Below are 55180 nucleotides of genomic sequence, written 5' to 3'. Positions count from 1 at the left end.
TGGCCTGGTCCGTGCTGCGTTATTGCCCTGAAATTGCGCACCTTAAGAGAAGACTTCTCCAGCGAGATTTCATTTTTAACTAGATGAATTTAAATGATTTTATATGCGAATTTCAGGGTGAAATCGCCAGATGATTTTCGGGTTCTTGCGTGGCATATCTTTTCGCATTATGAGCTGAAAGCATTTGCTCGTAGTATTGAGAACACAAAGAACAGAAACTTCTCCAGTGGGATTTCATCTCTAACTTTATGAATATGCTGCGTTTCAGTCAGGAATTTCACGGTGAAATCGCCAGGGCAAATGGACAAAAATAAATTGCCCCTGAAGCGGGGCAATGACAGGGCTTTATTTTTTGTCCGCTGACCAGGTTGCGGAACGCACGTCAATTTTAACGGGTAACAGCTTCACTCTGGAAAAGGTATCAGCCAGCTTCTGCTGCTCAGAGAAAACGCTGTCAGACATACGCTCTGCGCCATAGGGCAACCTTGCTAAGGTGGTTCGCCAGATGGTTTTATTCAGCCCGGTAGATTGCGACAAAATGGCCGCCGCTTCATCCGGATGCTGATTAGCCCAGTCGCTAAGCGTACTCAGTTCATCCAGCACTTTTTTAGCTGTTTCAGGATGGCTGTCGGCAAATTTACGGCTTGCAAGATAGAACGTGTAATGCGGCACCAGTCCTTCAGCATTACGCACCTGTCGAGCGCCAGTGCTGGCTTCTACTTCCGCCAGATAGGGGTCCCAGATAACCCAGGCATCAACCGCGCCCTTTTGAAAGGCTGCGCGCGCATCGGCTGGGGGCAGATAAACAGGGGTAATATCTTTATAACTTAGCCCTGCCTGTTCCAGAGCGGCAATAAGCAAATAGTTAACGTCAGAACCTTTGTTTAACGCGACGCGTTTGCCTTTTAAATCGCTGACGCTTTTTATGGCTGATGCCGAAGGAACGACAATAGCTTCAGTCTTAGGGTTGGCTGGCGAATGGCCCAAATAAACCAGATCGGCTTGTGCCGCCTGGGCAAACGCGGGTGGCGCATCGCCTGTGGCAGCAAGATCAATACTTCCTACATTAAGTCCTTCCAGCATCTGCGGTCCGGCAGGAAACTCTACCCAGCGTACATTGATGCCCTCTTTTTTAAAGGCCGCTTCAAGCGTGCCGCGATATTTGAGCAAGGCAAAGATGTTCGCTTTCTGATACCCGATATTGACATTTTCCGGTGCTGCCTGGGCAGTGGTTGCCAGTGAACTAACAAGGAGCGCGAGTGCGCTAAACGCAATTCCGTTGAATTTCATTTTTTTCTCTCCTGGGGGTTTAGCACACCTTAGCAAACGCGATATATATCCAGTAAATAACGATTCAGGTGGACTTATTCTTCCTGAGAATAGAAAGAAGAGAATCAGAACATTTAAAAAAAACAGGAGGTAAAAGCGGACTAACAAAGAATGCGGACATCCCCTGTCCAGTTGCTTAGCACGTTAATAATTTGTAGTAATAATCGAAGAGCAATCTTGAGAACCTTCTGTCAGGATACGGCCAAAAATGCCTGTCTGAGGTCCATTCACTGTATGAAGTGGTTTTCAAAAAGCGCGCTGCTGTTTTCTGGCAAAACTTGCCTGGCTGCGTTTTTAGCTCTCTTTATTGCATTAGAACTTAATCTGGATAAGCCTGCCTGGTCACTGACCACCGTCTATGTCGCCTCGCAGCTCTATTCCGCTTCAACCATCTCAAAGTCGGTCTTTCGTTTTCTCGGTACGTTGCTGGGCGGACTGTTTGTCTTGCTGATTTATCCCGCCACCGTACAGGACCCGATGCTGTTTAGTCTCTCTATCTCATCATGGGTGGCGCTCTGCCTCTATCTGTCATTGCATGACCGAACGCCAAAGAGCTATGTCTTTATGCTGGCCGGATACAGCGCCGCCATAATGGGCTTTCCCGATGTCACCGCGCCCGCTGACATAACCTACACCGTTATATCGCGTATCGAAGAAATCAGCGTCGCGATCCTGTGCAGTAGTCTGGTGCACAGGCTGATTATGCCTGTCTCAATGAGCAGCCTGCTGGAGCAGAGCGTCAGTCTCTGGTACCAGAATGCCAGAAAGCTGTGCGCAGAACTGATGACTGCTGTACCCAAAGAGAAGTCGCTGGAGCGCGAGGATATTCTTATCCAGATGGCGAACTATCCGCTTAATGTTGAAACGCTGATAACCCATTGCGTTTATGAAGGCGAAGCGGCGCGTCGTCTGATACGGCTGGTCAGCGTTCAGTACCAGCATCTCTCCTATCTGATCCCCACTCTGACGGCGATTGAAACCCGGCTCAGTTTACTGGCAGAGCAGCATATCCGCTTTCCTGAACAGGTCGCGCAAACCTTCCAGCAATTTTTATACTGGCTAAACAGCGCGGAGCACGGCGCGGAAACCCAGATAATCAAAGCTCAGCTAACCTCAGCGCAGCAGCAGTTAAAAGCGAGCTGGGAAAGCGGGGAAATGAATACTGAAGAGAGTTTGCTACTGACCGGATTGCTTGAGAGGCTGCTGAATTTTGTCCGTATTGCGGAGGCCTACCAGACGGTAGGCGATCGCGTTAGCGATTTGTCGCCTCGCGCGGCGACCCGTAAAGTGCCGCGTAGCCACAAGCACGTCGATAAGGGCATGCTGCTGCTCTCTTGCTTCACCGCCTTCCTGGCGACCTTTTTGTGCTGCCTTTTCTGGATAGGAAGCGGGTGGGTGGATGGCGCGACAGCGCCCATGATGGCCGCCGTGCTCTGCTCTTTCTTTGCGGCTATGGACAGCCCGCTCGCCCCAATGAAAATTTTCCTTAAAGGGGTTGTGGTGGCGATAGGCGTTAGCGTGCTTTACACCGCCCTGTTGATTCCGGAAGCGACGTCGTTTGAAGCCATGATGCTTTGTCTGGCTCCAGGATTACTGGCGCTGGGGCTGGTCATCGCCAATCCCTCAACCAATTTAATCGGCCTGATTGTCGCGACACAGATTCCGGGTTTGATTGGAATGAGTCACCATTTCAAACCCAACCTTCTGCTTATAGTGAATACTTCATTATCGACGCTCACAGGGATTGCGGCCGCTGTTATTTTAACGGCGGTGATTCGTAACAAGCGTCCGGCATGGACGGCGAAGCGCGCGCTGCGCAAGGGGTTACGCGAGCTTCTGCAATTTATAGCGGCCGTTGAGCTGAATAGCGCGTCGCAACTTATGCGACAGCAATTTGTGGCCCGTACGCTGGATAAAGTTAACGTGATCCTGCCGCGTAAACGAATCGACACTGAAGCTGAGCTGGCCGCAGGCGGTAATCTGATTACCGAAGCCTGGCTGGGCGCAAACTGCTACGATTTTTATGTTCGCCATCAGGCACTGCTGGCAGAAGAAAAAATCAGTAGCGATCGCTTTTTCGGCGAGCTGCGTATTTTTCTCAAGAATCGCATCAGAAGGCTACAGGCCCAACCGCAGGCAGCGCTGCTGGAGGAGTTAAACCGGCTAATCCTGTCGCTGGAAGTGCTGGCGCAGCATGATGTGAACTACTATGCCCCGCTGTTTCATCTGTTCAACGTCAGACTCTCGTTGTTTCCCCTGGCGCGCTGGCCAGAAAGGGCAGAGTAACTGCGGCAATCTTCTCAAAACCAGCCAGCTTCAGCGGCTGGTTTTTTTTTGTCTGCCTCTTCAGGCATGCTACAGCAACAGACACTGACAGACTGGGAGCAGCGATGAAAACGATTGGCGTAATTGGCGGCATGTCCTGGGAATCCACCGCACTCTATTACCGCCTCATCAATGAAGGGATTAAGAAGGCGCTGGGCGGCCTGCATTCCGCTCGCGTAGTGGTGTATAGCGTAGATTTTGATGACATTGAAAAGCTGCAAAGCGCCGGTCACTGGGCTAAAGCCGGTAAGCTGCTGGCCGAAGCGGCGCAGGCTCTGGCGCAGGCCGGAGCCGAATTCCTGGTACTGGCGACCAATACTATGCACAAGGTGGCGCCGCAGATCCAACAGGCCGTCGCCATTCCGTTATTGCATATTGCCGATGCGACCGCTGAACGGATCTGCAAAACCGGGACCGAGAAGGTCGGACTGATAGCGACGCGCTTTACAATGGAAGAGACATTTTATCAGGGCAGATTAAGCGAAAATACGGACTGGAGGTTATCACGCCCGAACATAAGGATCGTGAGCTTATCCATCGGGTGATTTATGACGAACTCTGCCAGGGGATTATTCGTCCCGATTCCCGGATGCGCTTTTGTGAGGTGATGAGTAAGCTGACCGCACAAGGCGCGCAGGGGATCATTTTGGGCTGTACTGAGATTACCCTGCTGGTAGAGGCGCAGGATGCCAGCGTCCCCTTATTTGATACCACTCAGCTCCATGCAGAGAGCGCAGTACGCTTTGCGCTGGCAAAGAACTAAATGTGATCGAAATCGCACTTTTTGTTAGTTGGGTAATAGTAACGTGGGTTATTATATATCCCATCGAAGGCATGTTGCCTCGCACTAACAAAAGAAGGATTTTGACCATGAAAAACGTAAAAACACTGACTCTTGCCGCCGTTGCCGCTCTGTCACTGATGTCATTCGGTAGCTTTGCCGCAGAAAGCATCTCTGCGCACGGCAGCACACTGGACAGCGCAGAAGCGCATATTGCGGCTAAAGCGCAGGCTGAAGGCGCAAACAGCTATAAAATTACCAGCGCACGCGCCGACAATGGCGTTTACATGACCGCTGAAATCTACAAATAACGGATGGTCGTACAGGGACGTGCCAGAAGAGGCTGCCGCAAGGCAGCCTTTTTTGTAGCGTTAATAAGGCGAACGGGTAGGGCGCACCACAATTTCACTGACGTCGACATCCTCCGGCTGCTCGATAGCAAAGCGCACGGCGCGACCGATTGCGTCGGGCTTGAGCGCGATAGCGCGATAATCGCTCATCAGCGTGGCCGCTGAGGCATCGGTAATGGTTTCCGCCAGTTCACTCTCAACCACGCCTGGATGAATACAGGTGACGCGCAGCTGTCTGTTCTCCTGACGCAGCCCGTCTGAGATGGCGCGAACCGCAAATTTCGTGGCGCAGTAGACGGCTGCGGTAGGCGACACGCTTAGCGCGCCGATAGAGGCGATATTGATGATATGGCCCGCCTCGCGCGCCAGCATTGGCGGCAGCGCGGCAGCGATACCGTAAAGCACGCCTTTAATATTCACATCAATCATGCGGTCCCACTCTTCTACCTTGAGTGAAGCCAGTGGCGACAGCGGCATCACTCCGGCGTTATTGATCATGACGTCAATGCGCCCCCATTTTTCCAGCGCCACGCCGGCAAAGTCCTGCACCGAGCTGCGAGACGTCACGTCCAGCGCGGCGATCTCTACCACTGCGCCCTGCTGTTTGAGTTCATCCGCCAGCGTCCTTAAACGGTCAACACGGCGTGCGCCCAGCAGCAGGATTGCGCCGGTTGACGCCAGCTCGCGTGCAATACCTGCGCCAATGCCGCTGGATGCACCGGTAATCAAGATCACTTTATTGCTCATGGTGTCGCTCCTGTCGTTGAGTGTCTGGTGATCTTATGCCCGCTGGACTATAAAGATAATCCACCTTTTCCTTACATGACCGGTAACCAGAGCTAACCAATGATGCTGGATAAGAATGCGCTGGAAGTTTTTGTAACCCTGGCACAGACACGTAACTTCCGCGTGGCGGCGGAAAAGCTAGGCGTGACCCGACCGGCGATCAGTCAGTCTTTGCGGCGGCTGGAAGATCGGCTTCAAATCTTGCTGGTTCAGCGCACCACGCGCAGTCTGAGTCTTACCGAAGCGGGTGAAAGGCTGTATGCGGACGTTGCGCCGGCAATGTCACAGCTTAATCAGGCGGTAGCGGACATTACGGCGCTGGCGGGCGAACCGCGCGGACTGCTGCGACTGGCCGTTTCTTCGATCGCGGAGCGTTTCATTAACGGCGAGCTTCTGGCCAGTTTTTTGTCCCGCTACCCGCGCATTGAGCTGGATATTACCGTGACCGACGATGAGTTCGACATTGTGGCGCAGGGCTATGACGCTGGCGTCAGACTGGGAGAGATCATTGCTCAGGATATGATTGCGGTGCCGGTTTCGCGGCGACAGCGCCAGATTGTCGTCGCTGCCCCAGCCTATCTGACGCTTCGTGGCATACCGCAGCATCCGGACGATCTTCTGCAACACTGCTGTATCGGCTGGCGGCGCGAGCCTGGCGTTGCGCCCTATCGCTGGGAGTTTGCGGAAAAGGGCAGGGAATTTGACGTGGCGGTCAATGCGCAGCTGAACACCAACGATATGGGGGTAATGATTCGAACCGCCTGCGCAGGCGGCGGCATTGCCATTGGCCTGGAAGAGACCTACCGACCTTACATTGCGCGTGGCGAGCTGGTGCCGTTGCTGGAGGCGTATTTGCCTGAATTTGCCGGGTTTTATCTCTATTTCCCCAGCCGGAAAAATTTGCCGCCTAAATTACGGGCGTTGATTGACCATATGAAAATCTGAGAACGCGTCAGGACTGGGCAATGCGCGTCACCGTGACGTTCTGCTCCTTGAGCTGCGCCAGCGTCTCCTCGCTCAGTCCGCTGTCGGTGATCACCTCGCTGACCTGATACGCGGGCGAAAGAGGGTAGGGGTGGATTTGACCAAACTTAGACGAATCCGTTAGCGCCCAGGTGGGCATTCCCTTGGCCAGCACCGCGTCAACCACATCGCATCGCAGCATGTTGCGGCCGGTAAAGCCGGTCTCGGCATGCCAGCCGTCAACGCCGATAAAGGCCTTATGGAAATGAATTTGCTGCACGCAATAGCGCGTCAGCGGACCCACCATTGACTGACTGCTTTTTTGCAACAGTCCGCCAGGTACGATGACGTCGCACGCTGCGTCCTTAAGCAGATGGGCGATAAAGTGGCTGACGGTGATCACCGTTATATCGCTGCGCTCGCCCAGCAACCGCGCCAGCAGCGCGTTACTGCTCCCGCCCTCGATAAATACCGCATCGCCCGTTTCGATCAGGCCAGCAGCGTGATTCGCCAGCGCCTGCTTGAGTTCATAGCGCGTATGCATACGCATGCCGACGTTATCGCTGTCCAGCGCCAGTGCGGAACCGTGGACGCGCCGCAGGAAATGGTCGCGCTCCAGCAGGTTCAAATCCTGGCGAACGGTGACCTCCGAGACGCCTGTCAACTGGGACAGCTCGCTGACCGTGACGCTGCCGCGTGTATTAACCAGTTCAATAATCTGTTGATGTCGAGCGTTCATGCGATCCGTTAGCTGGAAAAAGGTTTGTCGCAGTGTAGCAGAGAAGGACCGCGCAGTAGACGCTGCGCGGTTGATGCTCAGGCCAGACCGAGCGCGCGGCGACCATGGTCGTTAAGATCGTCAAGGGTAAAGCGATCGCGCCACGCCGTTTCGTAATGTTCAGGCGGGAAATCGGCAGGGGATTTGCCATGCGCCAGCGCTTCGGCCACCGCCTGCGCGCAGAGACGGTTTTTATCGCACATTGGCGCGGCAGGAATATACATCACGTTGCCCCAGCCCTGTTGATTCTCCACCGGCGCGACGGCGTGGATGACATCACAGTGCCACCACACGGAATCGCCCGCTTCCAGCGCCGGGATAGAGCAGAGACCTTTGATCAGATGGGGATGCCATTTCTCGCTGATCGGCAGGACCTTGCCCGGCGCCACGCCGCACAGCTCGTCGTCCGGCACGTCATCGAGCAGCGGACGCAACAGAATATAAGCCATCGCTTCGGGAGCAGGAACCACATGCAGCAGCCCCTGGTCGGCAATCATATCCGACAGCGCGGTCCAGCCCTGAAACGTCCGGAAAGCGGAACATTTTGTGGTGTCAGGCACATCGTACTCATTAACCTCGGTGCGCCATGCGGCGTCCCAGGGATCGTAAGCATCAATATCCCCATGAAAAACGCTGGCAAAAACCTGCTGATAAGCGGGCAGCAGCCACCGTTCCAGCGCGCCGGAGTCAGTATGCGCGCCCAGTCCGCTGGAGGTGGTGCCGGGCGGACGGCGACGAATGCGGTCAGGATAGATGATGCTGACGTCAGGATCGAACCATTGCCTGCCCTGTGAAGAGAAGCGCCACAGACGATTCAGAAATGACTGTACCTGGGCGGTTGCTTCGCTCTGCCGCGCCTGCATCTGCGCCTGCGACCAGTAAATCGGGAATATTTCAGGCCGTGAGGCTTCCAGACTGCCAAAAAAATTATCCCCTGGTCCGCGATATTGCGCGTCAAAGTTATTGAGATCGAGATAGTCCAGCAGAGATGTGTCCCAGGCCAGCGCCTGCTCGCGCGGGAACTGCTGTTTTACCACCACACAGCCGCGACGTTTGATTCGCGCCAGGGTTTCATTCGAAACCTCGCCTCTGGCGATCGTTTCATAGTTTACGCAGGGCCATGCGCTGCCCAGCCTCTGCTCATCGGCTCTGGCTTCAGCTATCGCACTGTCGATACGCTGACAGACCTGAGCAAACAGCGACTCGACATCGCCGATCTGCTGGCGGACCTGCTGCTTGAAGGCGCGGATAGCGCCGCTGATACTGGCAGGTAAAGGCGTAACCTGAGTCTGTTCTGTCATGATTGCCTCCGGAAGGGGTAAGGTGTTCTTCATTTGTAAATTATTTGTGTTTCATTCGTAAGTTTAGGCGCTAATATGACCTTTAATCAACTCTGAATTTCGTGAGCCTGTACACAGTCTGTCAGGAAAGATCCGAAAGCCCTGAACATTCTTATTATTAGAATTCTCATTAATCCACACTGCGGGTAAGCTTTACTTATTGAATAGGTAAGCGTGACACCACAGCCTCAACAAGGAGATGACAATGGCGGTAAAGATGATTGCGGTAGATATGGATGGCACCTTTCTGGATGATAACAAGAGCTATAACGCGCAGCGTTTTTTACGCCAGTACGCGCTTTTAAAAGAGAAAGGCATTCGTTTCGTCGTTGCCAGCGGCAATCAGTATTACCAGTTGCAGCGTTACTTTCCGGAGATCAAGGATGAGATTGCCTTCGTGGCAGAGAACGGCGCCTGGGTTTCAGACAGCAATGAAGAGATTTTTTGCGGTGAGCTGGCCCCTGAGCGCGTTCATCAGGTACTCGATATACTGGCGAAAGAACCCGAGATTAGCACGGTGGTCTGTGGCCGCAACGGCGCCTATATCCACTCATCAGCTTCCGATGACGTGGTTAATTTGCTGTCAAATCACTACGCCCGGCTGGAAAAACGCGATGACCTGTACAGTATCGATGACACAATTTTCAAGTTCTCCCTGAACCTGGCGCATGAAGGCGTTGATGCACTGCTGGCGCGGCTGCATAACCAGCTGGGCGAAATTGAAAACATCATGCATCCCGTCTCCAGCGGCTACGGCTTTATCGATCTGATTATTCCCGGCTGCCATAAAGCGCATGGTATCGCGCTGCTTCAGGAAAAATGGGGCATTAGCGATTGCGAAGTGGTGGCGATTGGCGACAGCGCCAACGATCTGGAAATGCTGCGTCAGGCCTGCTTTAGCTTCGCCATGGCGAATGCCGTAGAGCCAGTGCGCGCCGTCGCGCGCTATAAAACGGAAAGCAACAATGACGAGGGCGCGCTAAACGTTATCGCGCGCGTGCTATCGCGGGAATTTCCGTTTGGATAAACGCCTGCTGGCCCCGAATGCCGCGCATTCGGGACAGAAACCGTTCTATTTCTCTACCTGCTGCGCGGTGTGAAGGTGATGCTCCATTTCATCCAGCGCCGCCTGATTATCCAGGCCCCACTGATACATCTGCTCGACAGGTTCGGCAAAGGTCTTCCCCAGCGGCGTTAACCTGTATTCAACTTTTGGCGGCACGACTTCAAACACCTGGCGCGCCACCAGGCCCCGCTGTTCCAGTTCACGCAGCGTCTGCACCAGCATTTTTTTAGAGATGCCCTGTAAACTCCGCTGTAACTCCCCGGTGCGCGCGCGATGCTCGGGCCAGTGATAAAGCGCATGCAGAACCATCGTACTCCACTTAACCGCAAACAGATCCAGCAGCCGACGCGGCGGCGAATCAGCATAAAACATCAGTTTTCCATCAACCCAGGCAGGCATAGCGCCGTTTTCCTTATGGTAACCAAAAGGTAACTACTACCAATAAGGTATCCAGATGTCTATAGTGGGCCGCTTTCTTTGCCGATCAGGCAGCTATCCGGAGGACACTATGAAAATCAACGCACTCATCGCGCAGCAGGCAACGCAACCCCTGGCCGCAGGTCAGGTGGAACTGCGCGACCTGCAACCGGACGATGTTAAAATCGCGATTCTCTACTGCGGCGTATGCCATTCCGATTTGCACATGGCGCGCAACGAGTGGGGCGTCAGCCGCTATCCGCTGGTGCCCGGCCATGAAATTGTTGGCCGCGTCGAAGCCACTGGAGCGAATGTGACCAACGTCAAAGTGGGCGATGTTGTTGGCGTTGGGGTGATGGTGGATTCGTGCGGCCATTGCCATTTCTGTCAGCAGCAGGAAGAGCAGTACTGCGAAGCTGGCTTCACGCCAACCTACAACGGCACGGATAAATACACGGGCGGCACCACCTTTGGCGGCTACGCGCAGCATGTCATTGTCGATCGGAACTTTGTGGTGTCGGTTCCGCAAAACCTGGCGCTGGGCGCCGTTGCGCCCTTGCTGTGCGCAGGTGTCACCGTCTGGTCGCCGCTGCGCCACTATAATGTGAAGCCGGGCGATAAGGTTGGCATCGTGGGTCTGGGCGGGCTGGGTCATATGGCGGTTAAGCTTGCCAGCGCGCTGGGCGCAGAGGTGACTCTGTTTACCACATCGCCGGAAAAGGGTGAGGATGCGCGTCGTCTCGGCGCTCGTCAGGTTGTAGTATCGCGCGATGCGCAGCAGATGGCTGCTTGTCAGGCTTCGCTGGACATTATCCTCGACTGCGTTGCCGCACCGCACGATCTCGATCCCTATCTGGCTACGCTGAAAACCAATGGTCAGCTGGTCTTAGTCGGCATTCCTGACCAGCCGCACCCGTCGCCGAACGTTACGCCAATGGTATTCCGTCGTCTGAGTATCAGCGGCACCTCCATCGGCAGCATTCGCGAAACCCAGGAAATGCTGGATTTCTGCGGCCAGCATAACATCACCGCTGACGTTGAAATGATCACTGGCGATGAGATTGAAACGGCATTTGCCCGCATGTTGAAAAGCGATGTGAAGTACCGCTTCGTTATCGACATGCAGAAAACGCGCTGGTAGCGCGTTAAAAAAGGGGTTTCTCGGTAAGCCCCTTGATCTACAAGCGTTTCAGCCTGAAATCGCCAGTTTTGTCTGGTACGGCGACGCTGCTATTTGTCCTGCCTTTAGCGTGAATTACTGATTACAGTGAATGTTTCTTTCAGGGGAGAAACGATCAAACATCATGCTGAAATTGCTCATCCTGTAAACAAAAGCCGCTTTCTGCCGGTTCATTTCGCTGACAGGCAAAGATTGACAGTAATCAGTAGCCGTCTCTGAAACCCTCAGGCGTTATCAGGAAGCCATCCTGCAAACATTCACTGTAATCAGTAAAAGGCGACCTGCTGAGATGTCGCTTTGCCATTTTTCTTCCAGACATTCACTGTAATCAGTAAAAAGCGAGTCGCTGAGGATAATTCCTTATTCGGGATGACAGCGCGCAGCGGCATCGGTAAAGTCGTTTTTTTATTTTGTCGGGGAAGACCTTATGGAGAAGCTGTTTGTCTATGGCACCTTATGCCCAGGCCGTTCTAACGCGCATATTCTGGAAAACATCGGCGGCGAATGGCTCGCGGGCTGGGTAAAGGGGATTTTGCACGAGTCGGGCTGGGGAGCGGCGCTGGGGTTTCCGGCTATTCAGCTGGACGCGCAGGGCGCGCCTGTGCAGGGCTATGTTTTTCAGTCTTCCGCGCTGTCGCAACACTGGTCAATGCTGGATGAATTTGAAGCCGGTTACGATCGTGTACCTGTTACAGTGAACACTGAGCAGGGCGAACAGATGACCGCATGGATTTATCAAATTCAGCCTGCCTGAGAAAAAGTGCCAGCCAGACACTGGCACTTACTTCACCTCCGCCTCATCGATAATCCCGCCCAATTACTGGCAATCCCGCGGCTCTCTGACTAATTTTTAATCATCCTTGTTAACAAATAATTTACAAGCGTACCGCTGATGCGGCTTTTTGCCGTCTGTCCGGCGACATTCGCCGTCAGACCCGCTTGCCAGACGGCAGGTTTCTCGCCATTTCTGGAGTCGATAATGAAAACGCTATATAACGTGCGTCATTTCGCTGCTTTGACCTGCCTGAGCGCTCTGCTGCTGCCGCCGTCGGCTCTGGCGTGGGACAGCCTTACCGTGTTCGGCGATAGCCTGAGTGACGGCGGCAACATTGGCCGTTATACCTGGGACAGCAGTCAACATCCGATCTACGATGAGATTCTTGCCGCGCAGCTTGGGCAGACGTTACTCCCTTCGTCGCAGGGCGGCAGTAACTATGCGCAGGGTTTCGCGGTATCCAGACCTCAACTTAATCCTGAACTCAACACTGAAAACCAGCTGGCCGCTTATCTCAACGCGACCGGCGGCCGCGCCAGCAGTAACGGACTCTATATTCACTGGGTAGGCGGTAATGACGTGGCGGCTGCCGTGGCCCGGCCATTGACCGCCAGTGAAACCCTTAACGTCAGCGCGGCTGCGGCGACCGCGCAGGTGAAAACGCTGCTGGATGCCGGCGCCGGCGCGGTTATCGTGCCCTCCACGCCACAGGTAGGAGAAACGCCCTACCTAATCGAAACGGTGCTGAGCGTACTGGGTCCGGCGTCTGATGCGGCGACGGCTGCCGCTTTCCAGTCCCTTAATAGCGCCGCCACCACCGACGCCGCCTCACGTCAGCAGGCTGTGCAAAATGCGTTTATTCAGGCGGCGGCCCAGCTATCACCCGTACCTGCCGTGCGTGACATTCTGGCGGAGCAGCTTTACCGTGCATGGCAGCTCGTGAGCGGCGAGGTGTCTGCGCTGACGGCGGGGTATAATCAGCAGGAAGAGAACGGACTGGCGGCGCTCAACGGCAATATCGTACGCGTGGATGTTGCCGGATTATTTAATGAGGTTATCGCCGATCCGACGCGCTATGGCATCACCAATACCATTGGCATGGCATGTCCGGTCGGCACCTCATCGACGATATGTACCTCCTCGACGCCAGGGTTTTCCAGCGAGCAGGCTTACCTGTTTGCTGATCACCTCCATCCCAGCCCGGCGGTGCACGCCCTGATAGCGGATTATATTCAGTCGATTCTCGATGCTCCTTTACAGGTCGCTGCGCTGTCCCAGGCGCCGCAAAGCATGGCGCGTGATATGCAAAACTCGTTAGACGGTCATCTGCAACAGCAGCGCCATCAGACATCCAGCGCCGGACAGTTCGCGGTTTTCGGCGGCTATGCGGGACAGCATGTGGACTACAAGGGCGATGCTTACTACAGCGGCGATGCCACCGCCGCCAGCTTTACGCTGGGTGTGGGCTATCAGCTAACGGAAAACTGGCAAACCGGGGTGCTTTTTTCTAACGCCAACCAGCGGCAGGAGCCCTCTTCGCGCTATGACTATCGTCTGCGCGGCAATCTGGTGGCGGTGTATAGCCAGCTTGAGGCAGGCAGCGCCTGGGTTAACGCCGATATGCATTACGCCGACCTGGATTTCGACGACATTCAGCGCGACATAAAGCTAGGCCCGGCAACCCGAACCGAGCAGGGGAATACCGGAGGCAAACTGCTGGGGATGCGCGTGCAGACCGGCTGGGATTTGCCGCTTGGTACTCATTTAACAACGGGACCGGTCGCCAGCTATGCGCTGGATTATGCACGGGTAGGGGGCTATAGCGAGCAGGGCAATAGCAGTACATCAATGCGCTACAGCGATCAAACCCATCATACGCAAACAGGCGCGATTGGCTGGCGTATCGATAGCCAGCAATGGCTGGTCAACCCCTGGGCGCAGGTGAGCTATAACCATCAGTTCGGGGATACTGACGCAACCGTCACTTCAGGGCTGAAATCAACCCGGACCGCATTTAGCCGCACTTCTGGCGACTGGGACAGTAACTGGGTAGACGTTGCGGTCGGCGCTAACGTTCCCCTGGGCGAGACGGTCAATGCGTTTGCTGGCGTATCCGCCGTGGGCGGTAATCGCGATGCGCAACAGCTGAGCTGGAATATTGGCGTTAACGCTATCTTCTGAGATATGCAAAGCCGGTCAGTGGGGCCGGCTTTGCATTAAGAGAAAAATAACGAGACAATAAAGTTGTCGGATTATTATTGAGTGATGCCCCGGCATTGCGCAATAAATAATAGTTGTCTTTGGCGGCGGGATAAATATCAGTCTGATGTAAATAGACTTTCTAAATCAGCACTAAAAATAAACGCCGGGCTTTATAACCCGGCGTAGTCAATGGCGGCGTTATTATCACCATCCGTTGATTCTATACATGCTGGAAGGCAAGTATGCAGATAACGGGTTATGAACCCCGGCGGCTGTTCTGTCCGCCTTTTTTGCCAGCTTCAGATGCTTTTTCGCGGTCGTTTTTAAAGTTCCCGCCGCTGTGCTGTCCGCCTTTACGGCCTGCTTCTGACGCTCTTTCACGATCTTCAGCAAAGTTACCTGATCCGCCTCGATGTTGAGCCATAATGGGTCCTCTTCATGAGTTGAAAATAACACAGCAGGTCTGCATCGCTGTGTGCATCTTACCCTGTTAAGGGTAGATCCAGATATAAAATGCGCAAGCGGCACGGCGAATGAATAAGCACGGAGTAAACAGAGGAATATAAGCCATAAAGGGATTTTAAAGCGGGTGATAATTAACGGGAATATTTTAAAAGTTGTATTAAAATATCTGTCTTGTACAACTTTTCTGCGCTGTGATAAAAAAGATTTTATCTTTATTCGGTTCGATTAGGAATATTCCTGGTGATGGGCAACCGCACTCCCTTGCGGTTGCTACTCAGCTACTCAGCAGGCAGCCAGCGCGTCTGCACCGCCTCACTGTCATAGTCCAGCGGCGAGGGCAGGGTAATCAACTCAATCAGTACGCCAAAGGGAGCCAGACAGAACCAGGTCTGGTTGCCCGCCCCTGCTTCCTGAGCAAAACAGTCATTAGGACCGTCATAAAAACGCGCGCCGTGGGCCTTTAGCTTTTCCGCCGTTGCGTGAATATCATCGACATAGAGTGAAAAATGGTTAACTCCGGGCTGACCGATATTCGCCAGATCGTCGGCAATGCCCGGTTCAAGCTGAAACAGCTCGACGTTGCACCCGTTGCCCAGCCGCAACATCGACAGTCCCACCACGTTCAGCTGCGGCGGCAAACCGTTTACCGGGCGCATTTTGTCGCCGCCGATGCGCTGCTGGCTCTCTTGCCAGGGAACGATGCGATAGAGCACGGACGCATCAAGCGCCTTGATAAAAAAGGTTTCCGCCTGCTCGATATTGCTGACGGTGATGCCGATATGCTCAATGCCTCTGATCGCCATCATGTTTCTCCTTTGGTTTTTTGATGGTGTTGGTGACAGGTCATTGCCTGGGCCGCGCAAATCAGGGCAAGGTGACTCAGTCCCTGCGGCAGATTACCGCGCCACTCATTGCTGCGAACGTCGAACATCTCATTGAAGATCTCTACGTTGCCGCGATTGCACAGGGTATCCAGGATCTCTTCCATACAGGCTTTTGCCTGACGGCTGTCGCCCATAGAAGCCCAGGCTTCCACCAGCCAGAATGAGCAGGCAATAAACGTACTCTCTTCTTTTTCCACGCCGCTGTAGCGATAGAGCATGGCGTTACCCTGACCCAGTTCGCGCTGAATCGCCCTGTAGGTGGAGCGCATACGTTCAGGGTTAACGGCATTGCCGTAGTGATGGACCAGCGCCAGCGACGCGTCAAGCTTGTCTTCGCTTCCGACATAGAACAGATAGGCCTGTTTGCTCTCAGACCAGCAGTGCTGCTCTACCCAGTCGCTGATCCGGTCGCGTTCGCGCTTCCAGCGCTCCATCCAGGTCGGTTCGATATGGCGCGCTTTTGCCATCTCGACCGCCCGATCCAGCGCCAGCCAGCAGGCCATTTTCGAATGGGTGTAATGCTGTTGGTCAGGCAGCTCCCAGATGCCGGAATCTTTCAGCCGCCAGCGGTCGGCGCAGTGGTTCGCCAGCTGTCCCAGCAGGCGCGACGTGTCCAGATCCAGTATATGGCCCGCTTCGATAAACAGCTGCGCGGTGGCGAGCATATCGCCATACATGCTCAGCTGACGCTGATCGCGCGCGTTGTTGCCGACGCGTACCGGCAGAGAATCTTTATAACCGCGCAGGGGAGGGTAGCGCTCCGGCGGCACAATATCTCCCTCCAGCGTGTAGCAGGTTCGCAGTTCAACGCCGTGGCGCATAATGGTTTGCGACAGCCAGGAGAAGGCCGCTTTACAATCCTCCAGCGCGCCAAGATAGACGAACGACTTGATGATTAAACAGGCGTCGCGCACCCAGGCGTAGCGGTAGTCATAATTCTTTTCGCCGCCGATACCTTCAGGCAGCGAGGTTGTAGCCGCGGCAGCCAGCGCGCCGGTTGGGGAGTACCAGAGAAACTTCAGCGACAGGGCTGAGCGTTTAACGTGAATCTTATATTCACCCTCATAGCTCAGGCTGTTGCACCAGTCTTTCCAGGCAACATGGCTGGTTTCTATGCGGGTATCGATAGCTTCAAGATCCGGCACGGCCAGAGGCTCGCGCTGGGTGACCAGCAGCGCCACCAGCGAACGGGATCCTTTCTGAGTGGTGACTTCCGCAATGATCTGCTCATCGTCCATATGCGTGATGGCGACGTCATCGCTGGTGCGCAGCATCATCATCAGATCGCCAATATGAAACACGTTGCCCTGCGTGGTATTGCCCATCCAGGGCGATCGCGTCTCTGCCACCGTGCCGAAGCGCAGATGCAGTTTCAGCGTGACGCTGCCGCGCACGCCTTCTATCCGACGCGCCAGCTCGCTCCAGGGCAAACGGCCCGCGAGGGTACTGTTAATGGATTCTGTCAGGCGAACTTCGCCTTCGTCGGTCGTAAAACAGGTTTCCAGCACATTACTGTCGTCACGGTAACGACGCTCCATGCGCCAGGGTTGCACTGGCGTCAGGGAAAAATAGCCGCCGATGCCGGGATCGAGCAGGCGATCAAACAGCGGCGGTGAATCCAGATTGGGCGCACACCACCAGTCAATAGCCCCGTCGGGGGCAATCAGCGCGACAGAACGCCCTTCTCCGATTGCCGCATAGTCACCGAGGCCGACAAATCCTTCCTCACGCACGGGCGAGGTATAATCACCGTTTCTCACTGAAGCATCCTTGTCTGAAACGCAGCGTATAAAACGAAAAACTGGCCGCACGAGGCGGCCAGTGGACAGAACATCAGGGTATTACAGCGTGCCGGTACCGCCGTCAGTGCACCACACCTGACCAGAAGTGTAGCTGCTTTCCGCCGCGGCAAGCGTCACATACAGCGGCGCGATCTCTACCGGCTGGCCCGGACGACCCAGCGGCGCGCTGGCACCAAACTCTTTGACCTTCTCTTGCGGCTGACCGCCGCAGACCTGCAACGGCGTCCAGAAAGGACCCGGCGCAACGGCGTTTACGCGGATACCTTCTTCGCCCAGCTGCTGCGCCAGCGCCTTGGTAAAGGCGACGATAGCGGCTTTAGTCTGCGCGTAGTCGAGCAGAATATCGCTCGGCTTATAAGCCTGTACCGAAGAGGTGTTGATAATGGACGCGCCGCGCGGCAGGTGATCGACCGCCGCTTTAGTGATCCAGAACATCGCGTAGACGTTGGTCTTAAAGGTGGCGTCAAAATCTTCGGTCGAAAGGGTACGAATCGACTCGTTAAACTGCTGACGGCCGGCGTTGTTAACCAGAATATCCAGACCGCCCAGCTGATCGACAGCCTGTTGCACCAGCGACTGGCAAAAGGCTTCGTCCCGAATATCACCGGGGATGGCAACGGCTTTACGGCCTTCCGCTTCAATAAGCTGGATCACTTCGGCCGCGTCCGACTCTTCTTCCGGCAGATAGTTGATAGCCACATCCGCGCCTTCACGGGCATAAGCGATTGCCACGGCGCGGCCGATGCCGGAATCCCCGCCAGTAATCAGCGCCTTGCGACCTGTCAGACGACCGGTGCCGCGATAGGAGGTTTCCCCGTGATCCGGAACCGGATCCATTTTGCTGGCGAGACCAGGAACAGGTTGTTTCTGCTCCGGGAAGGAAGGTTTCGGAAATTCAACCGGGACGAGTGTTTTGTCATTTTGCGTAGTCATGCTTAGCTCCTTGCATATCGTTTTCGGGTGATATTAAGCCTGGCACAAATGTGAACTTTGTCACATTCAAATTAGCCTGGCGGTAATTTAACCCTCTGGTATAAGGATCAGAATTAATAATAAGCTGCTTTTTAAAGATGAAAGAGCGCAGGAAAACTTTTTTTATGACGAATATTTAACTGCTCGTTTAATCAACACGTTAATGTACCCTGGATTAACAGAGGAAGAGTCAGTTAAAAAAACGAATTTTTGGACTATAATTTATTAAAATTCAATATGTTAATTAGTTTTCTGTCGAGATGGTTACCTTTAGAAAAGGCGTGGCGGCTGGCACAGTTTTAGCGACGCAGCCGCAGCAAATAAAAGCGGAATAACCCGCTTTCCGGCACAGAGAATTATTTGGCTGGCGGTAAGCCAGGCGGAAAATTAAAATTGCCGCTATTTACACTTTGTAATGGTAAAAGCCGGGCGCGCTTTTTATGCTGCGCGCGCAATTCACAAAGGCAGAAAACGCTGAATTGAGGCGGGTTTCTCACCGCTTGTGCAGAGCGGTCACGTTAATCTGAAGACCTGTAAAAATGGAAAAAGAAGGAGCGCGGCGTGAGCGCGTCGACAGGTATTTCACTTAAAATCATGGCAACCCTTAGCTCGACGCTGATGCTCGCCTGCGTAAAAGGGCTGGAGGGCGCTTTGCCGGTGGGCGAGGTGATCTTCTTTCGCTCTCTGGTTGGCATAGCGCCGCTGCTGATATGGCTAAAATGCCAGGGCGGCATACTGCAAGGCATTAAAACCCGCAACGTAAAGGGTCATATTGGCCGCGGTCTGGCAGGCACCTGTAGCATGTATCTCAGTTACCTGTCGCTGATGTACATTTCACTCACCGATGCGACCGCGATTAACTACGCCGCGCCCCTGTTCACGGTGCTGCTTGCGGCCGTGGTGCTGCGCGAAAAGGTGCGTATGAACCGCTGGCTGTCGGTGGCGGCCGGTTTTGCTGGCATTGTGATTATGCTGTCGGGCCATCTGTCGCTCAGCGGCCCGCCCAGGCTTACGGTCGCCAGCCTGGCGTCATCGGTAGGGGTGTTGCTGGCGCTCCTTTCCGCGCTCTGCACCGCTGGCGCGCTGATCCAGATCCGCTATCTGAGCGGCAAAGAGAAGCCTGGCGCGATCGCCTTCTGGTTTACGGCGATGACGGGCGCGACGTCGCTGCTGACGCTGCCGTTTGGCTGGCCGCTCCCGCAGGGCGATCAGCTGCTATTGCTGCTGGGCTGCGGCTTATGCGGCGGGCTGACGCAGATTCTGCTGACGCTGAGTATGCGATTCGCCGACGCCTCGCTGCTCGCGCCGTTTGACTACAGCTCTCTGCTCTGGTCAGTGATTATCGGCATGATTTTTCTCGGCACGCTACCGGAGAACATGACGCTTATCGGGGCCAGTCTGGTGGCGCTTGCCGGCATTTATTCGGTGCTGAGCGAGCGACGTCAGCGGCGGCGAGCCGTATCCGCAGCCTTAACCGCCCGCAGCGAAACCGCCGATTTAACCCCTGATTAACACATCGCGCTTGACGGCGCCTGTCGAGTTACCCTAAAACTAAAGGCCGTCGGGGGAGTCTCGCCAAAGAGACTGAGAGGCTAATAGCGCAGCGCGCGGTTTAGCGACCCTTTGAACCTGACCCAGTTGATACTGGCGTAGGAAGACTCGTATCTCATCGCCGCTACGATGCTTTGAGATGCCTGCCGCGCGAGCCGATGCCTTTTGCTCCCGCTTTTTCCCTTCACGTATCACGGGTCGTCAACGTCGAGGCCAACGTGAAACGCTATCTTTCTCTGTCTTTTTTGTCTGTCGGGTACCCGCGATGAGCCGCTGGTCCGTTATCGGCAGCGGTGTTACCGGATTATGCGTCGCCACGCTGCTGGCAGAACAGGGTGAAAGCCTGGAAGTCATCGTCAGCGACGAAACGCCGGCGTCGCACTGGGCGGGCGGCATGCTCGCGCCCTTTTGTGAAGGGGAGAGCGCGCCTGAGCAGGTCATTGAACTGGGGCAGCGCGCTGCCGGCTGGTGGGCGCAGCGCATCGAGGGGGTCGAACAGCAGGGCACCCTGGTGGTCGCTTCGCCGCGCGACGGCGCGGAGCTGACGCGCTTTGCTCAAATGACGCGCGAGCATCAGTGGCGCGATCCGGCGCAGCTGGAGCCAGAGCTGGCAGGCCGCTTTGCGCGCGGTCTGTTTTTTCCCGGCGAGGCGCATCTGAATCCGCGCGACGCGCTGCGCCAGCTGCGCGCCAGCCTTGAGGCGCGCGGCGTCGTCTTTCACGCCGGCAAACCCAGCGGCACCCTGGTCGACTGTCGCGGAATCCACGCCGCCGACCGCCAGCCCGAACTGCGCGCGGTGCGCGGCGAAATGCTGATCCTGCACTGTGAAGACCTCTCTTTTTCCCGACCGATTCGCCTGCTTCATCCGCGTTTTCCCTGCTATCTGGTGCCGCGCCCAGGCGGTTGCTTTATGCTCGGCGCCACCATGGTCGAAAGCGATGACGCCAGCCCGATTAGCGCCCGCGCCATGATGGAGCTGCTCAGCGCCGCCTGGACGATTCATCCGGCGCTGGCTGAGGCGCGCATTGTGGAAAGCGGCACGGGGCGACGTCCGGCCTATCGCCACAACGTGCCGGAAGTCCGCTACCAGGACGGCGTTTTTTCCGTTAACGGCATGTATCGTCACGGCTTTTTACTTGCGCCTGCGCTGGCGCAACAGCTTATGCAACTGCTCAGTCAGGAGGCACACCATGCAAATTGAACTCAACGGTCAGACAGTGGAAACCGAAGCGCAGACCGTCGCGGCGCTGCTGCGCGAGCGGCAGATTGACGCGGCCTGCGTCGCCAGCGCCTATAACGGCCAGTTTTTACCGCGCGCAGAGTATGACACTCAGCGGCTGGAGGCGGGATGCCGTCTGGAAGTGTTGTCGCCGATGCAGGGGGGCTGACCATGTTCTACGGCTTTGTTCCCCGTTCGCGCTTTCTGCTTGGCACCGCCGGTTATCCGTCGCCCGATATTTTACAACAGGCTATCTGCGCGGCCGACGCGGAGATCATTACCGTCAGCCTGCGGCGAGAAGGCAGCCAGGGCGGGGCCTTTCGTGAGCTGCTCAGCCAGCTTAACCGTCGCGTGCTGCCTAATACCGCGGGATGCCATAGCGTGAAAGAGGCGGTGACAACGGCCTGTATGGCGCGCGAGCTTTTTGATACGCCCTGGATCAAGCTGGAAGTCATCGGCAATGCCGACACGCTGCAACCCGATCCTTTTGCGCTGGTCGAGGCGGCGCGCATTCTCTGCGCGGACGGCTTCGAGGTTTTCCCCTATACCACGGAAGATCTGATCGTGGGTGAAAAGCTGCTGGAAGCGGGTTGTAAAGTGCTGATGCCCTGGGGAGCGCCTATCGGCTCCGGTCAGGGATTACGCAATGTGGAAGGGCTGCGCAGCCTGCGCGCCTGGTTTAAGGATGTGCCGCTGATCATCGATGCCGGTATTGGCGCGCCAAGCCAGGCGGCGCAGGCGATGGAGCTGGGGTTTGATGCCGTTCTGCTGAATACCGCCGTGGCAAAGGCACAGGATCCGGTATTAATGGCAGGCGCCTTTGCCAGCGCCATCCGTGCGGGACGAGAGGCGCATCAGGCGGGCCTGATGATGCGGCGCGATATGGCCGCCGCCTCCACGCCGGTGTTCGGCCTGGCGCAGTTTAACTAGCAGGAGCAGACAATGAATCGCTATCAGCGGCAGCAGATGCTGCCTGACATTGGCGAGGCCGGTCAACAACGACTGCGCGCCGCGCGCGTGCTGGTGACAGGGGCCGGTGGGCTGGGATCGACCCTGCTGCCGTTGCTGGCGGGGGCGGGCGTGGGCTATCTGCGCATCCTGGATGATGACATTGTGGAGTTGCACAATCTGCATCGTCAGACGCTCTATGCCACGGAGGATGTCGGTCAGCCGAAAGCGCTGTGCGCGGCGCGCGCGCTGCGTGAACGTAACCGCGACTGCCAGGTCGACGCGCGTCAGCAGGCGCTTCGCCCCAGCACGGCGGACGCGGCGCTGGAGGACATCGATCTGGTCATCGACGCGGCGGACAGTTTTGCGGTGACCTATACCCTGTCCGACGCCTGTCAGCGGCGCAACCTGCCGCTGATCAGCGCGTCAGTGCTGGGGCGTGAGGGCTATGTGGGCGGTTTCTGCGGCGCTGCGCCCAGCTACCGCGCGGTGTTTCCCCGTTTGCCCGCGTCGGCGGCCAACTGCAATACCGCTGGGGTGATGGGTCCTGCGGTGGCGACGCTGGGCGCGATGCAGGCGCAGATGGCGCTCAGCGTGCTGCTGGGATTTACGCCTTCGCCGCTCGGCAGCCTGATCAACTGCGATTTCAGACAGTGGCACTTCCGCGCCTTTCGCTTTGACGAGGCAGAGGAGCCAGCGCAGCCTGTTATTCCCTTTATCGACCGCGACCTGCTGCGCCCCGATGACTGCATCGTCGAGCTGCGTAGTCGCGAAGAAGCGCCGCACAGCGTCGCAAGCGCCGTCGAGCGCATCCTGCCGGAGGCGATCGAACAGTGGCAGCCGCCAGTCGATCGGCGCGTGGTGCTGGTGTGCGCCAGCGGCATTCGCGCTGCCAAAGCGGCGACGCTGCTGGCGCAGCGCGGGATTGCCCGGCTGGCGATTATTGCGGCGACGCGATCGTGAGCCTGATGCCGCACGGACCCGCCATTATTTTTGACAGCGTGACCTTTGGCTGGGATGGCTCGCCGATCTGCCAGCATCTCAGCCTGAAGCTGCGCGGCGGCAAAACCAGCGCGCTGCTGGGGCGCAGCGGTATCGGCAAAAGTACGCTGCTGCGGCTGACGGCGGGCCTGTCAATGCCGCAAAAGGGGCAGGTCAGCAGTTCGCTGGCGGGCGACCTGGCGCAGCAGATCGCCTGGATGGGCCAGCGTGACGATCTCTATCCCTGGCTCTCGGTGCGCGATAACGTCATGCTCTCGGCCCGGCTTAACGGTCTGCGCTCCGATCGGCAGCGCGCGGAGGCGCTGCTGGAGCAGGTTGAACTTGCGGGGCTGGGCGATGCCCGGCCTGACTCGCTTTCCGGCGGAATGCGTCAGCGTGTCGCGCTGGCGCGTACCCTTTATCAGGATCGTCCGGTGGTACTGATGGATGAACCCTTCGCTACGCTCGACGTCATGACCAAACTGCGTCTGCAAAATCTGACGGCGCAACTGCTGCGTGACAAAACGCTGCTGCTGGTCACGCACGATCCGCTGGAAGCGTGCCGCCTGGCGCATGATATTTATCTGCTGGAGGACAGGCCGCTGCGCTGCCGTGCGTTTCCTGCGCCCGACGGTGACGTGCCGCGCGCTGCGCAGGACGTCAGGGTGTTGCAGGCACAAAGCAAGCTTTTCCAGGAACTTCATCATGATTAAACATCGCTTTCTCAGTCTGGCTTACCTGCTGGCGGTGCTTGGCGGCGCGTGGCAGCTGGCGCGCCACAGCGGAGCGCCCGCCTTTCTGCTGCCTTCGCCCGCAGCGGTCGGCCAGGCCCTAATACAGCAGCATGCTTTGCTGGCCCATCACGCGCTCTACACGCTGGGGGAGATGGCGCTGGCGCTGCTGCTGGGCGGCGGCGCGGGGGTGACGCTGGCGCTGGCGATGGCCGCCAGTCCGCTGCTGCGTCGCCTGCTGTTTCCGCTGGTGGCCGCCAGCCAGACGATTCCGGTATTCGCCTTAGCCCCGCTGCTGGTGCTGTGGCTGGGCTTCGGCGTCGCCTCTAAGGTGGTGGTGGCGGCGCTGATTATCTTTTTCCCGCTCTGTTTGTCGCTGTTCGACGGCCTGTGCCGCACCCCGCCCGGCTGGCTGGAGCTGGCGCATACCATGAACCGGTCGCGTCTGCGCCAGTTTTTGCATGTGCGCTGGCCCGCCGCGCTGCCGTACTTTTTTTCCGGCCTGCAAATGGCGGCCATCCTGGCGCCAGTCGGCGTGGTGATTGGCGAGTGGGTAGGGGCGAGCGAAGGGCTGGGCTATCTGATGATGCATGCCAGCGCGCGGCTGGAAACCCCGCTGAGCTTTGCTGCGCTGGCGCTGTTAATGCTGCTGGCGCTGCTGTTATCCGGCGTTGTCGCGCTGTTGCGCCGCCGCTTTCTTTACTCCTCATAAGGAATGACTGTGAAAAAAATAGTGCTGATGCTGGCCCTGCTGTTAGCGACTGCCCCCGCGCTGGCGGCCGAAAGGGTCAGGCTGCTGCTCGACTGGTTCGTTAATCCCAACCATGCGGCCATCTTCGCGGCCAAAGAGAGCGGGGCCTTCGCGCGGCAAGGGCTGGATGTGGAGATGATCGCGCCTGCGGACTCGGCTTCCGTGCCGCTGCTGCTGGCCGCAGGCAAGGCTGACATCGCCGTGAGCTATCAGCCCCAGCTTTATACGCTGGTGGATAAAGCCGTGCCGGTGATCCGCATCGGCACGCTGATCGACCAGCCGCTGAATACGCTCACCACCCTGAAGAGCAGCAATATCCATCAGCTCGCCGATTTCGAGGGTAAAACCCTGGGCTATGCTATTCCGGGGTTCGAGGATGTGGCTATTCAGACCATGCTGAAATCCGCCGGTGTGGATACGTCTAAGGTCAGGCTGATAAATCTGAATATGGATGCCGCCTCGGCGCTGCTCAGCCATAAAATTGACGGCGCGATGACGATCTATCGTAACTATGAACTGCTGGAGCTGAAACAGCAGGGCGCAGAGACGCTGACCTTTAAACCGGAAGAACACGGGGTGCCCGCTTATGATGAGCTGATCCTGCTGGCCAACGCCGCAACGGCCGCGAAGGATGCGCGCATCGCTAAATTTTTGCATGGGCTGAACGAGGGCGTGTCTTATTTGCGCGCTCAGCCAGAAAAAGTCTGGAAGGCGTTTATCCAGACCTATCCGGAGCTGAATACGCCGCTCAACCATCAGGCCTGGCAGGCAACGCTGCCGCTGTTTGCCCGCGACGCCGGAAAGTTTGACGCGGCGCGCTATCAGGATTTTGCGCGTTATATGCTGGACAACAGGCTTATCAGTGAAATTGCGCCGGCGTCACGCTATTCGCTGCCGTCACAGTAAATCTTCTGCCTGCGCCGCAGTCGCATTTATCCTGCGCGGCTAGACTTAAGGAAAAGCACAAGGAGACCCGGATGCAACACAAGATAAAGCTGGTAGCAGGCGATATTACTAAGATCGACGTTGACGCTATCGTCAATGCGGCGAACAGCTCGCTGCTGGGCGGCGGCGGCGTAGACGGCGCGATTCACCGGGCAGGCGGTCCGGAGATTCTGGAAGAGTGCAAAAAGATCCGCAATCGTCAGGGCGGCTGTGATACCGGCGATGCGGTGATCACCACCGGCGGTAAGCTGCCCGCGCGCTATGTGATCCACACGGTGGGACCGGTCTGGAACGGCGGCAGCCAGAACGAAGCCGAACTTCTGAAACGCGCCTATCAGAGCTGCTTTCGTCTGGCGCAGCAGCACGGCATCAAAACCCTGGCCTTTCCCAACATCAGCACCGGCATCTATCGCTTTCCGAAAAAGCGGGCGGCTGAGATCGCGCTGGAGTCGATTCGCGACGCGCTGGCGGACAACCCGATGCTGGCGTGCGTCACTGTGGTCTGTTTTGACGACGAGAGCTTCGATATTTATACCCGCCTGCTCAACTAATTTAGCGCCAGGCCCAGAATCAACAGCACCACAGCCACTACCGCGTAAACGCCCGCGCGCGTCAGCAGGTTTTTCTGCTGACGCTTCACGCCAGCGATTAAAAATCCCAGCGCGATGCACAGCGCCATCAGTGAAACCAGTAAATATGCTGACATGTCAGCCTCCGCGTAAAAACGCTTTATTTAGCATGTCAGCCCCAGTCGCGATAGCCGATTTACACTTCTTTCAAAAACTTACCGCAGCGCATTCTCCGGGCGCGCCAGACCCAGGGTGTCGCGCAGCGTGCCTGCCGGATAGTCTTTGCGAAAAACGCCGGCGCGTTGCAGGCGCGGCACCACCTCTTCCAGGAACAGATTGCCGCTGGCTTCGAGATAGGTCGGCAGCACCACAAAGCCGTCACAGGCTCCGCTGCGATACCACTCTGTCATCATGGCGGCTATGTCGTCAGGCGTGCCGACCGGTGACGGAAACGACAGGCTCTCGGCATAGCGAATCGCCATCTCCCCCAGCGTAAGTTTCTCTTCAATGGCCTGCTCAATGACATACTGAAAGCGTCCTACACTGCCGGTGATGGCGTGACGCAGATCCGGCGTGGGACCGTCCAGCGGATACTGCGCCAGGTCGTGGTTCATGCTGGCAGACATAAAGCTCAGCGCCGACTCCGCAGTTATCAGCGACTTAAGGTAGCGATCCTTCTCCTGCGCCGCGGCGCGCGTGTCGGCCAGAACCGGTACGATACCGGGCAGAATGCGCAGTTGATCCGGCGCGCGGCCTGACTGCTGCGCTTTGCTTTTCAGCGTCTGATAAAAACGCTGCGCGCGCTGCTGGTCCGGCTGAACCACGAACAGCACTTCAGCATGCCGGGCGGCCAGATCGATAAACGCGTCCGATACGCCAGCCTGAATTACCACCGGATAGCCCTGCGGCGGACGGGGAATGTTGAGCGGCCCGCGCACGTCGAAAAAGGTTTCATGGTGGTTGAGATAGCGGAAGCCATCGGGTCGGGCAAATTCCGCGCTGGCCTTGTCGATCACGATGGCGTCATCGTCGAAACTGTCCCACAGCTTTTTCATCAGGTCGATAAATTCGACGGCGCGTTGATAGCGCTCGGCATGAGAAAAGTGGCTGTCACGGCCAAAGTTGCGCGCCTCGGCGTCGCTGACGGAGGTGACGAGATTCCACGCCGCGCGCCCGCCGCTGAGATGGTCGATATTCGCCAGCTGGCGCGCAGTGGTGTAGGGCAGCGAGTAGGAGGAGGAGACCGTGCCGCCCAGCCCGATGCGATCGGTAACGACGGCCAGCGCGGCCAGTAGCGTCAGCGGCTCCGACCAGCCCTGCGGACGGCTGCGCACGGTGGCGCTGAGATCGCCGCCGTAAATATCGTCGATCGCCAGCTTATCGGCGACGAAAATCATATCCAGCTTTGCGGCTTCGGCCTGCTGAGCGATACGGCGAAACAGCGGCCAGTTCGTGCCGCCGCTGGACACCGCGTCAGGATGTCGCCAGCCGCCCTGGTGGATACCGGCGTCAAGATAGAGTGCAAGGTTCATCATTATCGCACCCCCTTAAGGCTGAGCAAAAAAGCTGGCGTCGATAACGGCGTCGGCCTTTAGTCCCGGCTTGATCAGCCCGCTTTGCGTAAAGGTATCGATAGCGGCCTGCTGGCGCTGCCGCACAAGGGCCACATCGCCTACCGGGGCATTGTTTTCACGCTTTACTTTACTCAGCGCCACCGCATCCGGCAGACGCAATAGCTTCGCGATACCCTCAGCGTAGGCCTGCGGGTGCGCCACGCCCCATTCGCGCGCGCGGATCAGTCGCTGGCGAAAATCCTGTAGCGCCGGCCGCTTGTCCGCGATGGCGCGGTCGGTGGCGACCAGGTAGTTAGAGACCGGGAAGGCGTCGCCGTCGACCGCGATTTCCGCGCCCGACTGGGCCAGCGCAAAGGAGACATAGGGTTCCCAGGTCGCCACCGCATCCACCGCGCCGTTATCCAGCGCCAGCGTCGCTTCCGCCGGCGTGGTAAAAACAAAGTGTACGCTGTCGGCAGGCAGACCTGCCTTGCTCAGCGCGTTAAACACCAGGTTTTGACCCGACGAGCCTTTTACCGTGGCGATCTTTTTTCCTTTCAGATCGGCGGCATTTTTGATGCTGCTGCCTTTTTTCACGATGATAGCATTGCCGAGATACTGCGAGGCCTGAATGGCTTTGATGGTCGCGCCGGACGCCACGGCGAAGGAGAGCGGACCGTCTCCCACCAGACCGGCATCCAGATGGCTGGCGTTAAGAGATTCCAGCAGCGGCGCGGCATTGGGAAACTCGTACCACTTCACCTCATAAGGCAGATTGCTGAGCTGGCCTGCGGCTTCCATTACCGCCCGCGCGTTGCCCTTTTGATCGCCCACCACCAGCTCTGTGGCGGCTGCCTGCGAGGCAAAGGCGGCGAAGCAGAGCGTTAAAACTAGCTTTTTCATATCTCTTTTCCCGGTGAAAAAGAAAACAGACTAAATTTCAATTGATAAAAGCGGTAATAACGAATCCGGCAAAGGTTATCTGCTGACAGGCTTAGGTTTTTTTGCCAGTGGAAAAGGTATGGCGGGCGCTGAATAACTTTCTTAAAGAAACCTGTTGCGCAAGGTGAAAATTCCTAAAAAAATCCCCCGATTTAAATCAAATCCCGATACACTGCGCTAACACTACCGTCTCTCTCAACTGGTTTAATGAATTATTATTCCCCTGATGACAGTCACTTAAAGTTACGCTCGACGCGGTTCGTCAGGCGTATGTTCGTTATGCGGCAGCTCGGCACCATTCTCTGTTTCTATCCGATTTTGTCGGTGTTAATGGAGTCGGGCTGCGGCCCGATCCCCTGTGCGCTGCTGTTTATTAATGCCTTTGCCTGGCCCTATGCCGCCTGGCGAATCGCGCTGGCTTCTGACGATCCTACCGGACGCGAGCGCACCAGCCTGACGCTGGATGCGGCATTTGGCGGGGCGTGGGTGGCGATGATGGCGCTCAGTCCGGTGCCCTCTTTTATTATTATGGCGATCCTGATAGCCGACCGTTATGCCGCGGGCGGCTGGGCGCAGCTGGTCGCCGCGCTCCAGGCTTTTTTTGTCGCCTTTGTGCTGGTATGGGGGCTGAAAGGCATGCCGCTGACGATGAGCTTCAGCACGCGTACCGTCTGGCTGACATTGCCGCTCGCCACCTTCTACATGCTGGCGCTTAGCGTGGTGTCTTATAATCTGACGCTGAGCCTGCGCCTGAAAAACCGGGAGCTGGAACGTATTGCGCTGATGGACCCAGGCCTGAAGATCCCTAACCGGCGTCTGTTCGAGCGTCGGCTGGAGAGCGAGTTTCTGCGTACCCGGCGCGGCGAAAGCGCGGCCTGGCTGATGCTGATCGACGTCGATCATTTTAAAGCGGTTAACGACAGCTTTGGTCATGAGGCCGGGGATTTTCTGCTGGCGGAGATATCGGCGCTGCTGCGTGACAGCGTCGGGCTGGAAGATATTCCGGCGCGCTTTGGCGGCGATGAGCTGTGCGTCATCGTGCGCGATGCGCAGGACGCCTCCATCCTGGCGCTGGCGCAAACCCTGAAGGCGAGAATTGCTCAGCTGCGCCTGCCCGCCTCGGCCGACTTCTCCTGTACCGTCAGTATCGGCATCGCGCCTGCCAGCCAGGCGGACTCTATTCACCACTGGCTGCGTCACGCTGACGATGCGCTTTACCAGGTCAAGCGCAGCGGTCGGAACGGCGTCCATCTCTGGCGGCCGGCCTGACGCGCAGATGCCGGATAGCGGTTCAGGCCGCCCGGACGGACGCGCGTCACCGCCTCTCTACTATGCGGACGATTTGTCCGGCGGTCAGGGCCGCTTGCCCGCTTCGCTGCTCAGCACCGTTCACCTCCTTGCCTGCTCGCTCAGGCTGAATCCCAGCCCAGGCCGGTCAAAAATCCACATGCTGCCATCACGCAGCCTGAGCTGCTCGTTAAACAGCGGGTGGAGCCACTCAATATGCTCCAGCTACGGCTCGATGGGGTAGGCGGCGGCAAGATGCAGGTGAATGTCCATCGCCAGGTGCGGCGCCAGCTTGCGCCCGTGGCGCGCCGCCGGGGATTAATCACTACGCTAAGCCAGCAGCATCTTGACGTTCAGGCGCAGATTGCCGTGCCGCTACCTGCCTCCATGCAGGACGGGCGCGACGCTTTTGCCACGTTGAATCCCTCAGCGGTCGATGTGGTGGTGTGCAGTAGGGCGCACTGACTAAGGCGGCGGCGCGCGGACTGCGCGTGCCGCAGGATGTCGCGGTGATCGGCTTTGCCGCCGCGCGCTGTTCGGCTATTACCACAGTGCGCGCGTTACTGGCGCGGCTGTCGGGCAAGGCGGTGCCTGAGCCGCTAAAAGACATCGGCTTTGACGTTATCGTGCGCGACTCCGCCTGATTTAAATCGTCGGATAATCCCCGGTTCCGTCCGGCCAGGGCGTCAGCAGATCAAAGCCGTTTTCGGTTACGGCTACCGTATGCTCCCACTGTGCGGAGAGCGAACGATCCTTTGTCACCACCGTCCAGCCGTCAGACAGGACGCTGGTGCCTGCTTTACCGGCGTTGATCATTGGCTCAATGGTAAAAATCATTCCAGGCTGGAGCACCAGCCCTTCCCCTGGCGTGCCGTAATGCAAAACCTGCGGCTCGTCGTGATAGATCTGGCCAACGCCGTGACCGCAATATTCGCGCACTACGGAAAAACCCGCCCCTTCCGCGACGCGCTGGATGGCTGCGCCAATATCGCCCAGCGTGGCGCCCGGCTTCACGCGGTGAATACCTGCCGCCATTGCCTGGTAGGTGATATCCACCAGCCGTCGGGCGCGTACTGAGGGTTCGCCGACAAAGTACATGCGGCTGGTGTCGCCATACCAGCCCTCTTTGATGATGCCGATGTCGATATTGATGATGTCGCCTTTTTTCAGCGTCTTTGTTGAGGGGATGCCGTGACACACCACATGATTCACCGAGGTGCAGGTGGTGCGCGTGTACCCCTGATAGCCGATATTGGCGGGGATAACCTTTAGCTCGTTGACGATAAAATCGTGGCACAGGTTATCCAGCTGTTCCGTTGTCATGCCGGGCTGCACATGCGGGGCGATCATCGCCAGCACCTGAGCGGCGGCATGACCTGCCGCGCGCGCCTGTTCGATCTGTTGCGGAGTATGGATCTTGACGCTGCGCTTCATTGCACTTCTCCTTGTGTCGTCTGAGCAGGCGAGAGAACTAACTGTCGCAGATCGCTGCCGTTTTCCAGCTCGACGCGTATCAGCATCTGCGCCAGCTCCTGCTGGGTAAACTGCGGATACAGCTCCGCCAGCATGCCCAGTTTGAGCCAGTGTTCGGCCTGTGAGTTGATCGAACGACTCATTGCCTGACTGGCAAGGCGCAGATTTTCATGCATTAAATCGGATATTTTAACAATGCCCATGTTGGCTCTATATAAAACGTATATGGTTTGTATATAGCATATCCATAACGGCATGATTTGCAAGGTCAAATTTTCGCCTGTCCGAAATTTGTCCGAAAACCTCTATATGGCTTAAACCAGCACGTATTCGTCCCCTCGGGGATCGAGGTACTTTTGGTCATCGACAGGTTCTTGTGACCGAGCAGACGCTGCGCGAATGCTTCGCCATTTCTGGTCTCATACAGGCGCCCGGAGAGACTTCGAATTTCATGAAAGGTCGGTGGATTGGCGCCTGTGTCCAGGCCACAGCGCATGCGCGCGCGGGCAAATGCCTGGGTAATATTTTCTGGGGTGACAGAGCCGGGTTTGCGTCTATTTCGACGTGAGGCTGAATAAATGAAATACTCAGAGGTGTCTGTTAAACCCGTGGCGATTCATTACTGGAAATCAAGTCAGCATCTGTTGGCTACTGCTCAGAGAGCTTTGCTGAAAACTCGTCAGACAGAAGTAGCCCGCCGGCTAAGGGTTTCAGATTCAACGGTACTTCGACGAACTGCGAAGTACCCAGAAATCATGGAAACCCTGGCTGCAAGCGGGGTGGAAAACTTTGCTCTAAGAGGCGAAATGAAAGTGCCCCTCGACCAGTATCGCTGGCTGCTTACTGTTGCTATCAAATTTGCAGAAAGCGAGCTTGAGCGTACCAATGAAAAAGCCCCTGACTGCACCAACAGTCAGGAGCTCAGCGCAGACCAGCTTAATTAAGGCGTAAAAATTAAGTCATCAGCCGCCGTACGTGCAAACGGTGGCACGTTGTGTGAAGGATTAGCATGGCCGGTAACTGGATCAAAATGAGCGCTTCTCTGAAGACGCATCCCAAGGTGAATGAAATCGCTGCGCTGCTGGAAAGTCCAGCGAATGGAGGTGCAGGTGTTGATGTGTCTGTTGGCGGACAACGCGGCGAACTGCTAACACGTAAAGTTACGCGCTGCGTTACTGGCACGGCATTACTGCTTATATGGAGCGCCGCCAGTGAGCACACCAGTGACGGTGTGTTCCGTAACGTCGATCTCAGTTACCTGGATGTACTGGCTGAGTTTTCTGGATTCGGGGAGGCGATGGCCTCAGTCGGGTGGGCCGTCTACGATGCTGATGAGCACTGTGTCATCCTGAAGACGGATTACGATGACAGGGTGGTAGTTGCTTCAAAAAGTCTTCAGCAGCTGAACGGCAGCGGCGTTACAGAGCGAGAAAACGTTCGCACAAAAGCATTACGCAAGGCGTAACGCCTAACGCTCCAGCCGTAACGCAGACCGTAACGCGTAACGTCACGCCGGGCGTAACGCGTTACGCGTGTTTTAGTTATTTAAGATCCAAAACAACACATAAAAACTAAAACAACACATATCGCGCGCGAGAATTTTCCAGTCACTCTGTGGATAACTTTAAGGCTACTGAGCCGCTAAGCCTTGTGGCACAAGGGTTAATGCAGTGCAGGGTGCTGATGCGGAGGCATTAATCAAGTCCATTCAGCTGCAGGCTAACCAGGATGATGGCGTAACGCGTTATGTTACACAAAGCGTAACGCCCAGGCATAACGCTACCGTAACGCGGTGTAACGCATCAGCACTGATGCAACGTAACGCCACAGGTGTTACACAGCGTTATGCGCCGCAGCAAATTCCCCCGGCCCAGGTTAGCCACTCTGCCACTACTTCAGAACCTCCAGAGCATAAGTTCGTCATGTTTGACGAGTGGCAGCCTTCACCAGCGTTTATTGAAACTGCCAGCCGTATAGGCATAAAAATTTCCTGTCATCCTGACAGGCTGCAGCTGGCTGATTTCGTGCATTACTGGATGGCAGAAAACGTGGCGCACTATCAGAGCCAGTGGGAGATGAAACTGGCTCGTTATGTTGAAAAAGGACGTAGACAGCTTGCCTCAAAGCGCTTCAGAGAACGACGAGACTTCACTCTGGTGGCTGAGATGGATTACTCAATACCCAAGGGGTTCCGGGGCGGGTAGGGGGGGCTCGAACTCCGTGTATTGAAGAAAGCGACTGCTTGAAGATGAAGGTCCGCTATGAGCGAAAAGCAGACACAGCATAATGAGATTGGCTGATTTGGGCAAAAGATTATCTGAAGATCGTTTTGCGCTGACTCCGCACGAAAGTATTCCTTTGTAATGTTACAGCCAGAGTTCTGCTTGCTTATTTCCTGCTGAGTTTTTAAGTGCTTTCATGCTTCAGACTGCGATGTTCTGTGGGTGAGCATCCGTAAATCCTTTTGAAAGCGGTGCTGAAGGCACTTTCTGAGCCGTAACCCAGTGACAGTCCGATAGCTTTCACCGATTCAGATGACGTTCTGAGTGCTTTACTGGCCACATGCATACGCCATTCCGTAAGATACTTAAGCGGGGTAGTACCGGTCAGCTGAGCGAATCGTCGCAGGAATCCCGCCCGTGACATACCGGCTATTCCGGCGAGTTCAGGTAAGCGCCAGTTATTGCCCGGACGCTGATGTATTGCGGTCAGTACGCGCGCTATTCGTTGATCGCTGAAAGATTTCATCCAGCCCTGCCCGGTATCAACAGCCTGTGCCACACCGCGCCGAATTCCTTCGATCATCATCAGGTGCATGAGGTAGTCGGTAACCACCACTGAACCGGGAAGCTGTGATGCTTTTTCTGTTTTTATATAATTCATTATCCAGGTAAAAACAGAGGTACTGTCATCATCTGAAAATATCCGGATGACTACCGGCAGTTCACTCAGTAATAAACTGGCCGACGTTTTATCAATTTCCATTTTTCCGGCAATCATGATGAGTGCATCACCGCCGTAGTCTGCAAGCCCTTCCCTGAGTTCAAAGGGAGTCTGGTTCGACTCAGCTTGTACCGCTCCGTCAGATGTCGTTACGGAAAAACTGCATGCGCGGGTGAGGATAATTCCGTCACCCTTCCTGAGGGTTATCCATTCATCACTGTCATCAGCCCGAAAACGCGCTGAGCCTTCCTGAACGGCAAAAAACTTAAGTCCGTCAAAGCCCGGATAATGCAGCCCCCATCCGGCCGGTGCCCTGAGTCCGGAGGTCGTATAGCTTTTTGCTGAAAGCAGAGTTAATACATCTGATAAAGGATCCATGCGACTTTTAATAAAGTGAATGCAATTTTTGATTATTAATTATCTAACATTAAAAGTTTACTATAGCAACCCTGATCAACAGGGAAAACGGCTCCAGTGTCCGCTTGTTCTCACGGGATCAGCCATCCAGAGAGTTTAAGTTCTGTTTACTTCACTCATCAGTCGCCAGCCTGCGGCTTTAAGGAAAACCTACCATGAACTACCTGAAACTGAATTCCGGTAAGCGTATGCCACAGCTGGGTTTTGGCGTTTACCAGATTAACGATGCCGGTGAGTGTGAAGACGCCGTTCTGGCCGCAATCGATGCAGGATACCGTCTTATTGACACCGCTGCGGCATATCAGAATGAGGAAGCCGTAGGCCGGGCTATCAGGCGTAGCGGCGTGCCACGTGAAGAGCTTTTCATTACAACAAAAGTGTGGGTACAGGATATGGGGTATAGCCACACCCTGAGGGCTATTGACCGTTCTCTTGAGCGTCTCGAACTTGATTATCTTGATCTGTATCTCATTCATCAGCCTTATTCGGATGTCTTTGGCAGCTGGCGTGCGATGGAAGAAAAGTACGACAGCCAGATCCTGCGCAGTATTGGTGTCAGTAACTTTTCTCCCGACAGACTGACCGATCTGACTGTCTTCAGCCGCGTGGCACCGGCCGTAAATCAGGTCGAAATCAACCCCTTTTACCAGCAGCATGAGAATGTTGCCTTCATGCAGGAAAACGGCATACAACCGCAGTCCTGGGCATCATTTGCGGAAGGGCGAAACAACCTGTTCCAGTTGCCATCCTTGCTGAACCTGGGTGAGAAATACGGGAAAAGCGTTGCTCAGATAGTGCTGCGCTGGCTTATACAACGTAATGTTGTGGTCATACCAAAATCGGTGAATCCCGCGCGAATGGCACAGAATATTGATGTGTTCGACTTCGAGCTGACTGCGTCTGAGGTCGGTCTTATTAAAGGGATGGATACTGGCGTCAGCTGCTTCCATTCACACACGGATCCTGAACGCATCAGAAATATCGCTGGCGTACGCTTCGATATCTGATGTCATCCCTCGTTGTCACTTTATCTCTGAGAATACGATGAAAATAAAACGATTTTTTCTCTGTGCGCTTGCGATTAGCCTGCCGCTCTCATTCGGCTGGTCCGCAGGACCCGCCCGGCCCGTAACGACAAATAAAGCGCCAATCGTGCTGAATGATATGGGCAGCTTTATGTTTGGCGGAATAACAAAAACAGACGAAGATGGTGATACCTTCCATGGCGATCATGGCTATGCGCAGTATTACATACCGACCGAGAGTCGGAGATACCCGGTAATTATGTGGCATGGTGGCGGTGAATCAGGCAAAAGTTGGGAAACAACTGCCGACGGCCGGGACGGTTTCTGGCAGATTTTCACGCGTGCCCACTGGCCTGTGGTGATTATTGACCAGCCCCGTCGCGGACGTGCAGGCAGAACCGATGCGGTCGTCACTGCCTCTGCAGTGCCAACAGATCATAAAGAATCAATGGCCTGGAATACATTCCGCATTGGTCCCTGGATACCGCCCGGCAAGGCCGGTGTATTCAAAAACTCGCAGTTCCCGCAGGATCCAGCTTCGGTTGAGCAGTTCATGCGCTGGCAGACACCAAACACGGGTGAGGAGCCTTTTCCGGATAAGGCCACCCGCGATTTCATGGGTAAAACCGGGGCGCAGCTGTTACACGATACCGGCCCTGCCGTCCTGATGACCCACTCATTCAGCGGGCAATACGGATGGGCAACGGCCATGGCGGCTCCGGGCCAGGTTAAAGCGATCGTGGCCTTTGAACCGGGTGAATTTGCGTTTCCGGATAGTGATGCGCCCGCTGACATCGTCACAAAAATGAATTTCGTGGCCAAGGCAAATGCACCTCAGCTGGTACCGGCCGGGCAGTTTACTGAGCTTACCCGCATGCCCGTCCTGGTCATTCTGGGCGATAACATTACCGATAAAGAGAGCACCATCTTTGGTGTTGAACTCTGGCGGGTGAACAAGCTGCGGGCGCAGCAGTTTGTTGACACAATTAACCGTCACGGCGGCCATGCAACGCTGATTAATCTGCCGGACATCGGTATTCACGGAAACACACACTTTGCATTTGCCGATAAAAATAATCAGCAGATCGCCAGGCTTGTAACTGATTATCTCCACCAGAGGGGCTGGATATGACGGGACCTCAGTTTACCCTCAGGGATATGCGCTAGCTCAGGCCGTATGCCGGAGAAGGTTCTGCTTCTCCGGCTTAACAACTCCTTTTTTCATACTCTTACTATTGGTACTCCCTTAAAATGCACAACCATGAACGCAGGAATGGCGTCCTTTTTAACCTTGCCATATGCCTGGGCTTTGTCATCGTCCAGCTGGACGTCAGCGTCGTGAACGTCGGGCTTAACGCGCTAAGCACGGCTTATAATGCCCATATTGCCGATCTAGAGTGGGTCATTAACAGTTATTCACTGATGTTTGCCGCTTTGCTTCTTTCCTCGGGTTCAGTCTCTGATCGTTTCGGCGCTAAAAATATCTTTTTACTCGGCGTGCTGATTTTTATCATTGCGTCCCTCTGCTGTGCGCTTGCACCGACGCTGATTGTTCTTGAGGCAGCCAGAACCGTACAGGGAATTGGGGCTGCGTTTCTCGTGCCAACCTCCCTCACGCTGCTGAGCCATTACTATACTGAACCCCATGCCCGTACTCGTGCCATCAGTTTCTGGGCCGCTTCAGGAAGCATGGCGCTGGCCGCTGGTCCTATTGCCGGGGGCTTACTTATTCAATACTTAGGCTGGCGAAGCATTTTCCTGCTGAATATTCCTGTGGGGCTGGTCAGCCTGCTTATCGCCTCACGATTCGCGCCTGCAACTAAAAAGCAGGACCAACCCCTTAATCTACCCGGTCAGTTACTGATAATACTGGCGCTTGGCCTGACGACTTTCGCCCTGACAGAATCTGGCCGGAAGGGCTGGGATAATGCCATGAACCTGTGCGTATTGCTGGCAGGCTGTCTCGCGTTCACGGCATTTTGTGTCCGTGAACGCATCAGCAACACCCCGGTCATACCCGGCGGGATCAGAACTAATAGGTTCATCATCATTTCAGCGGTTATCGGTTTTCTCTGCACACTGGTCTTTTACGGTGCAGTGTTCATTCTGAGCCTGTACTTCCAGCAGGCCATGAAAATGTCGCCATCACAGACGGGTTTTGCCTTTTTACCCATGATGTTAAGCGTGGCGCTTGCCACTTATAACGCAGGTCGTCTCGGAAAACATTTCGGTGTCCGGAACGTGGTGATTGCCGGAGGGATCAGCTGCTTTGCGGGGTTTGGCTGGCTGTCTGTCGTGGAGGCTGACTGGACAATCTGGCAGTTACTGATGCCCATGATTCTACTGGGGGTCGGAACATCGCTGGCGGTGCCCGGACTGGCGGGACTGATTTTCTCAGAAGCATCGTTTCAGAATGCCGGCGCCGCATCCGCGTTTTTCTCCTGCTCGCGCCAGATGGGCGGGGTTGTGGGGATTGCTGTCTTCGGGACGATTTTTTCAGGTGCGACATCTCTGGCATTTATGGGGGCGCTGAGGGTGGTCTGTTACGTCGCACTGGCGCTTATCGTCACTTGGTTGGTGCTGGGTCGAAAATGTCTGCCAGCAAAATAACAGCAGACTCCTCTTTTTCATGTCGGATAACTCCCTGATAAAGGTGATTTCATGAAGTTTAAAAAATTTCTTACAGCAGGTGCCTTTTTCATAGCCAGCACATCTGCCTTGTCTGCACCGCTGGCGTATTTACAGGACATTCCGCTGTATCAAATCCCGGAAGCTGACCGCAACCTTCAGACGGTGGATGCCGAAAAATGGCTGCAGGTAACTGACGCAACAACAGTGCTTGAAGGACCTTCATTCGATCGTCAGGGAAACCTGCTTCTGACGGATGTTTTCAAGGGCCAGATCATAAAAATTGATCCTCAACGCCGCCAGAGCGTGTTGTTTGAAGATGTTCATCTGGCTCCCAGCGCAACAGCCATTGGACAGGATGGCCATATTTATGTCGCCGCGGGACACAAGGACGACAGCAGCGGTGAGATTTTCAGCCTGGACGGACAAGGGCAGAACCGTCGGGTCATTCTTTCTGCTGACCGAAAATACCAGCCCAATGACCTGGTTCTTGATAAGCAGGGTGGCATTTATTTTACCGATGCGCGGGGAAACAGCGGGGATCGCAGTGGGGGGGTTTATTATATTTCACCTGGTGAAAAAACCATTTCACCGGTCCTGACGCACTTGTCAGGCGCAAACGGAATCGCCCTGTCCCCGGATGGCGGAACACTCTGGGTTGTTGAATTCTCTGCCGGTGTTCTCCACCGGCTGGTCATGAAAAATGCCAGCGAAGTTGAGCCTTTTGGGGAGACAGTCGCCTACCGGTTTAACAGCCCGGCCCCCGACTCCATGAAGGCGGACAATAAAGGCAACCTTTATATTGCGCTTCATGGCCAGGGAAGGGTGATTGCGCTGAACAGCAATGCCATACCGGTAGGACAGATTACAATTCCCGGGCGGGATAAAGGCGAATTTCTGCGTACGGCTAACCTTGCAATAAGACCCGGCACGCATGAACTGTATATTCTGTCTTCAGGTGATGCAGAACATCATTCGGGGGCTGCAGTGTTCAGGTCCAATTCACTGGGAAAGGGACAGAAAGAGTAAATCCAGGCGGCAACTGAGTACAGTCGCTGCCATTTTCGAGCTACTTTTGATTCAACCAATGTCCGCTTCTGGCACAAAGCAGACCTTGCGAAAATATCCTGATAGCCTCCTCCCGCTCGCCGGTGGGGGCGGATGATTTATGCTTAGTCAACTTCATATACACTTTGCCTCTATTAAAGGCAGGGTAGAACAGAAGCGTGTACAAAACTCTGAGTGAGATACAGGAGAAACTGAGAGGGCTGCAGCCCGCGGCATAGCTCATGCAGATATACCGCTCTTTTTTCCTCCAGAACAGGTATGTCGAATGCTTGTCACGTAGACCCACATCTGGCCGGGCAGCGGATGCCGGAACGGTTGCCATTGTCTGTGAAGTGCCTGCATCGTACCGGGAGGGGAATGTTAAGGCGTCAAAATGAGCGCGGCGCTGGCTGAAAATCTCAGCGCCACCTTTTCTGGAGCGATGCGGTTTTCTCGTTGTGGCTAATTCGCCTAACTCTCTCTATGATGGAATTTTCCCGGGTGTTTATCCGGAGCGATCAACGGCTTAGGGATGTATCCTCGCGATGACTTTGTTACATGACCTCGATCTGCGTCAGCTGGAAGCCTTCTCAGCGGTAATTTCTGCCGGCAGCGTCACTGCGGCAGCCAAAGCGCTGAACCGCTCGCAGCCCGCCGTTTCCCGTCTGATCCAGGAGTTGGAGCAGTCGCTGGGTTACCCCCTGTTTATTCGCAATGGCCCGCGCATTCATCCCTCAGAAGAGGCGTTACAGCTGCATCAGTATGTGCAAAAAGCACTGTTGTCACTGGAGCAAATCCGCTTACGTGCACAGGAAATCGCACATCAGCAGCATCGCCCACTCAGTATTGCTGCTACGCCCGCGCTGGCTGCCGGGTTGCTACCGCAGGCGCTGGCCGCGCTTAACCTGCAAAACAAAGTGCAGATCATCAGCGAGTCCGCCGTGCAGACAGCGCATGCGGTGATCACCGCAGAGGCTGACATCGGTTTATGCAGCTTGCCGCTGGAGCATCACGCTGTCGAGTTGCACTGGATTGGGCAGTCACAGTGTGTTGTTGCGCTGCCAGAAAACGATGCGCTGGCAGCGAACAGTGAGTTATCGCTGAGCCAGTTGGCAGGCCGCCGTCTTATTGCACCATGGAGCCCGCAGCGCTTACGCGGGCGCTATGAAAAAGCCCTCAGGAAGGTTAAAGCATCGATGCCTGAAACCATCGAGACCAACTCGTCGGCGAATATTTTGGGCTGCGTGCGGGCTGGATTAGGCGTGGCGATACTTGAACCGGTGACGGGTTGGGGCATGCCGCTGGCCGGAGTGGCCATCCGCCCGATTCAGGAACACATCCCTTACTTCTTTGGTGTGATCACCCCACAGGGCCGCCAGATTTCCAGCGCGGCGCAGGCATTAGTGGAAGCACTGGCGGAAGCCGCCTCGCAGTTGTTGCCGGGTTTCGAGTGCCTGTCAGCCAGTGAACATCCACGCATTATGCGAATCATCAACCAGGATTGATATTGGCACGCTTGTCACTCTTCCATTGAGGATTGCCGCATCGTATGCGGAGGTGCATTCAGGTAAAACGGTGCACAACGTCATAACATAACCCCCTGATTTTTTATGGCTTATAACTTTGCCGGCATAAGATATAAGAAATCCATTGGTTAATTGCTGAGCGCAGTTCTTGACTCCGGTTTGGGGCAAGAGGATTATGCGAAAACTCAATTATTATTATGCGAATTGATGATTATTAAGCGCCTATTATGCATTAAAAGGATGATAAAAAGGTGATGTCATCGGCGCGTTTTAACCGTTTTCGCTTGTTATCAGGCGATTGCTGACACCAGGGAACTCTCTATGACGTATGCCGCCAAAGGTCTTGCCGCGCTGGAGGCCCAGCTTCAGCAGGATCTGGAATTTCTGGAGCTACCCGCCAAATCATGGGTACCGGAACGCACCTGGCACAGCGCACCGGTACGCGATGTGGTGGTGATGGGTGCGGGCATGTGCGGTCTGGCTGCCCTCGCCAAATTGCAGCTCACCGGGATCAGTAATGCGGTGGCCTATGACGCCGCACCCGCTGGACAGGAAGGGCCGTGGATCACCTTTGCGCGCATGGCAACCCTGCGTTCGCCGAAAGCGCTACAGGGCCCGGCACTGGGCCTTGCGCAGCTGACCTTCCGCGCGTGGTTCACGGCGCAGTGGGGCAAAGAAGCATGGCAGGAACTGGACAAAATCCCTAAAGCGCAGTGGATGGATTATCTGATTTGGTATCGTAGGGTGCTGAATCTGCCAGTGCATAACAACGTACGCTTAAGCAATATCGCCCAAGCCGGGGATTTTATTGCCCTGGATCTGGAAGGTGCTGAAACTGGCCGTATCTACACGCGCCGCCTGGTGCTGGCCACCGGGCGTTCAGGACTGGGCGGTTTTGCCGTACCGGATTTCCTGCAAGGTATTGACCGCCGGTTCTGGGCACACTCCGCTGACAACATCGATTTCACGGCCCTGCAGGGCAAACGCGTTGCGGTCATTGGCGCCGGCGCGTCGTCGATGGATAACGCAGCCACCGCACTGGAGCAGGGCGCTGCCGCGGTCGATCTGCTGATTCGTCGTAAGGAGATGCCGCGGATTAACAAGATGACCGGCATTGGCAGCCCCGGCGTGGTGCACGGTATGCACCAGCTGCCGGACGCGTGGAAATGGAAGTTTGTTGAATACACGGCCGCGACACAAACTCCGCCGCCGCGTTCTTCAACGCTGCGCGTGTCCCGCCATGATAATGCGCGTTTCTTACTCGACTGCGGCATTAATGCCGTCAGGCAGGAAGCAGATGGCCTGCTGATTGAAACCACCCAGGGTGCACTGCGCTACGATTTTTTGATCGCCGCCACCGGGTTCACCAACGATTTCCGCGGCCGCCCGGAGTTTGCGGCCATCGCGCCGCATATCCGCAGCTGGTCCGACGGTCGCTATCAGCCTGACATGGGGAATGCACGCAGCAACATGCTGGAAGCGCCGGACCTCGGTCCTTCATTTGAATTCCGCGAATTGACGCCAGGCGCCTGTCCGATGCTGTCACACATCCACTGTTTTAACGATGCGGCGATGCTGACGCACGGCAAAGTCTCCGGCGATATTCCTGCGGTAAGCGCCGGTGCCGACAGGCTGGTACGTGGGATTGCTGCCTCGTTGTTTGCCGAGGACGCCGCGCAGCACTACGCCAGCTTACAAGCTTATGACACCCCTGAATTACAGGGCGATGAATGGGTGGATTCAACCCCGTTACTAAAACAGGAGAACGCGCAGTGAACGATGCGATTGATCAGGCCGCCGGATTAACCCCAGAGGATGCGCTGTATCAGACGCGCCGCCTGCGTCCTGAATTTGTTGAAGGCGCAGAAGCATGCCGTAAGTCAGTGCTGGCGCCGGAAGACGGCCAGGGTTTGCCTGCAGATCTCCGCCTGGCACTGGCCCAGCGTATGGCGCTATTGAACGACGATGCGCCGCTGCAAGGTGATTACCAGGCACAGCTGGCAGCATTGAATCCGTCTGCAGCGTTGCTGGCACTGGCGGCCGGCAGTGTGGTGAGTGAAGAGCCGCTGGCGACTATTACGCGCCATGCCGACTGGGTGACACTGCAACCGATTCAGGCCACCGGGCAGCACATTCGCTTGCTGGAGCAGGCGGGTTTGAGCAATCCGCAAATAGTCGCGCTGTCGGAACTGATCGCCTTTGTTAACTTTCAGACGCGCGTCGCGGCTGGCTTACGTTTGATGAGGTCCGCATGATTCCGGCAGTAAATCTCAAACCGCTGCACTGGCATCCGTATATCACCCCCGTGGATGTTGAACAGGCGTCACCGGCGCAGCTCGATGCGATGAAAGTGACGCCCTCTAATAAGAAAATCTCAGAGTACGTGCGTACGCTGGTACACGACCCGGAGAGCTATACCGCACGCACCGGATTGTTCAACGCGATTATGTATGTTGAAGGTGGCTTGGCGCGCGCGGATCGTGAGCTGGGCGCGCTCGGTGCTTCAATCGTTAACGGTTGCCGCTACTGTGCGGTGGTGCATGCGAGGCGTCATGCACAGTTGACCGATAGTGAGACCGTGGTCAGCGCCATCTATTTTGACCGGGCAGATGTCTTAAGTGAACGCGACGCGGCGATCTATCACTTTGCTCGTCGTTTATCGGTCACGCCGTCCGAAGCGACGGCTGATGATGTCGCCGCTCTGCGCGCAGTCGGCATGAACGATCAGGAGATTATCGATCTGATCCACGCCATCGCCATCTTTGGCTGGGCCAACCGTCTGATGCATGTGCTTGGCCATGCTGACCTGAACAAATAAGGGCTGCACCAGATGTTAGAACTCAACAATATTACGCTCGCTTACGGCAGCAATCCGATACTGAAAGGCGTCAATCTGTCGGTCAAACGCGGCGATGTGGTATCCATCATCGGGCCGAGTGGTACTGGCAAAACGACCTTGCTGCGCTGCATTAACTATCTGGCGAAGCCGTCTGCGGGCACGATCCAACTTGACCAGATCCGCATGGATTATCAGTCACCCGATAAAGCGGTGGTTCAGGCGATCCGTCTGCGTACCGCCATGGTGTTTCAGCAGTTTAACGTGTTCAAAAACATGACGGTGCTGGAGAACGTGATGGATCCGCTGATCGTCATCCAGCGTAAAACCAAACAGCAGGCGCGCGACATCGCCGTGCAGGAGCTTGAGCGCGTAGGTCTCGGGGGCAGGTTCGATCACTATCCGTCTCAGCTGTCTGGCGGCCAGTTACAGCGCACCGGTATCGCACGGGCTTTGGCGGTGCGTCCGGAGGTGATGCTGTTTGATGAACCAACCTCGTCACTCGATCCTGAGCTGGTGGGTGAAGTGCTTAAAGTGATTAAAGACGTGGCGTCATCCGGCATTACCTCGCTGCTGGTGACGCACGAAATGCAGTTCGCGAAAAGCATTTCCAATCGCATCGTATTTATGGATCAGGGTGTGGTGGCTGCGCAGGGGACGCCTGCCGGGATATTTGATAACCCAACGCTGCCACGCCTAGCCCAGTTCCTCAACTCAGAAAAAGCGTTCTAATAATTAAAAGGAATCAAAGACATGCCTGCAATAAAAACCACATTACGTCGTCTGGCCGCGCCTGGCATCATCGCGCTGGCCCTGATCAGCGGTAATAGTTTTGCGGACGCCGTACGCACCATCAAAATTGCCACCGCAGCAGAATCTAAACCGCTTTCATGGGGTGCGATCGGCCATGAGCCACAAGGCTACGAGCCGGATGTACTGAAGGCCATTAACGCTAAACTGCCACAGTACAAATTCGTAATGGAAGGCGCGGCGGATATCGCCCAGGAAACCGGTCTGGTGACCGGCAAATACGACATGGCGACGGGCGGATATTACAAAGCGCCTGCGCGCAGCAAACAGTTCCTGATTCCGGATGTACCGATGGGTGCCAGCCTGATGAAGATCTACAGCCGCAGCGATAGCAATATCAACGGCATGAAAGATCTGGTCGGGAAGAATATCGTCCCGGTGACCGCAGGCGGTGGCGTGTATAAGTTTGTTACCCAATGGCAACAGGACAACCCGAACGACAAAATCACCATTAAGGCTTCCAGCGCCGGCGTGCCTTACCCGGACCGTCTGAAAGAGGTGCAGAACGGCAAATATGACGCGCTGATCCTGCCTTCAAATCTCGGTGAGCAGACGGTGATTGACAACCAGAAGCTGGCAATCAAAGCCAGTGAGCCGGTGGCGATCAATAACACCTATGTGCTGATCCACCGTTCTGCCGAAAATCAGGCACTGAATGATGACATCGCCAAGGCTTTGAAAGAACTAAAAACGGATGGCACGCTGGATAAACTGTCGCAGAAGTGGTTTGGCGAGGACGTGACAAAGTACATGAAGTAACAGATTCACGGTGCCCGGTGTTGAGCCGGGTGCATGCTGTCCTTTTTAGCAGGAGTGTTCCACCGTGAATCTATCCTCAATGATTCCAGAACTGCTGTCAGCGCTACCTCTGACGCTCGGCATTATGTTTGTGGCAATGATTATCGGGTTCTTTCTGGCGCTCATCGCCACATTTTTCCGCGTGCGCCGTATTCCGGTGATCGGCCAACTGGCCGATCTTTACGTTTCTTACGCGCGCAGCGTGCCCGTGGTGTTGCAGCTGTTTGTCGCCTTCTACGGCATGCCATTGATTACTGATAACTTTGGCTTTAGTGACTTCTTCACTGCCAACGTGGCGGCGATGATCGGTCTGAGTCTGTATCACGGCGGTTACCTGTCAGAAGTGATGCGCCCGGCCTACCTGGCGGTTGAGCGTGGTCAACATGATGCCACTGACAGCCTGGGCTACAGCTTCCGCCAGAAATTACTGCGCGTCATCGGACCGCAGGCAGTGCATTTTGCGCTACCGGGTTACGGCAACGCAATTATCTATCTGATACATAACGTGGCGTTAGTGATGTACATCGGTGCAGCAGATGTGATGGCGACCGCGCACCTAATCATGGAGCGCGATTACAACCAGTATCAGTTCGGCACTTATCTGGTGTTGGCCGTGCTCTATTCATTGCTTTGCGGTGTGGCGTGGCTGATTATCCGCTTCTTTGAACAACGTCATGCGAAGTACAGTCCGCAGTCTGCGCCGCGCGTGAAGTTCACCACCAGCGTCTGAGTCAGGGAGAAAAACCATGTTTGATGCTGAGGTTTTGCTGCCGGACTTCTGGAGCATTCTTGATGCCGTGCCGGTGACGCTACTGATGGCAGTGACGGTGTTCATCTGTTCTGCGCTGTTAGGCGGGCTGTTTGCGTTTATTGAGTATCGCCGCATTCCGGTGCTGCATCAGTTGGTGATTATCTACAAAATCGCCTTCAAAGGCGTTCCGATGGTTGTGGTGATTTTCCTCGCCTATTACGGCCTGCCAGCGGCGCTGCACTTTGTTGCCACGCTGGCTGGCGTTGAGGTTAATGCCCACTCTCTGCCGAACTGGGTGATTATCATTGTGGCGCTGAGCGCCTGCGTCGCGGCATTCCAGGCTGAAGTGTGGAAAGGTGCGCTGAACTCGTTCGACAGGGGGCAATCCGATGCCGCTTTGTCGCTCGGTTACAGCGGCGGACAGCTATTTCGTCGGGTGATGTTCCCGCAAATTATCGTGGCGGCGATCCCCGATCTGGCCAATGCTTTTATGGTGATTATGAAAGCGCTGTCGCTGGCGTTTGCCATCGAAGTAGTGGATATCTTTGCTCAGGCACAACTCACTGCGGCACTGAACTTCTACTATCTCGAAGCTTTTCTGATTGCAGTGGTGTTCTACATGGTGATTGCCTGGGTGGTCACTAAGATGGCCGACAGGATTGAGGCCATGCTGCGCCTGCGCGCCTGATGATTAGCGCGTAGTAAAAAAAAACAGCCCGGGAGCGTACTGATTAGTTGAGGAAGACGACCCTGGCGCCTGTTGTTTACCTGAAAACCGCACAGGCGCCAGGCCGCTTTCCTGAGTCAGCTTCAGGTTGCGCTCAGCTGAATCACCAGCGTGGTGTGAAAAACCACGCAATCAGCCAGTCTGATAATGCGCTGATTTTTGCCGACTGCAGCTGGCTGGACGGTTTCATTTTTATAAATGAGGTCCCGGAAATAAATACCGAAGGAGTCATTAAAAGCGGCTCCTTCCTGAAAATATTATCCTTTGCTGGAAGATCGATTACGTAATATCTCACCCACAACCGGCGCTGCGGTAAATGCGTTTGGCCAGCCAGCATAGAACGCGGCCTGGGTAACTATTTCACCAGCTTCCTCAGCAGAAAGTCCATTATCCATCGCTCTGTTTAGGTGATAGCCAATCTGTGCACTCTGTCCGGATGCAATTAACGCGCTGACCGTAATCAGGCTCCTGTCGCGGGGTTTCAGCGCGGGTCTTTGCCAGAGATCCAAAAACAGTGGGGCAGCAGTGAATTTAACCAGACCAGGGGATATCGGGCCCACATTTTTTTCCACCGTTTCTGAACGCTGCTTTTCTGCTTCATGGTTGAGGGGAAGTAGATCCGGAGAAGCTTCAGGAAGCACATCTGCCGTGACGCCACGAGATTCAAAAACCGCTTTGGTCACGCTGACGGCTGACATTGCATTTGGCCATCCTGAGTAGAACGCCAAATGGGTTATGATTTCAGACACTTCCCCTGGCGTAACGCCATTATCAAGCGCAATGTCTATATAGTGCTTAAGGTCGTCAGGCTGATTTCTGGCAATTAGCATGGCGACGGTTACCATACAACGGTCTCTGAGCGAGAGGGTATCGCGTGTCCACAGATCTTCAGTAATTGCTTCTCGACCAAAGCGCGCCAGAGCCGGTGAGACAGAACGAATATCAGCTTCCGAAATCACTGAAGGTTCAATTTTCATCATAGCTTTACCTCTTGTTTCCTCAGCATTAGCAAAATCAGAAATAACAAGCGACATGGCCGCCGCTGCAATTACGCTTTTCATGTTAATCCTCACTGGTCATCGGTGCGGATACTGTTTGATTGCGCCTTTGTTACGAAGAAATACCAGTTTTACCGGAATAGCGTTCTTACTGGTGCTCATATGCGCTGTTTGCCTGAGATAGTCCCGGAAGTATGGCGTTTGTCGGTGCAGTTGATAATCCTCCTCACTGGCGTAAACCTCATAGAAATACCAGCGGTTCGGAGTCTGTAAGTCTGTAGCGGCATACATGGCCAACACGCCTTTCTCTACTTTGAGCGACTCCGCCATTTCAGGAAGGACAATGTTTTTAAATTCAGTCTGAAATTCAGGCTTTACCTCGACGATCACCAGATTATTTATGGTTCGCTCATTCGGTATGATGTGTTTGTCCCCGAGAAACTGTGGTTCCAGAGTAATTTTCTTTTTCCGATCAATAATATCAGGTGCACGAGCAGCGAATGCCTTGTACGGGTCAGTATTCAGATGTTTGCGGTAAGCTCTCTCGTTTTCATAGAGTTCGACCATGAATGCCTGACGTGAATTGTCGCGGCGTTTCAGGGCGTACATCGCCAGTGTACCTGCTTCATAGTCAACCGAAGCGGAAATCGTTTGTGTGGCCACGTCATCGAAATCTTTGTCGCGATCGGGCCTGACGCCAATGTCGAAGATATTCATAACTGGCTTATCCTGTGTGTCCGGTTTTTCTGCAAAAACAGGACTGTATATCAATATGCAGATTAAAAGCATAAGACTCTTTTTCACAATAATCCTTTTAATGAAATTACTGTTTCATACATTTGAACAGTTGGTGTTTAAAAGAGGCGAATGCAAACAAAAAAGCGGTTGCTCTTTGCTTGCGCTTCGTAACCACATTACTAAACATCCTTTTTCTGTTAAGGATATAAAGCGTTATTGAGCTGAAGGAGTCAGCTCCGGCAAACCTTCGACAATATAGGTCCGCGAATTACCGGAACGGTGTCGGATGGGAATGATCTTCTGGTACGCTGCCGAGTTATACCAGTCCTGGGCATTTTTGAGACTATTAAACTGAATAATAACCAGGCGACCCTGTGATCCAAATCCTTCTTTGACATCGGGTTCACCTCCTCTGACGATGAAGCGTCCCCCAAAGGGCCTGAAGGTTGATTCAACCTGAGCGCTATACGGTTTGATAGCTTCACGATCGGTCACCTGAAACTCTGCGATATAATAAGCAGGCGTTGCCGCCAGGACTGAATTAAGCCCAGAGATGATGAAAAGAAGGGCGACTACTGTTTTAAACACCATCCTTCCTCCTGACTCCATTTCATGAAAGTAAGTAAGAGTTACCGCGTCCAGACCTGCTTAATGTCTTTCGTTTGCGGCGTGTTTTGCGCCATGATCCCCGTCAGAACGTGCGGCTGATAGTTTTCTTCCAGAAACCGGATTTCCTCCGGGCTCAGCTGAAGATTCACTGCGTTTACCGCGCCATCGACATGGTCTTTTTTTGTGGCCCCTACGACAGGAGACGTCACTTTTGTCAGCAGCCAGGCGAGTGAAATTTCCGTCATGGATACTTGATGCCGTTCGGCAAGCTCGGCGACGCGCTCGATAATGATCCGATCCTGTTCTGCTGTGCTGTCATATTTCCCTCGAGCGTAGTCATCCTCGGAGGCTCGCCGCGTGTGGCCTTCTTTCCGAGAAAGACGACCGCTGGCCAGCGCGCTATAGGGTGTCATTGCAATATCATCTTCAGCGCAGAGACCGAAGAGTTCTCGCTCATCTTCACGCATAATCAGGTTGTAGTGGCTCTGTACGGAGACAAAGGGCGTCAGCCCTTCGCGTTCAGCAAGCGCGTTCGCCTTTGCCAGCTGCCAGGCATAGCAGTTTGAAATACCAAGAGCGCGCACCTTACCAGCGGTAACGGCAGCATGCAGCGCTTCAAGCACGTCGATAACAGGCGTGTTGTAATCCCAGATGTGGTAGATGTAGAGGTCTATGTAGTCCGTCCCCAGATTCTGCAGGCTCTGGTCAAGCGAGCGGGCTATCGCCTCCTTTCCGCTGATACCTTCGGCAATTTGCGTGGCCGTTCGCGGCAGAAACTTGGTGGCCAGCACGATGTCATCGCGTTTTGCCATCTCCCGTAACGCCCGGCCAACGTAGCGCTCGCTGGAGCCGTTCTGATAGGCGATGGCGGTATCGTAAAAGTTGATACCCTTTTCGAGGCCGTAGCGAATGATGTCGCGGCTTGCTGTTTCATCCAGCGTCCAGCGATGCTGGCCTGTCAACGGATCGCCAAACCCCATGCATCCCATGCAGATGCGAGAGACCAGTAAGTCGCTTTTACCGAGCCGGGTATACTGCATCATTATTCTCCATCTGGATTATTTACGAACGGTGTTGAGCAGATCGACAAGCCTTGAAGCGTGCGCCCGGGCTAGCGTTTTTTGCTGAGCGATTTTGTCAGCATCCCGATCGGCATAGCTGATACCGCAGGTATAAACCGGCGCCAGCAGCTCAAGATTGCACAGCCTTGCCGTGGTCTCGAACGGAATGAGGTACTCCTCAATGGCGTGGCCAAAGAATCCGTCAGCGGTATAGAGCGCCTGTGGCGCTCCCGTTGTGAAGGAGAGGAGCAGCTTTTTACCGCTCAGTTTCGCCGTTGAGCCATGCGCGAAGCCGTGAACAAAGACCTCGTCCAGCCATTGTTTCATTAATCCTGGCAGCCCATACCAGGAAAAAGGGAATTGCCAGACAATCACATCGGCCCGGAGCAGGCTTTCCTGCTCCGCACGGACGTTGAACTTACCGTCCGGATAGAGCCAGTCCAGACGACGAATTTCAGCATCGGGCAGGGCAGTCGCCACTTCATCAAGAATAGTGGCGTTGGCGACGGAATGACTAAGGTCTGGATGACCCGAAATAATAAGTATGTCTTTCATTTCAATAATTTAACTGGTTCAGTGAATATTTAACCCAGTATAGAATGACAGCATTATTTTTTTTAGAGCAGTAAAGACTCATTCACTTTTAGCGAAAAGCTAATAATGGTCACCTGAATATCATTGTGCTTAGTCATCATGAACACAGTGGACTAAGCCGTGATGCCAAGTAAACGTTCTGCATTGCGAAACGCGATGGCCTCTTTTTCAGCCTTGCTGACGGGCAGACTGTCGATGAATGTTTTTACACCGTCCAGGGTCTGGTAGGGATAATCAACGGAGAACAGGATCCTTTCTGCACCGGTTAACTCGTAGATAAACTGGAAGTGTGGTAGTGTCAGCATACCTGACGGGGTAACGTAAACGTGCTCCTGGAAGGTCCTCGTCAGCGTGCGTGAGAGCCCCGTTGCCGCCAGTGGAAGGCTGTCATCAAGACGCTGTAGCCAGAAGGGTAGCATCTCCCCCCAGTGACCGCTGATGACCTGCAGCTGGGGATATTTATCAAATGCACCCGATAACATCATCCGCAACAAATGGATCCCCGCTTCGTGATGCCAGCCCCAGCCAAACATAGAGAGCCTGGCGGTTACCTCTGCGTTGAAGCCAGTAAAGTAGGCCTGTTGCACGCTTTTAAACGGTAATCCGGGGTGAAGATAGAGTGGAACACCCAGTTTATTAAACCGGGAAAGCAAGGCGTCATAGTCAGGATGATCGAGAAAACACGAAGAGGGTCTGCCATTCAGAAGTGCCCCCTTAAACCCCAGCTCTTCAACTGCACGAACAAGCTCTTTTTCGGCCTCTTTTGGCTGTACCCAGGGAAGTGTGGCAAATGCCGCGAAGCGTTCCGGGTGGTTTTTTACCGCCCCGGCAAGTCGGTTGTTTGCCGTCGCGTTTAATGTTACCGCTTCATCCGCGGGTGCCAGCTGGGGGAATCCGCCCACAGAGAGGATCTGCATGGTAATTCCTGCCTCATCCATATCCCTGAGACGACGGCTTCCCAAATCAGCGCCTTTCTGGTTTATCAGGGCATTCTTTTCTATCTGCGGCCGGCTTCGGTCCGGATTATGACCGTCAGCGACGGTTTTCCCCCAGTCGCCAAGGAAAGGCGCCTGCTCAAGCGCAACAGGCATACACGCTTGTCCTAACTCGCTGTCGAGAAAATGTTCTTCGAGGCAAACGATTTTCATATCCCCACCATTGATACAAAGCGGTAAAAGGGTTTTGTCCGGGACAATGAGTCATTCATGACAGTCTGTCCCGGAAGAGATTTACACCATTGGTTTTTCCCAGGCGCCACGTGTATCCACTCTGGTCTCTGCGGCGAGTTGTTCCAGCAGGATGATTTCCTCATCGCGTAACGGGATGTCTGAAGCGCTGGCGGCATCCAGAACGTGATGGACTTTAGTCGCACCGATGAGTGGAAGGGTCCCTTTCGCAATAGCCCATGCAATGGCTATCTGTGCAACGCTGGCATTTCTCTCGGCCCCCATTTTTTTCATGGCGGCGGTCAGTTTTTCTATCTGCGGCAGTACGACGTTATAACTCTCGGCCCGGCCACTGCCGGCAGGCATGGGATGATTTGAATCATAACGACCACTGAGCGCACCTTGCTCCAGGACCATGTAAGCAAAGAACGTGATCTTGTTTTGTCGGCAATAATCAAGGATCCCGGCCTCTTCAGAGGCGCGATAGAGCAGGCTGTAGTGATTCTGTACTGCACTGATGGAATAACCGGAAGCGTTAAGGATCTCATTGGCGCGTCTGATTTGTGCCAGATTGTGGTTGGAGACACCGACGTGTTTTACCTTACCGCTTTGCAAAAGTGGGATTAGTCCTGGCGTCCATTTTTCGACGTCGAGAGGATTGTGGATCCAGTAGATATCAATGTCTTCCACGCCCAGGCGTCCAAGGCTGGCCTCAAGCATATCGCTGACAGGCTGCGCTGACTGTTCGTCTGCAATCTGCGGCGTGAATTTGGTGGATAAAATCAGATCCTCGCGGGAAAACTGGCGGACTAACGCCCCGAGCGCTGCCTCGGAACTCCCCATGCCATATACTGCTGCGGTATCCCAGAGACTGAGGCCCTTACTCATGGCCGTGGTGAACACTTCTGCCATCTGAGTATCAGAAAGATGATTGCCGAAGACGGTGTCGCCACCGGCAAAGCCTGTGCCCCAGGACCATGTCCCCAGCGCGACTGGAGGTAGTGTTTTCATATTCAGCTCCTGAAAAAGGGCCGGATCGTTGCTGACTTAAACCGGCCAGAGAGGGTAAGTAACGGTGAAAGACAGATAAATGAATTAAGCTGGCTGGCGGAGCGCATTTAACACCGCCACACCTACACCGTGCGCTGAAGCGGGATTCTGACCGGTGATAAGGCGTCCGTCGGCGATCACGTTTTCCGACCAGTTCGGGGCTTCATGATGAAGTGCGCCATGCTCTCGGAGTGCAGTTTCAAGCAGGAAGGGAACCACATCGGTTGTGTGAACTTCTTCCTCTTCCTTGTTGGTAAAGGCCGCCACGTTTTTGCCTTTCACCAGGTATTCGCCATTACTGAGCTTTGCGTCAACCAGCGCCGCAGGTCCGTGGCAGACAGCAGAGACAATCCCATCACTTTCATATACTTCGCGGATAATGCGCTGGGCATCCTGGCTATCGCGAAAATCCCACATGGTTCCATGGCCGCCCGCAAAGAAAACGGCGCTGTAATCGGCACCGTTCAGCTCGGATAACGCAGGCGTTGTTGCCAGGCGCTGCTGAAAATCGGTTTCGTTCCAGTACCAGGCGTTGACAGGGTCACTGAGGTCAAACCCATCCACCGGCGGCTGTCCCCCGCGAATGCTGGCTATCGTCGTTTGAAGTCCGGCGTCTTCCAGCACTTTGAGCGGATGCGTCAGCTCGGCCAGGAAGAAACCGGTCGGTACACCGGATGCGCCTTTGATCGGATGGCTGGAAACGACACACAGAACAGGTTTATCTGCAGGTTTCATATCAGGCCTCACTGTTAACTTTTAAATTCAGCGGCGAAAAGATTTTCCCAGTTAATAAAGGAGCCAAGCGGAATGCACTCAAAGCTTAATAAGCCTGCTTTTGCCAGCGGGAATTCAGCCATGACGCTCATCGCTTCATCGACAGAGTCACATTCCAGAAAAATGGCGACGCCAGGTCTGTCCTGACGGAAGTAGATGTCGCGGATGAAGCCGGATTTATACAATCCCCAGGCGTGCAGCGCTTCAGCGTTAAGGTGCGGAGCATATTTTTCCAGCGATGCCCCAGGAGCGGGGATATCCAGACATAAAATTCGCATCATAGTCTCCTGAACTCAGGTCGTTGTAGAAAGAGATTTGAGTATAAAAGGCGCATTTCAGGAAGATTAGAGGAGCATTGACTTAAGAATTTTTAGACTGTACTTAATAATCAGGCGGAGATTGCTTAAGGAACACATTATGAATAACGCCCTTTATAATCAGATCCGCATCTTTCAGAGCATTGCGCGTGAGGGCAATATCTCGGCAGCCGCAAGAAAACTGGAAATTACGCCTCCCTCCGTCAGTAATGCGCTTAAGCTGCTGGAAGAGCATATTGGCCATCCGCTTTTTGTGCGTACGACCCGCCGTATTGAGCTGACGGAAACCGGTCAATTGCTACTGGAGCAGACCGCTGCGGCGGTGGAGTCGCTGGAAAATTCCCTTGAAAGCATTCGCGACCAGAATCAGGAGCCCTCTGGTACGGTGCGAATTACGCTCTCGCGTTTTGCCTATATGTTAATTCTTAAGCCTGCTATGGCAGAATTCTGTCGGCAATATCCGGGTATACAGCTGGAAATTTCCGTCTACGACGGAACAGTGAATATTATCGAAGAGCGTTTTGATCTGGGGATCCGTTTTGGCGATATCCTGGAGGGTGGTGTGGTCGCGCGGCCGTTAATGAAACCGTTTCGTGAAGGGTTATATGCATCTTCAGCGTATCTTAGCGAGCATGGAAAGCCTGAGGTACCCGCAGACCTCAGTCATCATCAGCTGATTGGCTACCGTTTTATCACTAACAATCGCATCCTTCCGTTGAATCTGAACGACCACGGAGAGCAACTGACCGTTGAGATGCCCGGGCAGCTAATCAGCAACGATATTGACGTCATGGCAGACGGGATCCGCAACGGACTTGGAATTGGGCGTTTGTTTGAACCCATCTGGCGGTTGCAGCCCGATCGTGAGCAATTTATACCGGTGATGAAGAGCTACTGGAAAACCTATCCGCCGGTGTATCTCTATTACCCCAAAAATGCCGGTAAAACGAAAAGAGTGAAGGCCCTGATTGATTTTCTGATTGAATCGCCACCGGTTTAG

Annotated in this window: 60 protein-coding genes, 2 pseudogenes and 1 riboswitch; of the genes and pseudogenes, 36 read left to right on the top strand and 26 right to left on the bottom strand. The window is 55.1% G+C overall.

Going from position 1 to position 55180, the window contains the following annotated elements; all coding sequences use genetic code 11:
* Positions 1-345 precede the first annotated feature (345 nt).
* Positions 346-1290: a sulfonate ABC transporter substrate-binding protein gene (locus BBB56_RS17865; protein ID WP_123802345.1), complete on the bottom strand. Its 945-nt coding sequence runs from the start codon at positions 1288-1290 to the stop codon at positions 346-348.
* Positions 1291-1563: 273 nt separating this feature from the next.
* On the opposite strand from BBB56_RS17865, the gene BBB56_RS17860 reads away from it, so the two are divergent.
* The 3 genes and pseudogenes from BBB56_RS17860 to BBB56_RS17850 all read left to right on the top strand — a co-directional run bounded on the left by BBB56_RS17860 (position 1564) and on the right by BBB56_RS17850 (position 4746).
* The gene (locus BBB56_RS17860; protein ID WP_123802284.1) at positions 1564-3615 is read left to right on the top strand and encodes an FUSC family protein; all 2052 of its coding nucleotides are present in this window, start codon (positions 1564-1566) and stop codon (positions 3613-3615) included.
* A 104-nt stretch (positions 3616-3719) separates the two neighbouring features.
* Positions 3720-4417, top strand: a pseudogene (locus BBB56_RS17855) (aspartate/glutamate racemase family protein).
* A gap of 107 nt (positions 4418-4524) precedes the next feature.
* A complete protein-coding gene (locus BBB56_RS17850; RefSeq protein ID WP_123802344.1) occupies positions 4525-4746 on the top strand; it encodes a YdgH/BhsA/McbA-like domain containing protein in 222 nt (73 codons plus the stop codon).
* A 60-nt stretch (positions 4747-4806) separates the two neighbouring features.
* Here BBB56_RS17850 and BBB56_RS17845 read toward each other — a convergent pair whose 3' ends face one another.
* On the bottom strand, positions 4807-5532 hold the full coding sequence (locus BBB56_RS17845) for an SDR family oxidoreductase (protein ID WP_123802283.1): 726 nt from the start codon (positions 5530-5532) through the stop codon (positions 4807-4809).
* Between the two features lie 99 nt (positions 5533-5631).
* On the opposite strand from BBB56_RS17845, the gene BBB56_RS17840 reads away from it, so the two are divergent.
* Positions 5632-6516, top strand: coding sequence for a LysR family transcriptional regulator (locus BBB56_RS17840; RefSeq protein ID WP_123802282.1), 885 nt, complete (start codon positions 5632-5634; stop codon positions 6514-6516).
* Between the two features lie 7 nt (positions 6517-6523).
* On the opposite strand, the gene BBB56_RS17835 is transcribed toward BBB56_RS17840, so the two are convergent.
* Entirely contained in the window at positions 6524-7273 is a 750-nt protein-coding gene (locus BBB56_RS17835; RefSeq protein WP_123802281.1) for a DeoR/GlpR family DNA-binding transcription regulator, read from the bottom strand.
* 77 nt (positions 7274-7350) lie between these two features.
* Positions 7351-8613, bottom strand: a complete 1263-nt coding sequence (locus BBB56_RS17830; RefSeq protein WP_123802280.1) for a DUF1479 domain-containing protein — start codon at positions 8611-8613, stop codon at positions 7351-7353.
* A gap of 244 nt (positions 8614-8857) precedes the next feature.
* Between BBB56_RS17830 and BBB56_RS17825 the strand changes: the two genes are divergently transcribed.
* Positions 8858-9679: a Cof-type HAD-IIB family hydrolase gene (locus tag BBB56_RS17825; protein ID WP_123802279.1), complete on the top strand. Its 822-nt coding sequence runs from the start codon at positions 8858-8860 to the stop codon at positions 9677-9679.
* Between the two features lie 45 nt (positions 9680-9724).
* Here the strand turns inward: BBB56_RS17825 and BBB56_RS17820 are convergent, their stop codons facing one another.
* Complete coding sequence (locus BBB56_RS17820) at positions 9725-10117, bottom strand: winged helix-turn-helix transcriptional regulator (protein ID WP_123802278.1); 393 nt, start codon at positions 10115-10117, stop codon at positions 9725-9727.
* Positions 10118-10226: 109 nt separating this feature from the next.
* On the opposite strand from BBB56_RS17820, the gene BBB56_RS17815 reads away from it, so the two are divergent.
* The 3 genes from BBB56_RS17815 (at position 10227) to BBB56_RS17805 (ending at position 14271) form a co-directional block, all read left to right on the top strand.
* Positions 10227-11276: an NAD(P)-dependent alcohol dehydrogenase gene (locus BBB56_RS17815; protein WP_123802277.1), complete on the top strand. Its 1050-nt coding sequence runs from the start codon at positions 10227-10229 to the stop codon at positions 11274-11276.
* 466 nt (positions 11277-11742) lie between these two features.
* Positions 11743-12069, top strand: a complete 327-nt coding sequence (locus tag BBB56_RS17810; protein WP_123802276.1) for a gamma-glutamylcyclotransferase family protein — start codon at positions 11743-11745, stop codon at positions 12067-12069.
* A gap of 225 nt (positions 12070-12294) precedes the next feature.
* The gene (locus tag BBB56_RS17805) at positions 12295-14271 is read left to right on the top strand and encodes an autotransporter outer membrane beta-barrel domain-containing protein (RefSeq protein WP_123802275.1); all 1977 of its coding nucleotides are present in this window, start codon (positions 12295-12297) and stop codon (positions 14269-14271) included.
* Positions 14272-14548: 277 nt separating this feature from the next.
* Here BBB56_RS17805 and BBB56_RS17800 read toward each other — a convergent pair whose 3' ends face one another.
* The 4 genes from BBB56_RS17800 to BBB56_RS17785 all read right to left on the bottom strand — a co-directional run bounded on the left by BBB56_RS17800 (position 14549) and on the right by BBB56_RS17785 (position 18376).
* Positions 14549-14716: a con-10 family general stress protein gene (locus BBB56_RS17800; RefSeq protein ID WP_103796973.1), complete on the bottom strand. Its 168-nt coding sequence runs from the start codon at positions 14714-14716 to the stop codon at positions 14549-14551.
* Between the two features lie 319 nt (positions 14717-15035).
* Positions 15036-15563, bottom strand: coding sequence for a VOC family protein (locus BBB56_RS17795; RefSeq protein ID WP_233593061.1), 528 nt, complete (start codon positions 15561-15563; stop codon positions 15036-15038).
* Positions 15560-17401 (bottom strand): glycoside hydrolase family 15 protein, encoded by a 1842-nt coding sequence (locus BBB56_RS17790; protein ID WP_123802274.1) that lies wholly within the window; start codon positions 17399-17401, stop codon positions 15560-15562. Before BBB56_RS17790 ends, BBB56_RS17795 begins: the two co-directional genes overlap by 4 nt.
* A gap of 81 nt (positions 17402-17482) precedes the next feature.
* A complete protein-coding gene (locus BBB56_RS17785) occupies positions 17483-18376 on the bottom strand; it encodes an SDR family oxidoreductase (protein ID WP_123802273.1) in 894 nt (297 codons plus the stop codon).
* 600 nt (positions 18377-18976) lie between these two features.
* Between BBB56_RS17785 and BBB56_RS17780 the strand changes: the two genes are divergently transcribed.
* From BBB56_RS17780 to BBB56_RS17740, 9 genes are all read left to right on the top strand, one after another.
* A complete protein-coding gene (locus BBB56_RS17780) occupies positions 18977-19927 on the top strand; it encodes a DMT family transporter (RefSeq protein ID WP_123802272.1) in 951 nt (316 codons plus the stop codon).
* 41 nt (positions 19928-19968) lie between these two features.
* Positions 19969-20088: riboswitch (TPP riboswitch) on the top strand.
* A 143-nt stretch (positions 20089-20231) separates the two neighbouring features.
* On the top strand, positions 20232-21167 hold the full coding sequence (locus tag BBB56_RS17775) for an FAD-dependent oxidoreductase (protein WP_123802271.1): 936 nt from the start codon (positions 20232-20234) through the stop codon (positions 21165-21167).
* On the top strand, positions 21157-21354 hold the full coding sequence (gene thiS / locus BBB56_RS17770; protein ID WP_123802270.1) for a sulfur carrier protein ThiS: 198 nt from the start codon (positions 21157-21159) through the stop codon (positions 21352-21354). Before BBB56_RS17775 ends, thiS begins: the two co-directional genes overlap by 11 nt.
* A 2-nt stretch (positions 21355-21356) precedes the next feature.
* Positions 21357-22115, top strand: coding sequence for a thiazole synthase (locus tag BBB56_RS17765; protein WP_123802342.1), 759 nt, complete (start codon positions 21357-21359; stop codon positions 22113-22115).
* A gap of 12 nt (positions 22116-22127) precedes the next feature.
* A complete protein-coding gene (locus BBB56_RS17760; protein WP_123802269.1) occupies positions 22128-23096 on the top strand; it encodes a HesA/MoeB/ThiF family protein in 969 nt (322 codons plus the stop codon).
* Between the two features lie 5 nt (positions 23097-23101).
* Positions 23102-23827, top strand: a complete 726-nt coding sequence (locus BBB56_RS17755) for an ABC transporter ATP-binding protein (protein ID WP_123802268.1) — start codon at positions 23102-23104, stop codon at positions 23825-23827.
* Positions 23820-24557 carry an ABC transporter permease gene (locus BBB56_RS17750; RefSeq protein ID WP_123802267.1) on the top strand — a complete coding sequence of 246 codons (738 nt, stop codon included), beginning with the start codon at positions 23820-23822 and terminating at the stop codon, positions 24555-24557. Before BBB56_RS17755 ends, BBB56_RS17750 begins: the two co-directional genes overlap by 8 nt.
* Before the next feature lie 9 nt (positions 24558-24566).
* The gene (locus BBB56_RS17745) at positions 24567-25502 is read left to right on the top strand and encodes an ABC transporter substrate-binding protein (protein ID WP_233593060.1); all 936 of its coding nucleotides are present in this window, start codon (positions 24567-24569) and stop codon (positions 25500-25502) included.
* Positions 25503-25573: 71 nt separating this feature from the next.
* Complete coding sequence (locus tag BBB56_RS17740) at positions 25574-26092, top strand: O-acetyl-ADP-ribose deacetylase (protein ID WP_123802265.1); 519 nt, start codon at positions 25574-25576, stop codon at positions 26090-26092.
* Here BBB56_RS17740 and BBB56_RS23530 read toward each other — a convergent pair.
* From BBB56_RS23530 to BBB56_RS17730, 3 genes are all read right to left on the bottom strand, one after another.
* Positions 26089-26247, bottom strand: coding sequence for a hypothetical protein (locus BBB56_RS23530; protein WP_158673945.1), 159 nt, complete (start codon positions 26245-26247; stop codon positions 26089-26091). The two genes, BBB56_RS17740 and BBB56_RS23530, sit on opposite strands and share 4 nt — an antisense overlap.
* A 78-nt stretch (positions 26248-26325) precedes the next feature.
* Complete coding sequence (locus BBB56_RS17735) at positions 26326-27645, bottom strand: LLM class flavin-dependent oxidoreductase (RefSeq protein WP_123802264.1); 1320 nt, start codon at positions 27643-27645, stop codon at positions 26326-26328.
* 12 nt (positions 27646-27657) lie between these two features.
* Positions 27658-28566: an ABC transporter substrate-binding protein gene (locus BBB56_RS17730; RefSeq protein WP_123802263.1), complete on the bottom strand. Its 909-nt coding sequence runs from the start codon at positions 28564-28566 to the stop codon at positions 27658-27660.
* Between the two features lie 246 nt (positions 28567-28812).
* Between BBB56_RS17730 and BBB56_RS17725 the strand changes: the two genes are divergently transcribed.
* Positions 28813-29874: a diguanylate cyclase gene (locus BBB56_RS17725; protein ID WP_123802262.1), complete on the top strand. Its 1062-nt coding sequence runs from the start codon at positions 28813-28815 to the stop codon at positions 29872-29874.
* A 120-nt stretch (positions 29875-29994) separates the two neighbouring features.
* Here the strand turns inward: BBB56_RS17725 and BBB56_RS17720 are convergent.
* Positions 29995-30204, bottom strand: a pseudogene (locus tag BBB56_RS17720) (enolase C-terminal domain-like protein); the annotation flags it as partial.
* Between BBB56_RS17720 and BBB56_RS23655 the strand changes: the two are divergent.
* Both BBB56_RS23655 and BBB56_RS23525 read left to right on the top strand, forming a co-directional pair.
* Complete coding sequence (locus tag BBB56_RS23655) at positions 30109-30357, top strand: hypothetical protein (RefSeq protein WP_199756261.1); 249 nt, start codon at positions 30109-30111, stop codon at positions 30355-30357. The pseudogene BBB56_RS17720 and the gene BBB56_RS23655 overlap by 96 nt on opposite strands.
* A 26-nt stretch (positions 30358-30383) precedes the next feature.
* The gene (locus tag BBB56_RS23525) at positions 30384-30536 is read left to right on the top strand and encodes a hypothetical protein (protein WP_158673944.1); all 153 of its coding nucleotides are present in this window, start codon (positions 30384-30386) and stop codon (positions 30534-30536) included.
* Position 30537: 1 nt separating this feature from the next.
* Here BBB56_RS23525 and map read toward each other — a convergent pair whose 3' ends face one another.
* The 3 genes from map to BBB56_RS23815 form a co-directional block, all read right to left on the bottom strand.
* The gene (gene map, locus BBB56_RS17715) at positions 30538-31326 is read right to left on the bottom strand and encodes a type I methionyl aminopeptidase (RefSeq protein WP_123802261.1); all 789 of its coding nucleotides are present in this window, start codon (positions 31324-31326) and stop codon (positions 30538-30540) included.
* Positions 31323-31568 carry a ParD-like family protein gene (locus BBB56_RS17710; protein WP_123802260.1) on the bottom strand — a complete coding sequence of 82 codons (246 nt, stop codon included), beginning with the start codon at positions 31566-31568 and terminating at the stop codon, positions 31323-31325. Before BBB56_RS17710 ends, map begins: the two co-directional genes overlap by 4 nt.
* Positions 31569-31633: 65 nt before the next feature.
* Positions 31634-31861 carry a site-specific integrase gene (locus BBB56_RS23815; RefSeq protein WP_233593059.1) on the bottom strand — a complete coding sequence of 76 codons (228 nt, stop codon included), beginning with the start codon at positions 31859-31861 and terminating at the stop codon, positions 31634-31636.
* An 82-nt stretch (positions 31862-31943) separates the two neighbouring features.
* On the opposite strand from BBB56_RS23815, the gene BBB56_RS17700 reads away from it, so the two are divergent.
* The 3 genes from BBB56_RS17700 (at position 31944) to BBB56_RS17690 (ending at position 33569) form a co-directional block, all read left to right on the top strand.
* A complete protein-coding gene (locus tag BBB56_RS17700; protein ID WP_199756256.1) occupies positions 31944-32309 on the top strand; it encodes a hypothetical protein in 366 nt (121 codons plus the stop codon).
* A 65-nt stretch (positions 32310-32374) separates the two neighbouring features.
* Positions 32375-32830, top strand: coding sequence for a hypothetical protein (locus tag BBB56_RS17695; protein WP_123802259.1), 456 nt, complete (start codon positions 32375-32377; stop codon positions 32828-32830).
* 346 nt (positions 32831-33176) lie between these two features.
* Entirely contained in the window at positions 33177-33569 is a 393-nt protein-coding gene (locus BBB56_RS17690; protein ID WP_123802258.1) for a DnaT-like ssDNA-binding domain-containing protein, read from the top strand.
* Positions 33570-33771: 202 nt separating this feature from the next.
* Here the strand turns inward: BBB56_RS17690 and BBB56_RS17685 are convergent, their stop codons facing one another.
* On the bottom strand, positions 33772-34686 hold the full coding sequence (locus BBB56_RS17685) for an AraC family transcriptional regulator (RefSeq protein WP_123802257.1): 915 nt from the start codon (positions 34684-34686) through the stop codon (positions 33772-33774).
* A gap of 194 nt (positions 34687-34880) precedes the next feature.
* On the opposite strand from BBB56_RS17685, the gene BBB56_RS17680 reads away from it, so the two are divergent.
* The 12 genes from BBB56_RS17680 (at position 34881) to BBB56_RS17625 (ending at position 46834) form a co-directional block, all read left to right on the top strand.
* Complete coding sequence (locus tag BBB56_RS17680; protein ID WP_123802256.1) at positions 34881-35732, top strand: aldo/keto reductase; 852 nt, start codon at positions 34881-34883, stop codon at positions 35730-35732.
* Positions 35733-35769: 37 nt separating this feature from the next.
* Complete coding sequence (locus BBB56_RS17675) at positions 35770-36882, top strand: alpha/beta hydrolase (protein ID WP_123802255.1); 1113 nt, start codon at positions 35770-35772, stop codon at positions 36880-36882.
* Positions 36883-37001: 119 nt separating this feature from the next.
* Complete coding sequence (locus BBB56_RS17670; protein WP_123802254.1) at positions 37002-38360, top strand: MFS transporter; 1359 nt, start codon at positions 37002-37004, stop codon at positions 38358-38360.
* Between the two features lie 51 nt (positions 38361-38411).
* Positions 38412-39407 carry an SMP-30/gluconolactonase/LRE family protein gene (locus BBB56_RS17665; protein WP_123802253.1) on the top strand — a complete coding sequence of 332 codons (996 nt, stop codon included), beginning with the start codon at positions 38412-38414 and terminating at the stop codon, positions 39405-39407.
* A 563-nt stretch (positions 39408-39970) separates the two neighbouring features.
* Complete coding sequence (locus BBB56_RS17660; RefSeq protein WP_123802252.1) at positions 39971-40930, top strand: LysR family transcriptional regulator; 960 nt, start codon at positions 39971-39973, stop codon at positions 40928-40930.
* A 342-nt stretch (positions 40931-41272) separates the two neighbouring features.
* Positions 41273-42727, top strand: coding sequence for an NAD(P)-binding domain-containing protein (locus BBB56_RS17655; RefSeq protein ID WP_123802251.1), 1455 nt, complete (start codon positions 41273-41275; stop codon positions 42725-42727).
* A complete protein-coding gene (locus BBB56_RS17650; protein WP_123802250.1) occupies positions 42724-43206 on the top strand; it encodes a CMD domain-containing protein in 483 nt (160 codons plus the stop codon). The genes BBB56_RS17655 and BBB56_RS17650 overlap by 4 nt, the downstream gene beginning before the upstream one ends.
* Positions 43203-43769 (top strand): peroxidase-related enzyme, encoded by a 567-nt coding sequence (locus BBB56_RS17645; protein ID WP_123802249.1) that lies wholly within the window; start codon positions 43203-43205, stop codon positions 43767-43769. The genes BBB56_RS17650 and BBB56_RS17645 overlap by 4 nt, the downstream gene beginning before the upstream one ends.
* 12 nt (positions 43770-43781) lie before the next feature.
* A complete protein-coding gene (locus BBB56_RS17640; protein WP_123802248.1) occupies positions 43782-44519 on the top strand; it encodes an amino acid ABC transporter ATP-binding protein in 738 nt (245 codons plus the stop codon).
* A 21-nt stretch (positions 44520-44540) separates the two neighbouring features.
* Positions 44541-45356 carry a transporter substrate-binding domain-containing protein gene (locus BBB56_RS17635; RefSeq protein WP_123802247.1) on the top strand — a complete coding sequence of 272 codons (816 nt, stop codon included), beginning with the start codon at positions 44541-44543 and terminating at the stop codon, positions 45354-45356.
* A 79-nt stretch (positions 45357-45435) separates the two neighbouring features.
* The gene (locus tag BBB56_RS17630; RefSeq protein WP_199756260.1) at positions 45436-46125 is read left to right on the top strand and encodes an amino acid ABC transporter permease; all 690 of its coding nucleotides are present in this window, start codon (positions 45436-45438) and stop codon (positions 46123-46125) included.
* Between the two features lie 16 nt (positions 46126-46141).
* On the top strand, positions 46142-46834 hold the full coding sequence (locus tag BBB56_RS17625; RefSeq protein WP_123802245.1) for an amino acid ABC transporter permease: 693 nt from the start codon (positions 46142-46144) through the stop codon (positions 46832-46834).
* A 296-nt stretch (positions 46835-47130) separates the two neighbouring features.
* Here BBB56_RS17625 and BBB56_RS17620 read toward each other — a convergent pair whose 3' ends face one another.
* From BBB56_RS17620 to BBB56_RS17575, 9 genes are all read right to left on the bottom strand, one after another.
* Entirely contained in the window at positions 47131-47934 is an 804-nt protein-coding gene (locus BBB56_RS17620; protein WP_123802244.1) for a carboxymuconolactone decarboxylase family protein, read from the bottom strand.
* Positions 47935-47949: 15 nt separating this feature from the next.
* Entirely contained in the window at positions 47950-48660 is a 711-nt protein-coding gene (locus tag BBB56_RS17615; protein WP_123802243.1) for a putative quinol monooxygenase, read from the bottom strand.
* A gap of 162 nt (positions 48661-48822) precedes the next feature.
* Positions 48823-49200, bottom strand: coding sequence for a DUF1330 domain-containing protein (locus tag BBB56_RS17605; protein ID WP_123802241.1), 378 nt, complete (start codon positions 49198-49200; stop codon positions 48823-48825).
* Between the two features lie 38 nt (positions 49201-49238).
* Positions 49239-50258 carry an aldo/keto reductase gene (locus BBB56_RS17600; RefSeq protein WP_123802340.1) on the bottom strand — a complete coding sequence of 340 codons (1020 nt, stop codon included), beginning with the start codon at positions 50256-50258 and terminating at the stop codon, positions 49239-49241.
* Between the two features lie 18 nt (positions 50259-50276).
* Positions 50277-50834 (bottom strand): NAD(P)H-dependent oxidoreductase, encoded by a 558-nt coding sequence (locus BBB56_RS17595; RefSeq protein WP_123802240.1) that lies wholly within the window; start codon positions 50832-50834, stop codon positions 50277-50279.
* 152 nt (positions 50835-50986) lie between these two features.
* Positions 50987-52021 (bottom strand): amidohydrolase family protein, encoded by a 1035-nt coding sequence (locus tag BBB56_RS17590; RefSeq protein ID WP_123802239.1) that lies wholly within the window; start codon positions 52019-52021, stop codon positions 50987-50989.
* Between the two features lie 81 nt (positions 52022-52102).
* Entirely contained in the window at positions 52103-53050 is a 948-nt protein-coding gene (locus BBB56_RS17585) for an aldo/keto reductase (RefSeq protein ID WP_123802238.1), read from the bottom strand.
* Positions 53051-53134: 84 nt separating this feature from the next.
* Entirely contained in the window at positions 53135-53824 is a 690-nt protein-coding gene (locus BBB56_RS17580) for a type 1 glutamine amidotransferase domain-containing protein (RefSeq protein WP_123802237.1), read from the bottom strand.
* Between the two features lie 14 nt (positions 53825-53838).
* Positions 53839-54141, bottom strand: coding sequence for a hypothetical protein (locus BBB56_RS17575; protein WP_033790765.1), 303 nt, complete (start codon positions 54139-54141; stop codon positions 53839-53841).
* Positions 54142-54280: 139 nt separating this feature from the next.
* Between BBB56_RS17575 and BBB56_RS17570 the strand changes: the two genes are divergently transcribed.
* A complete protein-coding gene (locus tag BBB56_RS17570) occupies positions 54281-55180 on the top strand; it encodes a LysR family transcriptional regulator (protein WP_123802236.1) in 900 nt (299 codons plus the stop codon).

The organism is Candidatus Pantoea deserta, assembly GCF_003813865.1.
Classification (GTDB): Bacteria; Pseudomonadota; Gammaproteobacteria; order Enterobacterales; family Enterobacteriaceae; genus Pantoea; species Pantoea deserta.
The sequence above is the reverse complement of the archived record's forward strand: the minus strand, read 5'-3'. Positions and strand labels throughout refer to the sequence as shown.

Coding starts and splice junctions, on each gene's coding strand:
- BBB56_RS17590 (WP_123802239.1), bottom strand. CDS start 52,021: ATGAAAATCGTTTGCCTCGAAGAACATTTTCTCGACAGCGAGTTAGGA.
- BBB56_RS17685 (WP_123802257.1), bottom strand. CDS start 34,686: ATGGATCCTTTATCAGATGTATTAACTCTGCTTTCAGCAAAAAGCTAT.
- BBB56_RS17630 (WP_199756260.1), top strand. CDS start 45,436: ATGATTCCAGAACTGCTGTCAGCGCTACCTCTGACGCTCGGCATTATG.
- BBB56_RS17655 (WP_123802251.1), top strand. CDS start 41,273: ATGACGTATGCCGCCAAAGGTCTTGCCGCGCTGGAGGCCCAGCTTCAG.
- BBB56_RS17615 (WP_123802243.1), bottom strand. CDS start 48,660: ATGCTTTTAATCTGCATATTGATATACAGTCCTGTTTTTGCAGAAAAA.
- BBB56_RS17865 (WP_123802345.1), bottom strand. CDS start 1,290: ATGAAATTCAACGGAATTGCGTTTAGCGCACTCGCGCTCCTTGTTAGT.
- BBB56_RS17725 (WP_123802262.1), top strand. CDS start 28,813: ATGAATTATTATTCCCCTGATGACAGTCACTTAAAGTTACGCTCGACG.
- BBB56_RS17850 (WP_123802344.1), top strand. CDS start 4,525: ATGAAAAACGTAAAAACACTGACTCTTGCCGCCGTTGCCGCTCTGTCA.
- BBB56_RS17810 (WP_123802276.1), top strand. CDS start 11,743: ATGGAGAAGCTGTTTGTCTATGGCACCTTATGCCCAGGCCGTTCTAAC.
- BBB56_RS17835 (WP_123802281.1), bottom strand. CDS start 7,273: ATGAACGCTCGACATCAACAGATTATTGAACTGGTTAATACACGCGGC.
- BBB56_RS17825 (WP_123802279.1), top strand. CDS start 8,858: ATGGCGGTAAAGATGATTGCGGTAGATATGGATGGCACCTTTCTGGAT.
- BBB56_RS17860 (WP_123802284.1), top strand. CDS start 1,564: ATGAAGTGGTTTTCAAAAAGCGCGCTGCTGTTTTCTGGCAAAACTTGC.
- BBB56_RS17585 (WP_123802238.1), bottom strand. CDS start 53,050: ATGAAAACACTACCTCCAGTCGCGCTGGGGACATGGTCCTGGGGCACA.
- thiS (WP_123802270.1), top strand. CDS start 21,157: ATGCAAATTGAACTCAACGGTCAGACAGTGGAAACCGAAGCGCAGACC.
- BBB56_RS17820 (WP_123802278.1), bottom strand. CDS start 10,117: ATGCCTGCCTGGGTTGATGGAAAACTGATGTTTTATGCTGATTCGCCG.
- BBB56_RS17605 (WP_123802241.1), bottom strand. CDS start 49,200: ATGGTGTTTAAAACAGTAGTCGCCCTTCTTTTCATCATCTCTGGGCTT.
- BBB56_RS17695 (WP_123802259.1), top strand. CDS start 32,375: ATGGCCGGTAACTGGATCAAAATGAGCGCTTCTCTGAAGACGCATCCC.
- BBB56_RS17680 (WP_123802256.1), top strand. CDS start 34,881: ATGAACTACCTGAAACTGAATTCCGGTAAGCGTATGCCACAGCTGGGT.
- BBB56_RS17660 (WP_123802252.1), top strand. CDS start 39,971: ATGACTTTGTTACATGACCTCGATCTGCGTCAGCTGGAAGCCTTCTCA.
- BBB56_RS17730 (WP_123802263.1), bottom strand. CDS start 28,566: ATGAAAAAGCTAGTTTTAACGCTCTGCTTCGCCGCCTTTGCCTCGCAG.
- BBB56_RS17625 (WP_123802245.1), top strand. CDS start 46,142: ATGTTTGATGCTGAGGTTTTGCTGCCGGACTTCTGGAGCATTCTTGAT.
- map (WP_123802261.1), bottom strand. CDS start 31,326: ATGAAGCGCAGCGTCAAGATCCATACTCCGCAACAGATCGAACAGGCG.
- BBB56_RS17765 (WP_123802342.1), top strand. CDS start 21,357: ATGTTCTACGGCTTTGTTCCCCGTTCGCGCTTTCTGCTTGGCACCGCC.
- BBB56_RS17640 (WP_123802248.1), top strand. CDS start 43,782: ATGTTAGAACTCAACAATATTACGCTCGCTTACGGCAGCAATCCGATA.
- BBB56_RS17570 (WP_123802236.1), top strand. CDS start 54,281: ATGAATAACGCCCTTTATAATCAGATCCGCATCTTTCAGAGCATTGCG.
- BBB56_RS17805 (WP_123802275.1), top strand. CDS start 12,295: ATGAAAACGCTATATAACGTGCGTCATTTCGCTGCTTTGACCTGCCTG.
- BBB56_RS17690 (WP_123802258.1), top strand. CDS start 33,177: ATGCAACGTAACGCCACAGGTGTTACACAGCGTTATGCGCCGCAGCAA.
- BBB56_RS23530 (WP_158673945.1), bottom strand. CDS start 26,247: ATGTCAGCATATTTACTGGTTTCACTGATGGCGCTGTGCATCGCGCTG.
- BBB56_RS17840 (WP_123802282.1), top strand. CDS start 5,632: ATGATGCTGGATAAGAATGCGCTGGAAGTTTTTGTAACCCTGGCACAG.
- BBB56_RS17815 (WP_123802277.1), top strand. CDS start 10,227: ATGAAAATCAACGCACTCATCGCGCAGCAGGCAACGCAACCCCTGGCC.
- BBB56_RS17620 (WP_123802244.1), bottom strand. CDS start 47,934: ATGAAAAGCGTAATTGCAGCGGCGGCCATGTCGCTTGTTATTTCTGAT.
- BBB56_RS23655 (WP_199756261.1), top strand. CDS start 30,109: ATGCTCCAGCTACGGCTCGATGGGGTAGGCGGCGGCAAGATGCAGGTG.
- BBB56_RS17710 (WP_123802260.1), bottom strand. CDS start 31,568: ATGGGCATTGTTAAAATATCCGATTTAATGCATGAAAATCTGCGCCTT.
- BBB56_RS17645 (WP_123802249.1), top strand. CDS start 43,203: ATGATTCCGGCAGTAAATCTCAAACCGCTGCACTGGCATCCGTATATC.
- BBB56_RS17785 (WP_123802273.1), bottom strand. CDS start 18,376: ATGACTACGCAAAATGACAAAACACTCGTCCCGGTTGAATTTCCGAAA.
- BBB56_RS17750 (WP_123802267.1), top strand. CDS start 23,820: ATGATTAAACATCGCTTTCTCAGTCTGGCTTACCTGCTGGCGGTGCTT.
- BBB56_RS17600 (WP_123802340.1), bottom strand. CDS start 50,258: ATGCAGTATACCCGGCTCGGTAAAAGCGACTTACTGGTCTCTCGCATC.
- BBB56_RS17675 (WP_123802255.1), top strand. CDS start 35,770: ATGAAAATAAAACGATTTTTTCTCTGTGCGCTTGCGATTAGCCTGCCG.
- BBB56_RS17755 (WP_123802268.1), top strand. CDS start 23,102: ATGCCGCACGGACCCGCCATTATTTTTGACAGCGTGACCTTTGGCTGG.
- BBB56_RS17830 (WP_123802280.1), bottom strand. CDS start 8,613: ATGACAGAACAGACTCAGGTTACGCCTTTACCTGCCAGTATCAGCGGC.
- BBB56_RS17795 (WP_233593061.1), bottom strand. CDS start 15,563: ATGATGGCGATCAGAGGCATTGAGCATATCGGCATCACCGTCAGCAAT.
- BBB56_RS17775 (WP_123802271.1), top strand. CDS start 20,232: ATGAGCCGCTGGTCCGTTATCGGCAGCGGTGTTACCGGATTATGCGTC.
- BBB56_RS17575 (WP_033790765.1), bottom strand. CDS start 54,141: ATGCGAATTTTATGTCTGGATATCCCCGCTCCTGGGGCATCGCTGGAA.
- BBB56_RS17740 (WP_123802265.1), top strand. CDS start 25,574: ATGCAACACAAGATAAAGCTGGTAGCAGGCGATATTACTAAGATCGAC.
- BBB56_RS17735 (WP_123802264.1), bottom strand. CDS start 27,645: ATGATGAACCTTGCACTCTATCTTGACGCCGGTATCCACCAGGGCGGC.
- BBB56_RS17580 (WP_123802237.1), bottom strand. CDS start 53,824: ATGAAACCTGCAGATAAACCTGTTCTGTGTGTCGTTTCCAGCCATCCG.
- BBB56_RS17665 (WP_123802253.1), top strand. CDS start 38,412: ATGAAGTTTAAAAAATTTCTTACAGCAGGTGCCTTTTTCATAGCCAGC.
- BBB56_RS17700 (WP_199756256.1), top strand. CDS start 31,944: ATGAAATACTCAGAGGTGTCTGTTAAACCCGTGGCGATTCATTACTGG.
- BBB56_RS17670 (WP_123802254.1), top strand. CDS start 37,002: ATGCACAACCATGAACGCAGGAATGGCGTCCTTTTTAACCTTGCCATA.
- BBB56_RS17635 (WP_123802247.1), top strand. CDS start 44,541: ATGCCTGCAATAAAAACCACATTACGTCGTCTGGCCGCGCCTGGCATC.
- BBB56_RS17760 (WP_123802269.1), top strand. CDS start 22,128: ATGAATCGCTATCAGCGGCAGCAGATGCTGCCTGACATTGGCGAGGCC.
- BBB56_RS23815 (WP_233593059.1), bottom strand. CDS start 31,861: ATGCGCTGTGGCCTGGACACAGGCGCCAATCCACCGACCTTTCATGAA.
- BBB56_RS17800 (WP_103796973.1), bottom strand. CDS start 14,716: ATGGCTCAACATCGAGGCGGATCAGGTAACTTTGCTGAAGATCGTGAA.
- BBB56_RS17595 (WP_123802240.1), bottom strand. CDS start 50,834: ATGAAAGACATACTTATTATTTCGGGTCATCCAGACCTTAGTCATTCC.
- BBB56_RS17845 (WP_123802283.1), bottom strand. CDS start 5,532: ATGAGCAATAAAGTGATCTTGATTACCGGTGCATCCAGCGGCATTGGC.